The sequence below is a fragment of the Kitasatospora sp. NPDC036993 genome (genome assembly GCF_055607525.1).
The window spans coordinates 167,783-223,245 of record NZ_JBVJRP010000013.1; the positions used below are offsets into that span (position 1 = coordinate 167,783).

At 73.1% G+C, this 55,463-nt stretch carries 56 protein-coding genes (2 of these 56 running past the window's edge); 19 read left to right on the forward strand and 37 right to left on the reverse strand.

Going from position 1 to position 55,463, the window contains the following annotated elements:
- A protein-coding gene (locus tag ACZ7C5_RS27035) for a GGDEF domain-containing protein (RefSeq protein ID WP_401088619.1) crosses the window boundary here: on the reverse strand, positions 1–369 show its start. The gene continues 1,422 nt to the left of window position 1, outside the view; only the first 369 of its 1,791 coding nucleotides appear in the window; the start codon lies at positions 367–369; its stop codon lies beyond the left edge, outside the window.
- A 371-nt stretch (positions 370–740) separates the two neighbouring features.
- Here ACZ7C5_RS27035 and ACZ7C5_RS27040 point away from each other — a divergent pair, with 371 nt between their 5' ends.
- The gene (locus ACZ7C5_RS27040; protein ID WP_317620153.1) at positions 741–1,268 is read left to right on the forward strand and encodes a flavin reductase family protein; all 528 of its coding nucleotides are present in this window, start codon (positions 741–743) and stop codon (positions 1,266–1,268) included.
- A gap of 8 nt (positions 1,269–1,276) precedes the next feature.
- Here the strand turns inward: ACZ7C5_RS27040 and arfB are convergent, their stop codons facing one another.
- Complete coding sequence (arfB, locus tag ACZ7C5_RS27045) at positions 1,277–1,711, reverse strand: alternative ribosome rescue aminoacyl-tRNA hydrolase ArfB (protein WP_188297591.1); 435 nt, start codon at positions 1,709–1,711, stop codon at positions 1,277–1,279.
- 67 nt (positions 1,712–1,778) lie between these two features.
- Between arfB and ACZ7C5_RS27050 the strand changes: the two genes are divergently transcribed.
- Both ACZ7C5_RS27050 and ACZ7C5_RS27055 read left to right on the forward strand, forming a co-directional pair.
- Positions 1,779–2,276, forward strand: a complete 498-nt coding sequence (locus ACZ7C5_RS27050; RefSeq protein WP_401088617.1) for a hypothetical protein — start codon at positions 1,779–1,781, stop codon at positions 2,274–2,276.
- Positions 2,277–2,411: 135 nt separating this feature from the next.
- A complete protein-coding gene (locus ACZ7C5_RS27055) occupies positions 2,412–2,987 on the forward strand; it encodes a TerD family protein (RefSeq protein WP_401088616.1) in 576 nt (191 codons plus the stop codon).
- Positions 2,988–3,101: 114 nt separating this feature from the next.
- Here the strand turns inward: ACZ7C5_RS27055 and ACZ7C5_RS27060 are convergent, their stop codons facing one another.
- The 7 genes from ACZ7C5_RS27060 to ACZ7C5_RS27090 form a co-directional block, all read right to left on the reverse strand.
- On the reverse strand, positions 3,102–4,217 hold the full coding sequence (locus tag ACZ7C5_RS27060; RefSeq protein ID WP_401088614.1) for a hypothetical protein: 1,116 nt from the start codon (positions 4,215–4,217) through the stop codon (positions 3,102–3,104).
- Between the two features lie 123 nt (positions 4,218–4,340).
- Positions 4,341–4,829 (reverse strand): DUF3180 domain-containing protein, encoded by a 489-nt coding sequence (locus ACZ7C5_RS27065; RefSeq protein ID WP_188301520.1) that lies wholly within the window; start codon positions 4,827–4,829, stop codon positions 4,341–4,343.
- Positions 4,830–4,999: 170 nt separating this feature from the next.
- On the reverse strand, positions 5,000–5,599 hold the full coding sequence (gene folK / locus ACZ7C5_RS27070; protein ID WP_188301521.1) for a 2-amino-4-hydroxy-6-hydroxymethyldihydropteridine diphosphokinase: 600 nt from the start codon (positions 5,597–5,599) through the stop codon (positions 5,000–5,002).
- Between the two features lie 43 nt (positions 5,600–5,642).
- The gene (gene folB, locus ACZ7C5_RS27075) at positions 5,643–6,002 is read right to left on the reverse strand and encodes a dihydroneopterin aldolase (RefSeq protein WP_188301528.1); all 360 of its coding nucleotides are present in this window, start codon (positions 6,000–6,002) and stop codon (positions 5,643–5,645) included.
- 246 nt (positions 6,003–6,248) lie between these two features.
- Entirely contained in the window at positions 6,249–6,728 is a 480-nt protein-coding gene (locus ACZ7C5_RS27080; RefSeq protein WP_188301522.1) for a nuclear transport factor 2 family protein, read from the reverse strand.
- A gap of 28 nt (positions 6,729–6,756) precedes the next feature.
- Positions 6,757–7,638, reverse strand: coding sequence for a dihydropteroate synthase (gene folP, locus ACZ7C5_RS27085; protein WP_188301523.1), 882 nt, complete (start codon positions 7,636–7,638; stop codon positions 6,757–6,759).
- A gap of 77 nt (positions 7,639–7,715) precedes the next feature.
- Complete coding sequence (locus tag ACZ7C5_RS27090; protein ID WP_401088610.1) at positions 7,716–9,557, reverse strand: phosphatidylglycerol lysyltransferase domain-containing protein; 1,842 nt, start codon at positions 9,555–9,557, stop codon at positions 7,716–7,718.
- A gap of 377 nt (positions 9,558–9,934) precedes the next feature.
- Here ACZ7C5_RS27090 and ACZ7C5_RS27095 point away from each other — a divergent pair, with 377 nt between their 5' ends.
- Positions 9,935–11,089, forward strand: coding sequence for an alpha/beta hydrolase (locus ACZ7C5_RS27095; RefSeq protein WP_401088608.1), 1,155 nt, complete (start codon positions 9,935–9,937; stop codon positions 11,087–11,089).
- Positions 11,090–11,248: 159 nt separating this feature from the next.
- Here ACZ7C5_RS27095 and folE read toward each other — a convergent pair whose 3' ends face one another.
- The 6 genes from folE to dacB all read right to left on the reverse strand — a co-directional run bounded on the left by folE (position 11,249) and on the right by dacB (position 19,203).
- The gene (gene folE, locus ACZ7C5_RS27100; protein WP_030309924.1) at positions 11,249–11,854 is read right to left on the reverse strand and encodes a GTP cyclohydrolase I FolE; all 606 of its coding nucleotides are present in this window, start codon (positions 11,852–11,854) and stop codon (positions 11,249–11,251) included.
- A gap of 106 nt (positions 11,855–11,960) precedes the next feature.
- Entirely contained in the window at positions 11,961–14,015 is a 2,055-nt protein-coding gene (ftsH, locus tag ACZ7C5_RS27105) for an ATP-dependent zinc metalloprotease FtsH (protein ID WP_188301526.1), read from the reverse strand.
- A gap of 225 nt (positions 14,016–14,240) precedes the next feature.
- The gene (gene hpt, locus ACZ7C5_RS27110; protein WP_049654051.1) at positions 14,241–14,795 is read right to left on the reverse strand and encodes a hypoxanthine phosphoribosyltransferase; all 555 of its coding nucleotides are present in this window, start codon (positions 14,793–14,795) and stop codon (positions 14,241–14,243) included.
- Positions 14,796–14,866: 71 nt separating this feature from the next.
- Positions 14,867–15,994: a tRNA lysidine(34) synthetase TilS gene (gene tilS, locus ACZ7C5_RS27115; protein ID WP_401088605.1), complete on the reverse strand. Its 1,128-nt coding sequence runs from the start codon at positions 15,992–15,994 to the stop codon at positions 14,867–14,869.
- A gap of 284 nt (positions 15,995–16,278) precedes the next feature.
- Positions 16,279–17,448, reverse strand: coding sequence for a zinc-dependent metalloprotease (locus ACZ7C5_RS27120; protein WP_401088603.1), 1,170 nt, complete (start codon positions 17,446–17,448; stop codon positions 16,279–16,281).
- 132 nt (positions 17,449–17,580) lie between these two features.
- On the reverse strand, positions 17,581–19,203 hold the full coding sequence (gene dacB / locus ACZ7C5_RS27125) for a D-alanyl-D-alanine carboxypeptidase/D-alanyl-D-alanine endopeptidase (RefSeq protein WP_470323623.1): 1,623 nt from the start codon (positions 19,201–19,203) through the stop codon (positions 17,581–17,583).
- Positions 19,204–19,279: 76 nt separating this feature from the next.
- On the opposite strand from dacB, the gene ACZ7C5_RS27130 reads away from it, so the two are divergent.
- Entirely contained in the window at positions 19,280–19,771 is a 492-nt protein-coding gene (locus tag ACZ7C5_RS27130; RefSeq protein WP_188300447.1) for an inorganic diphosphatase, read from the forward strand.
- A gap of 216 nt (positions 19,772–19,987) precedes the next feature.
- Positions 19,988–20,656: a biliverdin-producing heme oxygenase gene (locus tag ACZ7C5_RS27135; RefSeq protein ID WP_401088599.1), complete on the forward strand. Its 669-nt coding sequence runs from the start codon at positions 19,988–19,990 to the stop codon at positions 20,654–20,656.
- 97 nt (positions 20,657–20,753) lie between these two features.
- Here the strand turns inward: ACZ7C5_RS27135 and ACZ7C5_RS27140 are convergent, their stop codons facing one another.
- Entirely contained in the window at positions 20,754–22,445 is a 1,692-nt protein-coding gene (locus tag ACZ7C5_RS27140; RefSeq protein ID WP_470323624.1) for an HtaA domain-containing protein, read from the reverse strand.
- Between the two features lie 58 nt (positions 22,446–22,503).
- Positions 22,504–24,066, reverse strand: coding sequence for an HtaA domain-containing protein (locus ACZ7C5_RS27145; protein WP_470323625.1), 1,563 nt, complete (start codon positions 24,064–24,066; stop codon positions 22,504–22,506).
- Positions 24,067–24,239: 173 nt separating this feature from the next.
- Here ACZ7C5_RS27145 and ACZ7C5_RS27150 point away from each other — a divergent pair, with 173 nt between their 5' ends.
- The 3 genes from ACZ7C5_RS27150 to ACZ7C5_RS27160 are packed head-to-tail and all read left to right on the forward strand — an operon-like array spanning position 24,240 to position 27,126.
- Positions 24,240–25,256 carry a heme/hemin ABC transporter substrate-binding protein gene (locus ACZ7C5_RS27150; RefSeq protein WP_470323626.1) on the forward strand — a complete coding sequence of 339 codons (1,017 nt, stop codon included), beginning with the start codon at positions 24,240–24,242 and terminating at the stop codon, positions 25,254–25,256.
- Complete coding sequence (locus ACZ7C5_RS27155) at positions 25,253–26,314, forward strand: FecCD family ABC transporter permease (protein ID WP_470323627.1); 1,062 nt, start codon at positions 25,253–25,255, stop codon at positions 26,312–26,314. The genes ACZ7C5_RS27150 and ACZ7C5_RS27155 overlap by 4 nt, the downstream gene beginning before the upstream one ends.
- A gap of 2 nt (positions 26,315–26,316) precedes the next feature.
- Entirely contained in the window at positions 26,317–27,126 is an 810-nt protein-coding gene (locus tag ACZ7C5_RS27160; protein ID WP_401088890.1) for a heme ABC transporter ATP-binding protein, read from the forward strand.
- Positions 27,127–27,177: 51 nt separating this feature from the next.
- Here the strand turns inward: ACZ7C5_RS27160 and ACZ7C5_RS27165 are convergent, their stop codons facing one another.
- The 3 genes from ACZ7C5_RS27165 to ACZ7C5_RS27175 all read right to left on the reverse strand — a co-directional run bounded on the left by ACZ7C5_RS27165 (position 27,178) and on the right by ACZ7C5_RS27175 (position 29,129).
- Positions 27,178–27,387, reverse strand: a complete 210-nt coding sequence (locus ACZ7C5_RS27165; protein ID WP_188300434.1) for a dodecin — start codon at positions 27,385–27,387, stop codon at positions 27,178–27,180.
- Between the two features lie 88 nt (positions 27,388–27,475).
- A complete protein-coding gene (locus ACZ7C5_RS27170) occupies positions 27,476–28,435 on the reverse strand; it encodes an asparaginase (protein ID WP_401088590.1) in 960 nt (319 codons plus the stop codon).
- Positions 28,436–28,508: 73 nt separating this feature from the next.
- Complete coding sequence (locus ACZ7C5_RS27175) at positions 28,509–29,129, reverse strand: RsiG family protein (RefSeq protein WP_470323628.1); 621 nt, start codon at positions 29,127–29,129, stop codon at positions 28,509–28,511.
- Positions 29,130–29,694: 565 nt separating this feature from the next.
- Between ACZ7C5_RS27175 and dtd the strand changes: the two genes are divergently transcribed.
- Positions 29,695–30,135, forward strand: coding sequence for a D-aminoacyl-tRNA deacylase (dtd, locus tag ACZ7C5_RS27180; protein WP_470323629.1), 441 nt, complete (start codon positions 29,695–29,697; stop codon positions 30,133–30,135).
- Between the two features lie 112 nt (positions 30,136–30,247).
- Here the strand turns inward: dtd and ygfZ are convergent, their stop codons facing one another.
- From ygfZ to ACZ7C5_RS27195, 3 genes are all read right to left on the reverse strand, one after another.
- The gene (gene ygfZ / locus ACZ7C5_RS27185) at positions 30,248–31,210 is read right to left on the reverse strand and encodes a CAF17-like 4Fe-4S cluster assembly/insertion protein YgfZ (RefSeq protein WP_401088888.1); all 963 of its coding nucleotides are present in this window, start codon (positions 31,208–31,210) and stop codon (positions 30,248–30,250) included.
- 19 nt (positions 31,211–31,229) lie between these two features.
- Positions 31,230–31,712 carry a Fur family transcriptional regulator gene (locus ACZ7C5_RS27190; protein WP_401088584.1) on the reverse strand — a complete coding sequence of 161 codons (483 nt, stop codon included), beginning with the start codon at positions 31,710–31,712 and terminating at the stop codon, positions 31,230–31,232.
- A gap of 139 nt (positions 31,713–31,851) precedes the next feature.
- Positions 31,852–32,454: a heme-binding beta-barrel domain-containing protein gene (locus ACZ7C5_RS27195; RefSeq protein WP_401088582.1), complete on the reverse strand. Its 603-nt coding sequence runs from the start codon at positions 32,452–32,454 to the stop codon at positions 31,852–31,854.
- Between the two features lie 350 nt (positions 32,455–32,804).
- Here ACZ7C5_RS27195 and ACZ7C5_RS27200 point away from each other — a divergent pair, with 350 nt between their 5' ends.
- Entirely contained in the window at positions 32,805–33,167 is a 363-nt protein-coding gene (locus ACZ7C5_RS27200; RefSeq protein ID WP_188300439.1) for a DsrE family protein, read from the forward strand.
- A gap of 16 nt (positions 33,168–33,183) precedes the next feature.
- Here ACZ7C5_RS27200 and ACZ7C5_RS27205 read toward each other — a convergent pair whose 3' ends face one another.
- The 7 genes from ACZ7C5_RS27205 to ACZ7C5_RS27235 all read right to left on the reverse strand — a co-directional run bounded on the left by ACZ7C5_RS27205 (position 33,184) and on the right by ACZ7C5_RS27235 (position 37,889).
- Positions 33,184–33,462, reverse strand: coding sequence for a DUF3099 domain-containing protein (locus ACZ7C5_RS27205; protein ID WP_188300440.1), 279 nt, complete (start codon positions 33,460–33,462; stop codon positions 33,184–33,186).
- A 73-nt stretch (positions 33,463–33,535) separates the two neighbouring features.
- Positions 33,536–33,826, reverse strand: coding sequence for a DUF1416 domain-containing protein (locus ACZ7C5_RS27210; RefSeq protein ID WP_030288989.1), 291 nt, complete (start codon positions 33,824–33,826; stop codon positions 33,536–33,538).
- Positions 33,827–33,865: 39 nt separating this feature from the next.
- Positions 33,866–34,699: a sulfurtransferase gene (locus ACZ7C5_RS27215; RefSeq protein WP_188300441.1), complete on the reverse strand. Its 834-nt coding sequence runs from the start codon at positions 34,697–34,699 to the stop codon at positions 33,866–33,868.
- 235 nt (positions 34,700–34,934) lie between these two features.
- On the reverse strand, positions 34,935–35,015 hold the full coding sequence (locus ACZ7C5_RS27220; RefSeq protein WP_350517234.1) for an Ms5788A family Cys-rich leader peptide: 81 nt from the start codon (positions 35,013–35,015) through the stop codon (positions 34,935–34,937).
- Positions 35,016–35,240: 225 nt separating this feature from the next.
- Positions 35,241–35,975 (reverse strand): LmeA family phospholipid-binding protein, encoded by a 735-nt coding sequence (locus ACZ7C5_RS27225; RefSeq protein WP_401088578.1) that lies wholly within the window; start codon positions 35,973–35,975, stop codon positions 35,241–35,243.
- Positions 35,976–36,195: 220 nt separating this feature from the next.
- Positions 36,196–37,590, reverse strand: a complete 1,395-nt coding sequence (locus ACZ7C5_RS27230; protein ID WP_470323630.1) for a hypothetical protein — start codon at positions 37,588–37,590, stop codon at positions 36,196–36,198.
- A 5-nt stretch (positions 37,591–37,595) separates the two neighbouring features.
- The gene (locus tag ACZ7C5_RS27235) at positions 37,596–37,889 is read right to left on the reverse strand and encodes a MoaD/ThiS family protein (protein WP_188300444.1); all 294 of its coding nucleotides are present in this window, start codon (positions 37,887–37,889) and stop codon (positions 37,596–37,598) included.
- Between the two features lie 726 nt (positions 37,890–38,615).
- Between ACZ7C5_RS27235 and ACZ7C5_RS27240 the strand changes: the two genes are divergently transcribed.
- The 5 genes from ACZ7C5_RS27240 (at position 38,616) to ACZ7C5_RS27260 (ending at position 44,190) form a co-directional block, all read left to right on the forward strand.
- Positions 38,616–39,347 carry a response regulator transcription factor gene (locus ACZ7C5_RS27240; protein WP_188300445.1) on the forward strand — a complete coding sequence of 244 codons (732 nt, stop codon included), beginning with the start codon at positions 38,616–38,618 and terminating at the stop codon, positions 39,345–39,347.
- A gap of 126 nt (positions 39,348–39,473) precedes the next feature.
- Entirely contained in the window at positions 39,474–40,532 is a 1,059-nt protein-coding gene (locus ACZ7C5_RS27245) for a LacI family DNA-binding transcriptional regulator (protein ID WP_401088575.1), read from the forward strand.
- 115 nt (positions 40,533–40,647) lie between these two features.
- The gene (locus tag ACZ7C5_RS27250) at positions 40,648–41,859 is read left to right on the forward strand and encodes a S1C family serine protease (protein WP_401088573.1); all 1,212 of its coding nucleotides are present in this window, start codon (positions 40,648–40,650) and stop codon (positions 41,857–41,859) included.
- Positions 41,860–41,926: 67 nt separating this feature from the next.
- Positions 41,927–42,697, forward strand: a complete 771-nt coding sequence (locus ACZ7C5_RS27255; protein ID WP_188296177.1) for a response regulator transcription factor — start codon at positions 41,927–41,929, stop codon at positions 42,695–42,697.
- The gene (locus tag ACZ7C5_RS27260) at positions 42,694–44,190 is read left to right on the forward strand and encodes a HAMP domain-containing sensor histidine kinase (RefSeq protein WP_470323631.1); all 1,497 of its coding nucleotides are present in this window, start codon (positions 42,694–42,696) and stop codon (positions 44,188–44,190) included. Before ACZ7C5_RS27255 ends, ACZ7C5_RS27260 begins: the two co-directional genes overlap by 4 nt.
- A gap of 61 nt (positions 44,191–44,251) precedes the next feature.
- On the opposite strand, the gene ACZ7C5_RS27265 is transcribed toward ACZ7C5_RS27260, so the two are convergent.
- The 6 genes from ACZ7C5_RS27265 to ACZ7C5_RS27290 form a co-directional block, all read right to left on the reverse strand.
- Complete coding sequence (locus tag ACZ7C5_RS27265; protein ID WP_470323632.1) at positions 44,252–46,048, reverse strand: bifunctional metallophosphatase/5'-nucleotidase; 1,797 nt, start codon at positions 46,046–46,048, stop codon at positions 44,252–44,254.
- 183 nt (positions 46,049–46,231) lie between these two features.
- Complete coding sequence (locus tag ACZ7C5_RS27270) at positions 46,232–47,581, reverse strand: ATP-binding protein (protein ID WP_401088567.1); 1,350 nt, start codon at positions 47,579–47,581, stop codon at positions 46,232–46,234.
- 75 nt (positions 47,582–47,656) lie between these two features.
- Positions 47,657–49,246 (reverse strand): SCO6880 family protein, encoded by a 1,590-nt coding sequence (locus ACZ7C5_RS27275; RefSeq protein WP_401088565.1) that lies wholly within the window; start codon positions 49,244–49,246, stop codon positions 47,657–47,659.
- Between the two features lie 7 nt (positions 49,247–49,253).
- Complete coding sequence (locus tag ACZ7C5_RS27280) at positions 49,254–50,525, reverse strand: hypothetical protein (protein WP_470323633.1); 1,272 nt, start codon at positions 50,523–50,525, stop codon at positions 49,254–49,256.
- Positions 50,515–51,345, reverse strand: coding sequence for a hypothetical protein (locus ACZ7C5_RS27285; RefSeq protein WP_470323634.1), 831 nt, complete (start codon positions 51,343–51,345; stop codon positions 50,515–50,517). The genes ACZ7C5_RS27280 and ACZ7C5_RS27285 overlap by 11 nt, the downstream gene beginning before the upstream one ends.
- A gap of 176 nt (positions 51,346–51,521) precedes the next feature.
- Positions 51,522–51,872: a hypothetical protein gene (locus ACZ7C5_RS27290; RefSeq protein WP_470323635.1), complete on the reverse strand. Its 351-nt coding sequence runs from the start codon at positions 51,870–51,872 to the stop codon at positions 51,522–51,524.
- A 248-nt stretch (positions 51,873–52,120) separates the two neighbouring features.
- Here ACZ7C5_RS27290 and ACZ7C5_RS27295 point away from each other — a divergent pair, with 248 nt between their 5' ends.
- Complete coding sequence (locus tag ACZ7C5_RS27295) at positions 52,121–53,296, forward strand: C40 family peptidase (protein ID WP_401088557.1); 1,176 nt, start codon at positions 52,121–52,123, stop codon at positions 53,294–53,296.
- Positions 53,297–53,498: 202 nt separating this feature from the next.
- Positions 53,499–54,224 (forward strand): phosphatase PAP2 family protein, encoded by a 726-nt coding sequence (locus ACZ7C5_RS27300; protein WP_470323636.1) that lies wholly within the window; start codon positions 53,499–53,501, stop codon positions 54,222–54,224.
- A gap of 42 nt (positions 54,225–54,266) precedes the next feature.
- Here the strand turns inward: ACZ7C5_RS27300 and ACZ7C5_RS27305 are convergent, their stop codons facing one another.
- On the reverse strand, positions 54,267–54,458 hold the full coding sequence (locus ACZ7C5_RS27305) for a hypothetical protein (RefSeq protein WP_401088553.1): 192 nt from the start codon (positions 54,456–54,458) through the stop codon (positions 54,267–54,269).
- 162 nt (positions 54,459–54,620) lie between these two features.
- Here ACZ7C5_RS27305 and ACZ7C5_RS27310 point away from each other — a divergent pair, with 162 nt between their 5' ends.
- A protein-coding gene (locus ACZ7C5_RS27310) for an SCO4651 family lipoprotein (RefSeq protein ID WP_401088551.1) crosses the window boundary here: on the forward strand, positions 54,621–55,463 show its 5' portion. 57 nt of this gene lie beyond the right edge of the window; the window shows 843 of its 900 coding nt (coding positions 1–843); it begins with the start codon at positions 54,621–54,623; the stop codon falls past the right edge of the window.

The window sequence follows — 55,463 nt, forward strand, 5'->3', positions numbered from 1 at the left end:
CCCGATCCAGCGCGGGATGTCGCTGGCGACGGCCCAGCCGCGGTCGTACGGCAGGAAGCGCAGGGTGCCCCAGTGGTCGCTGACGCCGAGCAGCCGGTCCCAGGACTCCCGGGAACCGACCTGGCCGAGCAGCACGGAGGGGCCGCCCATCGGGCTCTCCTCCAGCTCCCAGACGGCCGCCACCACGAGGTCGCCGTCCGGTCTGACCAGGCTGACCGCGGCGGCGTCGAAGCCGAGCCCGTGCACCGCTCCCTCGACGACGGCCTGGAGCGTGCCGGCGAGGCTGCGGGCAGCGTTGAGGTCCGCCACGACCCGGTGCAAGGTGCGGAGGGTCGCGAGACGGACGTACGGCTCCGACTCGGCTTCCATGCGGGGGCTCCCCGGCTGCTTCGGATAGTTCTTGATTGGTTATCGTCCGATTGCCAGAAGAACTGAATCACAGGGAGCACAGCGTTCGGCACGCTCGGTCAGCAATAGGCCATCACTTGTGACTTAAATCACACGACACTAATGCGCCCTTAATCAGTTCATCTGTCCCATAGCTGGACATAAAACGCCATCGGAACATTTCTCGTGGTCGACCGCATCGGCCGCGGACTGAAGCCGGCTACACCCGGCGATCCGACGGCTTCACCCCTGGGGGTGAGTTCGGCCACCGGGCGCAACCCTTCGGCCGGACCACCGGTCCTACGACCAAGGCCCGATGCCCTTCTTCCCGGGCGCCGACTACCGTGCGGTACGTGTACTCGTCCCCGCAGCCCGAAGCTGCCCCCCACGCCACGCCCGACGAGTTCCGGGCAGCTCTCTCCCAGCTCGCCGCCGGCGTGAGCCTGGTGACCCTCCACGACCCGGAGGACGGCGAGGACGCCGGCATGACCGCCACGTCCTTCCTCTCCGTGTCGCTGGAACCGCCGCTGGTACTGATCTCGGTCCGCGAGGACTCCCGGATGGACGAGCTGCTCTCCCGGGTCGACACCTGGGCCGTCTCGCTCCTGGCCGAGGGGCAGAAGACGCTCGGCTCCCGGTTCGCCATGAAGGGCCGGCTCAGCGACCGGCTGCTGTTCACGGACACCCCGCACCACCGCGGCCCGCGCACCGGCGCCCCGCTGATCGACGGCGCGCTGGCCACCGTCGAGTGCCGCACCGAACAGCGGATACCCGCCGGCGACCACACCCTGCTGCTCGGCCGCGTCCTGGAGGCCGTGGTGCCCGACCCCGGCGGCCGCCCGCTGCTCTACTTCCGCGGCGGCTACCGCACCCTGGGCTGACGGACCGGCTACTCGCCGCCCCGCGGCGACCGGCGGCCCTGCTTCAGCTCGGAGCGGTGCCGCTTGTTCTCCAGCCGGCGCTGGACCATCCCCCGGCTGGGCCTGGTCGCCCGCCGCGCCTTCGGCGGCGGCGCGCACGCCTCGGTCAGCAGCGCCGACAGCCGGACCACGGCCGCCTCCCGGTTGCGCCACTGCGAGCGGAACTCCGAGGCCTGGACCACCAGCACCCGGCCGTCCACCAGCCGCCCGGCCAGCCGCTCCAGCGCACGCTCGCGCCACACCTCGGGCAGCGCCCTGGTCGAGGCCAGGTCGAAGCGGAGCTCGGCCTTGGAGTCGGAGGTGTTGACGTGCTGGCCACCGGGGCCGGAGGAACGCGAGAAGCGCCAGACGAGCTCGGTGTCGGGGACGACCACCGACCCCCGTACGCGAACGGGCTCGGACATGTGCCCATCATCCCGCGCCGCGCCCGTACGGTCACCCGGTTATCCGAGCGCGCGCCGAGCCCCGACAATGGCGTACGTGATCGAGCTCGGCTACTCCCTCTCCAACCGCTTCCCCGACCCCCCGCAGACGGACTACCGCACCGCGTCCGTGCACACCCTGCGGTACGACCTGTTCTCCGGCGACGTCTACCTGGACGGCGAGGACGCGGGGCTGTCCACCGCGTGGGGCTGGGTGCCGGTGCTCGACTTCGCCTGGGCGCTGTGCGACGTCGTCGAGCACCTGGACCGCGACCCGGACGGCAGCCGGGCCGCCCGGGTGCAGACCGCCGACCTCGACTTCACCCAGAACACCGAGCTGCTGCGCTTCGCCCGCCGCTTCAACTGGGTCGAGGTCACCGCGACCTGGCTGCCGGACGAGCCGCCGGTGGTGGTCCGGCACGACGAACTGCGGCGCGAGGCCAGGGACTTCCTCCAGGACACGCTGGCCGACCTCTTCGACATGCACCCTGGCCTGGCCGACAATCCGAACATCTGGTCGCTCCAGGGCCGGTTCCGGCGGATCTGACACCCGGCTTTGCCCGGTCTTTGCCCCGGGATTGGCACCCACGAAGAATTCACGGCCCCTGCGGAACCAAGCCCCCGGGGTATTGCGTTGTCCCGGGGAAAAGCGAACGAAGCGAACGAAGGGACTGCAATCGTCATGCCAGTGAGCCTCTCCAAGGGTGGCAACGTCTCGCTGACCAAGGAGGCCCCCGGCCTGTCCGCGGTCACCGTCGGCCTCGGCTGGGACGTCCGCACCACGACCGGCGCCGAATTCGACCTCGACGCCAGCGCGATCGTCCTGAACGCGGACGGCAAGGTGCTGTCCAACGGCCACTTCGTGTTCTTCAACAACACCAGCACGCCGGACAACACCGTCGTGCACACCGGTGACAACCGCACCGGCGAGGGCGCGGGCGACGACGAGTCGATCAACGTCAACCTGGCCGGCCTGCCGGTCGAGGCCGCCAAGATCACCTTCCCGGTCACCATCTACGACGGCACCGCCCGCGGCCAGAACTTCGGCCAGGTCCGGAACGCCTACATCCGCGTGGTGAACGCCGCCGGCGGCGCCGAGATCGCCCGCTACGACCTCTCCGAGGACGCCGCCACCGAGACCGCGATGATCTTCGGCGAGCTGTACCGCAACGGCGCGGAGTGGAAGTTCCGCGCCGTCGGCCAGGGCTACGCCTCCGGCCTGGCCGGCATCGCCCAGGACTTCGGCGTCCAGCTCTGACGCACCCGCGGGAAACGCCGCGGCGCGGGAAGTCGGTCCGTCCGACCTCCCGCGCCGCGGTTCTTCGTTTCCGGGGTCCTGAGCCCGGGCACCGGGGCCAGGGCACCGCCGGCCTCAGCGCGAGGCGCGCAGCTCCGGCAGCTCGATCAGCTCGGTCTCGTCCTCCGGCGTCAGGTCCACCACGGTCGGCTCGCCCCGCTCCGGCCGGTCGGCCGGCTCCGCGGCCCTGGCCCCGGCCTCGGCGGCCACCACCTCGTCGCCCACCACGTCCGCCAGGTCGGCGCGCTCCCCCAGCTCGGCGACGCTGCCCACCGCCGGTGCCGGGGCCGCCGGGCGCACCGCGGCACCCGGGTTGCGGCCGAAGAAACTGAAGCCCTGCCCGCGCACCTGTCCGGACTGCACCGGCCGCTGCCGCTGCCGCTCCCCCGGCACGGGCACCGCGGCCGGAACCGCCGGCGTCCCGCCGAGCTGACCGACCGTCGCGGTCAGCGCCGGACGCGCCGGCACGGGCCGCGCGGGCGACTGGGCCGCCGGGGCCTGCCCGGGGGTGGGCACCGAGGGCGCCACCGGGGCCGGCACGGCCACCGGAGCGGGCACCGCAGCCGCCGGGGCGGCCTGGACGACCGGAGCCCCCGCCGCGGGCGCCCGCAGCGCGACCTCCGCACCCGCCGTACGAGCCCGCTGCTCCTCCTGCTCCGCCGCGCGGCGCTCCAGCAGCCGCAGCACGGCCGCCGCCCGCACGTACGCGGCCGGGCTGGCCGGGTACCTCGGACGGCTCGCGGCGAGCGCCTTCTGGGTCGCCTCGGCCTCCTTGAGCGCCTGCTCGGCCACCGCCACGGCCCGCTCGCGCAGCAGCCGGGCGATCTCGGTCTCGGCCTTCGCCAGCCGCGACTTCTCCGCCGTCAGCCGCCGCCCGAACCTGGTGGCCCGCTCCTCGGCGACCTCCGCCGCGTACTCGGCCTCGGCCAGCTGCTCCTCGAACCGCTCCTCGGCGCGCAGCCGCTGGGCCGAGGCCATCTCGGCGGCCGCCCTGGCCGCCTTGTCCCGCTGGCGCAGCAGCAGCGCGAAGCCGAGCGTCGCGATCACCGTCGCGACGCCCACCGAACGAACCAGGACGGTGTCCTGACTGAAGAGCAGTGCGGCCAGAGCGGCGACCAGCAGTACGCCGGCGGCGGTGGGGGGGAAGACCCGGCCGAGGACGGAGGAATGACGGTGGCGTCCGCGAGACATGTCCAAGAAACTAGCGTGCGAATTGGGGGCGTGTCAGCCCAGGGTCCCCTTCCGCCCTTGACAGGGTGCGGTTTTTACCGCACGTGCCCGGAATCTCACGCAAGATCACGACGGACGCCCGGCTCAGCGGTGCGATGCCGCCTGGCCGCCCGGGTCGTCGTGGTTCTCCGGCAACTTGCACACGTGCTGGATCCAGAGCGCCGCGGCGATCACCGCCGCCCCCGCCAGCACCGCGAGCCCGGCCGTGACGGCCTGGTCCTGGCGGGCCGACACGTCCAGCTCCCCCAGCAGGTAGATCCCGGCGCCCGCGTAGACGCCGGTGACCACCGCCGAGACCAGCGCGCTGGCCTGTCCCAGCACCACCGCCCTGGCCGCCAGCAGCGGGTCGACCCCCTTCGCGCCCGGCTGCCGCTCGCGCACCGCCTTCAGCCTGGCCCGCAACGACAGCGCGGTCGCCAGCAGGATCACCGCCACCGCCGCCAGCACCACCGGCGCCGCGGCCGGCACGGCGGGCAGCGTGTCCAGGGAGGCCCACAGTTTGGAGCCGGCCCAGGACAGCGCCGTCGTGGCCGCGGTGATGCCGATCAGCAGACGGAGGCGAAGCAGCTTCACTCGGAGGGGGTCCTTCCCTGGTACCGGAGCCGGCCGGCCGCCCGGTGGCCCGGCACGGCGACGCCAGGCCACCGTACCGGGCCCGGCCGGGCGGGCACCCGCGCGAACGACGGACACCTACTCGTACGGCCGGGCCCCCGGCCGAGTTCCCTGACCGCCAGCCTCGAGGCCTACTCCGGCAGCGTCAGCCGGATGTCCTCGCGGCGCTTCACGCCCTGCGCGCCCGGGCCGCCCAGCCCGTCCAGCAGCACGTCCACCCGCCCGTGCCCCGGCACCTCGGCCTCCGGCTGGGCGTCCAGCCAGGGGGCGAGCACGAAGGCCCGCTCGTGCGAGCGCGGGTGCGGCAGCAGCAGCTGCGGGTCGTCGCTCAGCACGCCCTCGTAGGCCAGGATGTCGACGTCCAGGGTGCGCGGGCCCCACTGGACCGTCCGCACCCGCCCGAAGGCGTCCTCGATGGCGTTGCCGCGCTCCAGCAGGTCCCGCGGGGGCAGCGAGGTGCGCAGCACCACGACCGCGTTGTAGTAGTTCGGCTGTTCCTCGGGCCCGCCGACGGCCTCGGTCTCGTACACCGCCGAGACGGCCTTGATCCTCAGGCCCGGGGTGTCGGCGAGCGCGTCCACGGCGCCCTGGAGGGTGTCCAGCCGGTTGCCCAGGTTGCTGCCGAGCGCGATCACCGCGCAGTGCTGACTGTGCAGCGTGGTGTCGGCGGAGTCCACCCGGCTCTCCAGGTCGAACGCGTTCGGCGTGGCCGTCGGGTCGCTGGTGCTCATCGGAGAATGTCCTCTACATCGAAAACCGGGGGCGCGGCGGGGGTCATGCGCGGCCCCGGTGGATGGTCACGGTCACGTCGTCGAACGGCACGGTGATCGGGGCGTCCGGCTTGTGCACCGTGACCTCGACCTCCTCGACCGCTTCGTGCTTGAGGCACTGGTCGGCGATGCGCTGGGCCAGGGTCTCGATCAGGTCGACCGGTTCCCCGGCGATGATCGCGGTGGCCTCCTCGGCCACCAGACCGTAGTGCGCCGTGCGGGTGAGGTCGTCTCCGGCCGCCGCGGGGCGGGTGTCCAGGTACAGCACGAGATCGACCACGAAGGTCTGTCCTTCGACGCGCTCGCGCTCGAAGACGCCGTGGTGGCCCCGGGCACGCAGCCCCCGCAGGGTGACGCGGTCCAGCAAACGAATCACTGCTCCCAGTCGGACGGACCCCGCCCGGAGAAAGGCATGGACGGGCAGGGTGAAGGCGGGCAGCACGCCCGCCACTCCGTTTCGAATCTACCCGCGAGCACGGACGACGCCTGACCGTCCTACCCGGCACGAACCGACGCCACGCGCGCCGGTATGGCGATTGACGTGAACGTTCGGTGACCGCTCGGAAATTCCGGACGACTTCCCGGCGCGGCATTTCCGCGGTCGCCGGAATCAGCTCTCCTCGTCGTCGTCCCCGCTGGTCAGAACGGGTGAACCGTGATGCGACCAGAGCTTCCACCCGGCCGGGGTACGACGGAACAGATTCGTCGACACGACCTTTCCGCCGACCAGTGGCCCGAGTTCCCCCTCCTCCTCCGACTCGCCGCCGGACAGGATGTTCTCGGTGCACGTGACAAGGGCCACATCACCGTGCACCTCGGCCTCGACATCGGTCAGGAAGAACTGGATGTACTCCGTGTTCATCATGATCAGCATGTACGAGCGGGTCACCTGGGCCCGGCCGCGCAGCACCGGCCAGCCCGGGTGCACGCACACCACGCCGCCCTTGTCGTCGGCGTCCGCGGCGCCCAGCCAGGCCTTCTCGACCGCTTCCAGGTCCCCCCGTTCCAGCGCCTCGTAGAGTCCCCGGTTCGCCGCGAGCACGGCCTCCAGGTCCGTCTCGCGGGCCCGCCCGGCCGTACCGCCGCTCAACCTGCCGTCACCTGTCACAGACCCTCCCTCACCCCAGCCGCGCCGCGTGCTGCCAGGCCGCGACCACCCGGACGGCGTCCGCCGTACCGGACACGTCGTGCACCCGTACCGCCCAGGCTCCGGCCCTGGCCGACAGCACCGACACCGCGGCCGTCGCGTCGTCGCGCTCCCGGGCCGGGCGCAGTTCCCCGGTTGCCGGGTCGGCGAGCAGCGTACCCAGGAACCGCTTGCGCGAAGCCGCCACGAGCACGGGACGGCCGAGCGCGGTGAGCGCGTCCAGCCGGCCGAGCAGTGCCCAGTTGTGCTCGGAGGTCTTGGCGAAGCCGAGCCCGGGGTCGAGGATCAGCTGGTCCTCCTTGACGCCGGCCGCCAGCAGCGCGTCCACCCGGCCGGTCAGCTCGGCCACCACGTCCCGCACCACGTCGCCGTAGACGGCCATCCGCTCCATGTCGGCGGACTGCCCGCGCCAGTGCATCACCACGAAGGGCGCGCCGGTCTCGGCGACCACCCTGGCCATCGCCGGGTCGGCGAGCCCGCCGGAGACGTCGTTGACGATCGCGGCACCGGCCTCGACCGCCTGCTCGGCGACCGAGGCGCGCATGGTGTCCACGGAGACCATCACCCCGGCGTCGGTGAGTTCGCGCACCACCGGCAGCACCCGGCGCAGCTCCTCCTCCTCGGGCACCCGCTGCGAGCCCGGGCGGGTCGACTCGCCGCCGACGTCCACCAGGTCCGCGCCGCGGGCCCGCAGCGCGAGGCCGTGCGCGATCGCCTTGGCGGGGTCGTGCCACATCCCGCCGTCCGAGAAGGAGTCGGGCGTGACGTTGACCACACCCATCACGGCGCAGCGCTCCAGCCGCGGCAGTCCGACGGGGAGGGAGAAGGACGGCGAATCGTTCATGCTCCCCATTATCGAACGGCGGGCCGCCATCGAACGGGGCCCCCACCGAGGATGCTCGGCGGGGCCCCGGACGGCGGCGAAGGGCCTCAGGCGGCCTCGGTGACCTCGCGGGTCGACGGGACGGGCATCAGCCCCTCACGCTGGCGCCTGCGGCCGAAGCGCGGCATGCCGAGCGTGATGAAGGCCTCCGCCTGCATCGCCGCGAAGCCGATCCGCGGCAGGTCCCTGGTGTTCGGGAAAACCAGGAAGCGCGGCTCCCACTCGGGCTGGAACTTGGCGTTGAACTTGTACAGCGACTCGATCTGGAACCAGCGCGACAGGAACACCAGCAGCCCCCGCCAGGCGCGCAGCACCGGGCCGGCGCCGATCCGCTCGCCGCGGGCCAGCGCCGAGCGGAACATCGCGAAGTTGAGCGACACCCGGCGCACGCCCATCGCGGGCACCGCCTGGAGCGCGGCGACGATCAGCAGCTCGTTCAGACCCGGGTCGGCGGCGCGGTCGCGGCGCATCAGCTCCAGCGAGATGCCGTCCGGCCCCCAGGGCACGAAGTGCAGCACGGCCTTCAGGTCGTCGCCCTCCTCGCCCTCCTCCGGGTCCTTGTGGGCGGTGACCACCACGCAGTCGTCGTCCAGCGGGTCGCCGAACCGGCCGAGGGCCATCGAGAAGCCGCGCTCGGTGTCGGTGCCGCGCCAGCGGGCGGCGGCGTCGGCGATCCGGTACTTCTCCTCCACGGTGAGGTCGCCGACCCGGCGCACCTTGCAGGAGTAGCCGTTGCGCTCGATCCGCTTGACCATCTGGCGCACGTTGCGCATGGCCCGGCCGGAGAGCGAGAAGGCGGCGGTGTCGACGATCGCCTCGTCGCCCAGCTCCAGCGCGTCCAGGCCCGCCTCGCGGGTCCAGACCTCGCCGCCGACCTCGCTGCACCCCATCACGGCGGGCACCCAGGCGTGCTCGCGGGCCTCGGCCATGAACACCTTGATCGCGCCCGGCCAGGCCTCGACGTCGCCGACCGGGTCGCCGGAGGCGAGCATCACCCCGGAGACCACCCGGTAGGAGATCGCGGCCTTGCCGGTGGGCGAGAACAGCACGCTCTTGTCGCGGCGCAGCGCGAAGTAGCCGAGCGAGTCGCGCTCCCCGTGCCGGGTCAGCAGCCCGCGCACCTTCTCCTCGTCCTCCGCGGTCAGCTCGGGCTTCGGCTTGCCGGGGCGCAGCGCCAGGTAGGCGGTGGTGAAGGCGGTCAGCAGGCCGAGCCCGCCGAGCAGGTAGGCGACCAGGTCGGACATCCGCTCGTTGTTGTAGCGGACCGGCCCCTCGAAGCCGAACAGCCCGTACCCGACGTGCTGCAAGCGCTCGGTCAGGCCCGGGTGGCCGATCTCGTACTTGGTCCTGGTGCTCACGATCAGCAGGCCGAGCAGCACGCTGAGGAGGCCCATGACGACCAGGTTGACGACCGCCCGCCAGCGGGTGCGCGGGTCGGCCTTGGCGTAGAACTCGCGCTGGTGGACCAGCATCACGACGAGGACCACGAGCGAGACGACCGCGGGGCCGATCTGGTGCCAGCGCACGAGGTGCAGCCCCACGCTGACCGGCAGCAGCACGCAGACCGCCCGCCAGGCCCGCCGCTTGCGCCGGCGCAGCGCGTGCGCCAGCGGCACCAGCAGGATGCCGACCATCAGCGTGCCGACCGCCGCCAGGCTGGTGGTGCCGCCCGGGAGCTGCCCCGCGAAGTTGTGCATCCTGGTGTGCCGGAGCTTGGGGAACACCGCGCTGGCGATGTCCACGAGCCCGATCAGCAGACAGACGTACCCGACCGCTCCCGGCAGCCAGGCCCTCGGTACGGCGGACGCCTGGGTACGCAGCGTCTGCAGGCCGCGACGACGGCGCGGCGGCTGCTCGGGGCTCGGCTCAACGGACACGGGAACGCTCATGGAAGCTCAGCGTAGAGGCTGCGGTGCGGTGTCCCGTCACTCCGGGGGAGGACGCGTGATGGACCTTCATGCCTATTCCTTCATCAGGCAATGCGCATACCAAGGACCCGGAAACGGTCGGTAAACCGGGGCCGTGGTCGCGCTGCGGGTTGAGCCGGCGGTGGGAGCCGGGGGCCCGCCGCAGCGTGGCGCGGCAGGGTCCTCCGGGACGCGTTACGTACGGTGGACGCCGCATTCTAGGGCGCCGGTTGCCTGCGATCTTCCCCGCCCCACCGGCCCGCCCGGGCGTCCGGACAGCCTAGCCGCGGTGGCCCGGCCTGACGGATCGCCAGACGATGAAGCCTGCACCGACAGTGTCCCACCGGAAGGCCGACGGTATGGAACTGACCAGCGACGCGCTGGTGAACTCGCTACTCGCACTCGGCGCCGCGGCACTGGCCGCCACCCTGTGGATCTGGCCGAGACTGGCGTCGCAGCGCCCGCTGCCGGTGCTCGGCCGGATCGGGCTCCTGACGCTGGTTCAACTCTCGGTGCTGGCGGTGCTCGCGGCGTCGGTGAACAACTCCTTCGGGTTCTACACCTCCTGGGCCGATCTGCTCAGCACCGGCGGCGCCAAGCTCGCGCTGACCAGCAACGAGAACCACAAGGGCGGCACCCCGGTCGCCGACGAGCTGGTCCAGCCGACCGCCGAGGGCGGCCTGGAGACCGTCACCAACCTGCCGAAGGGCCCGCCCGAGGAGGTCGGCAGGATCGAGTCGGTCCGGGTCAGCGGCAAGGAGACGGGCTTCTCCGACCAGATGTTCGTCTACCTGCCGCCCGCCTACTTCGACCCCAAGCTCGCCCTGGTCCGCTTCCCGGTCCTGCTGGCCATCGCCGGCTACCCGGGCAACACCCTGAACCTGCTCCACGAGCTCCCCTTCGCCCAGACCGCGATCGAGATGCAGCGCACGGGCAGGATGCAGCCGACCGTCCTGGTGATGGCGCGACCGGCGGTCGTCCCGTCCCGGGACACCGAGTGCGTGGACGTCCCCGGCGGGCCGCGCACCGAGACCTGGTTCGTCAAGGACGTCCCCGAGGCCATCCGCGGCAACTACCGGGTCGGCCGCACGGCCGGCTCCTGGGCCACCATGGGCTACTCCACCGGCGGCAGCTGCGCGCTGCGGCTGGCGATGCGCTTCCCGAACGTCTACGGCAGCGCGGCGAGCCTGCACGGCGACTTCACCGTGCGCCAGGACAACTACACCGGCGGCGACCTCTTCAACGGCGACAAGGCCCTCACCCAGCAGCACGACCTCGGCTGGCGGCTCCAGAACCTGCCGGTCCCCGCGCTCAGCCTGCTGGTGGTCTCCACCCGCACGGAGGGCGACTACCCGCAGACCGTCCAGTTCGTCGACCAGGCCTCCAAGGCCGCGGCGGCCAACCCCCAGTTCAAGGTCGACTCGCTCTACCTGGACGACGGCGGGCACAACTTCGACAGCTGGACCAGGGAGCTGCCGGCCTCACTCGAATGGCTGGGTTCGCACCTCGGATAGGGACAGGCGGGTGATCACCCGCCGGCCGGCCCGGACGGCCGGCGGCCCGGGTGGTCACACGCCGGGTGCCCGAGCGCCGCGACGCCCCGGGCACCCCGGCCCCGCCGCACGCGGAGCGCGCGGTGCCCCCCGAGGCCGCCGCGGCGGCCGGGCGCCTCCTCAGCGGCCGATGATCAGGCTCATCGCCTCGGCCCGGGTGGCCGGGTCGCGCAGCTGGCCGCGCACGCAGGAGGTGATGGTCTTGGCGCCGGGCTTGCGGATGCCGCGCATCGACATGCACATGTGCTCGCACTCGACCACCACGATCGCGCCGCGCGGCTCCAGGATCCGCATCAGCGCGTCGGCCACCTGGCTGGTCAGCCGCTCCTGCACCTGCGGCCGGCGGGCGTAGACGTCGACCAGCCGGGCGAGCTTGGACAGCCCGGTGATCTTGCCGCTGGTGGACGGGATGTACCCGACGTGCGCCACGCCGCGGAACGGCACCAGGTGGTGCTCGCAGACCGAGGTCAGCTCGATGTCCTTGACCAGCACCATCTCGTCGTGGCCGAGGTCGAAGGTGGTGGTGAGGACGTCCTCGGGCTCCTGCCACAGGCCCGCGAATATCTCCTTGTAGGCCCGCGCGACCCGGGCCGGGGTCTCCAGCAGACCCTCGCGGTCCGGGTCCTCCCCGACGGCGAGCAGCAGCTCGCGGATGGCGTTCTCGGCCCGCTTCTGGTCGAAGGTACCGACGGCGGGCGGACCGTCGAGCGTCACCGGATCGATCATGCGGGCCTCGCTTATGTATCGGAAGACTGTGGCTGAACAGCACGGATGCCGCGCCTCCAGGGTACAAACCCTGGTGACGCGGCATCCATTCCCTCTGCTGCGGGGGTCAGCCCTCGGCCGGCGGCTCGGTCGCCGGCAGCGGCGGGAGCTTCACGACGTCCACCTGGGGGACGTCACCGGCGGCGGCGCCGTTGGTGAGCGCCAGCTCCTTCGGGGACTGCACCGGCGGCCTGGTGGACGGCGTGCGACGGGAGGAACCCGTCCAGGCCGGCCGGGCCGGGCGCTTGACGATCGGCGCGAAGACCTCGGCGATCTGCTCCTTGTTCAGGGTCTCCTTCTCCAGGAGCTCCAGGACCAGGTTGTCGAGCACGTCGCGGTTCTCGACCAGGATCTCCCAGGCCTCGTTGTGCGCGTTCTCGATGAGCTTCTTGACCTCTTCGTCGACCAGCCCGGCGACCTCTTCCGAGTAGTCGCGCTGGTGGCCCATCTCACGGCCCAGGAACGGCTCCGCGTTGTCCGAGCCGAACTTGATCGCACCGAGGCGCTCGGTCATGCCGTACTGGGTGACCATGGCCCGCGCCGTGGCGGTGGCCTTCTCGATGTCGTTCGAGGCGCCGGTGGTCGGGTCGTGGAAGACCAGCTCCTCCGCCGCGCGGCCGCCCAGCATGTAGGCCAGCTGGTCGAGCATCTCGTTGCGGGTGGTGGAGTACTTGTCCTCCTCCGGCAGCACCATGGTGTAGCCGAGGGCCCGGCCGCGGGACAGGATGGTGATCTTGTGCACCGGGTCGCTGTTGGGGCACGCCGCCGCCACCAGGGCGTGGCCGCCCTCGTGGTACGCGGTGATCTTCTTCTCCTTCTCGGACATGATCCGGGTGCGCTTCTGCGGACCGGCCACGACGCGGTCGATCGCCTCGTCCAGGATGAAGTTGTCGATCAGCTTCTTGTCCGAACGGGCGGTCAGCAGCGCCGCCTCGTTGAGGACGTTCGACAGATCGGCACCGGTGAAGCCGGGGGTGCGCTTGGCGACGGCCGAGAGGTCGACGTCGGGCGCGATCGGCTTGCCCTTCTGGTGCACCTTGAGGATGTCCAGCCGGCCCTGGAGGTCGGGGCGCTCCACCGCGATCTGGCGGTCGAAGCGGCCCGGGCGCAGCAGCGCCGGATCCAGGATGTCGGGGCGGTTGGTCGCGGCGATCAGGATCACGCCGCCCTTGACGTCGAAGCCGTCCATCTCGACCAGCAGCTGGTTGAGGGTCTGCTCGCGCTCGTCGTGGCCGCCGCCGAGGCCCGCGCCGCGGTGCCGGCCGACGGCGTCGATCTCGTCGACGAAGACGATCGCCGGGGCGTTCGCCTTGGCCTGCTCGAAGAGGTCGCGGACGCGGCTGGCGCCGACACCGACGAACATCTCGACGAAGTCCGAGCCGGAGATCGAGTAGAACGGCACCCCGGCCTCGCCCGCGACGGCGCGCGCCAGCAGGGTCTTGCCGGTACCGGGCGGGCCGTAGAGCAGCACGCCCTTGGGGATCTTGGCGCCGACGGCCTGGAACTTGGCCGGCTCCTGGAGGAACTCCTTGATCTCGTGGAGCTCCTCGACCGCCTCGTCCGCGCCCGCGACGTCGGAGAAGGTGGTCTTCGGGGTGTCCTTGGTGAGCAGCTTGGCCTTGGACTTGCCGAACTGCATGACCCGGGAGCCGCCGCCCTGCATCTGGTTCATCAGGAACAGGAAGACCAGGACGATGATCACGATCGGGAGCATCGACAGCAGCAGGCTGACGAAGGTGCTCTGCTTCTCCGGGCTGATCGTGTAGCCCTCGGCGAGCGTGCCCTGGTCCTTGTCGTTGACCTGGGCCTGGAGCTTGTCGGCGATGGCGACGCCCTGGTCGCCGATGTACGAGGCCTGGAACTTGGTACCGGACGGGGTCTTGCCCGTACCGGCGGTGGGCAGCGTGGCGCCGTCCTTCAGCTGGATCTTGATCGTGTTCGAGTCACCGGTGGTGATCTGCGCCGACTTGACGTTGTGCGCATCGATCGCCGCGACGACCTGACCGGTGTCCACCGTCTTGTAGCCGTTCGAATCCGAAACGACCTGCATCAGTACGATGACGGCGAGGACGGCCAGCACGATCCACATGATCGGCGCACGGAAGTATCGCTTGACGTCCATCCATGCGGGGCGTTGCCGCCCCGTCCCTCCTGCCACTCAACGGCGCCGGGGGGCTGTTGGGCCGCGGCGCGTCCGGTTGGTGCTCATGTGAAGAGCGGTTTATTGGACCGTACCGCAGTCGGACCCACCGGTGGCGGGAGCACTGCGACACGACTTTGGTTCCTTGCCCCCGGACCAACGGGCGGGAACGGCCTACTGTTCCCGCCCGTCGCCCGAACGGGGCCCTCAGCCGCCGTAGACGTGCGGGGCGAGGGTGCCGATGAAGGGCAGGTTGCGCAGCTTCTCCGCGTAGTCCAGACCGTAGCCGACCACGAACTCGTTCGGGATGTCGAAGCCGACGTACTTCACGTCGATCTCGACCTTGGCCGCGTCCGGCTTGCGCAGCAGGGCGCAGACCTCCAGCGAGGCCGGGCCGCGCGAGCCCAGGTTGCCCAGCAGCCAGGACAGCGTCAGACCGGAGTCGATGATGTCCTCGACGATCAGGACGTCACGGCCGGCGATGTCGGTGTCCAGGTCCTTCAGGATCCGCACCACACCCGAGGACTTGGTGCCCATGCCGTACGAGGAGACGGCCATCCAGTCCATGGTGACCTGCGAGTGCAGGGTCCTGGCGAGGTCGGCCATGACCATGACGGCCCCCTTGAGGACGCCGACGATCAGCAGGTCCTTGCCTGCGTAGTCCCGGTCGATACGCTCGGCCAGCTCCAGGAGCTTGGCGTCGATCTCGTCCTTGCTGATGAGCACCTTCGCGAGGTCAGCGCCCATGTCGTTCTGGTCCACCGGGGATACGTCCTCAAACGTTCGGGGTCTTTGTGGCCGGCGGCCGGCTCCCCCGGGGCATGCCTCGCCCGTCAGTCGCCCTGCCGCCGAAAGACCAGCGTGCCACACCTGCGGGTCGCCTCGACGCCCCCGGGTAGGTGCAGCGGGCCCTGGCCGCGCCATCCGGTGACCAGCAGGTCGATCGTCTCCAGGTGCCGGGCGAAGAGGTCACCGGCCGGGCAGCCCGCGCGCAGCGCGGCCCGGCGCAGCACCCGGCGGCGCACCGCGGACGGCAGCTCGGCCAGCTTCACGGCGTCCAGGGCGCCATCGCCCGTACGGAGGTCGCGTTCGGCCAGGGAGGCCCACTGGTCGAGGGCGTCGGCGTCGTCGCGGAACAGCCGGGCGGTACGGGCCAGCGCCTCGACCACTCCGCCGCCCAGGTGCTTCTCCAGGACCGGCAGCACCTCGTGGCGGACCCGGGAGCGGGTGTAGGCGGGATCACAGTTGTGCGGGTCGTCCCAGACCGGGATCGACTGGGCGGTGCAGGCCTGCCGGGTGGCCGCCCGATCCAGCTCCAGCAGCGGACGGCGGTAGCGGCCCTTCTGGGCCGGCATCCCGGCCAGCGAGCGGGCGCCGGAGCCGCGGGCCAGGCCGAGCAGCACGGTCTCGGCCTGGTCGTCCCTGGTGTGGCCGAGCAGCACCGCGATCGCGCCGTGGCGTTCGGCGGCCCCGTCCAGGGCGGCGTAGCGGGCGTCCCTGGCGGCGGCCTCGGGGCCACCGGCCCGGCCGACCCGCACCGGGACCGCCTCCACCGGGTCCAGCCCGAGCGAGCGGAGCCGGTCGGCCACCTGGGCGGCGCGCTCGGCGGAGCCGGCCTGGAGGCCGTGGTCGACGGTGACGGCGCCGACCCGCAGGCCGATCTTGGGGGCCTCGAAGGCGGTGGCGATGGCCAGCGCCATCGAGTCCGCGCCGCCGCTGACGGCGACCAGGACCAGCGGCGAGCCGGGCGCGGCAGGGGTGCGGGGCAGCCCGGAGGGGTGCCGCGCGGCGTTGCCGATCAGGGTGGTGCCGACCGCGGCGCCCACCAGCGGCACCCCGGCCGGGCGCTCGCGGGGCTCGCGCACGGGCGCGGTGAAGGTGGAACCGGCCTCGGCTGCGAGGTCGGTGAGCGTACGGCGAACGGCCAGGCGTATCGCGGCGACGGCGGGGTGAGGGCCCACGGCGGACGACTCCTCGACGGAGGGGGGACAGGACGTGCGGCGGACGCGGCGGGGACCGCGCCCCTGCATGAGCACCCTGTTACCGGGCGCTCACAGATGGTGGCAGAAAGGAGCGACCCGCTACGCCACCCGCGCCACCGGTACGACCCCCGTCCCACGTTCGGGTGAATGAAGAAACGCTTCTTCACCCGTCGTCTGGCCGATTGGACCACTCGTACGAGCGGGTTTGACCGACGCGCGCCGCTTGCCGTCCGGCTCACGGCGCGCCGGCGCCACGACCCCGCTCAGCGGGCCACCCGGGCCACCCAGGCGGCCGGATCGTGGATCTCCTCCTTGGTCGGCAGGGTGTTCGGGGAGGTCCACACCCGGTTGAACCCCTCCATGCCGACCTGCTCCACCACGCCGCGCACGAACACCGCGCCGTCCTGGTACTGGCGCAGCTTCGCGTCCATGCCCAGCAGCCGGCGCAGCAGCAGGTCGAGCCGGTTGGCGCCGCGGTCCCGGCGCTGCTGGAACTTCTCCCGGATCTCGGCGACCGTCGGCACCACGGCGGGTCCGACGCCGTCCATCACCACGTCGGCGTGGCCCTCCAGCAGCGACATCACGGCCGTCAGCCGGCCGAGGATCTCGCGCTGCGCGGGCGACTGGACGATCTCCAGCAGGTTCCCCGAGGAGGCGCTCTCCCGGTTGCCGCCCGGCAGGCCGCCGAGCGAGCCCGCCGCGTCCCGCAGCCGCTCCAGCAGCGCGCCCGGGTCGACGTCCGTCTCGCTGAGGAAGGACTGCACCTCGGACTGGATGTGGTCGCGCAGCCACGGCACCGCGGTGAACTGCGTCCGGTGCGTCTCCTCGTGCAGGCAGACCCAGAGCCGGAAGTCGGACGGGTCCACGTCCAGCTCCCGCTCGACGTGCACGATGTTCGGCGCCACCAGCAGCAGCCGGCCGGGACCGGGACCGTCCGGCCCCAGCCGCGGCTTGTCGAACAGCGCGGCCGGGCTGTCCGGCGCCTCCAGCGGGGGCTCGGCCGGGGCGAAGGTCTCGTACTGGCCCAGCACCTTGGTGGACAGGAACGCCAGAAGCGCCCCGACCTCGATCCCGGTGGCCTTCTCGCCCACCGCGCCGAACACCCCGGCCGCCGCGCTGTTCGTCCGACGCGCCTGGAGCTTCTCCACCAGCGGCTGGACGACCGTACGGAAACCCGCCACGTTGGCCCGGATCCACCCGGGGCGGTCCACCACCAGCACCGGCGTCGCCGCGGCCCGGGACAGGCTCGACGAGCGCATGCCGGTGAACGCCCGCACGTGCTCCTCCGCCTCCAGGGCGTGCCTGCGCAGTTCGGCGACCACCGCCGCCGCTTCCTCCCGGCTCACCTCGGGCCCCGGCCGCACCAACCTGGTCGCGGTTGCGACCGCGAGGTTCCAGTCGACCATGTCAGCACCGCCACTCGCGCTCGTCATGCCCTCACCGTACGTGCTCCCCACCACCAACGGCAGCCACCCGCCGCGAACACCTCCCGCCCGACGGCCCACGGATGACGGACGGGTGGGGCGGGCGGCCCCGGCCCGGGCGGGAGCGGTGCCCGTGTCCGGTCAGTGGCAGCCGCAGGCGGTGAGGCGGGCGGCGACCCGGTCCATGGCGGCGCGGGCGGTGTCGGCGGGGGCGCCGGTGCGGGTCATGACGGCGAAGGCGAGGAGGCGGCCGTCGGCGTCGACCACGGTGCCCGCGAGGGTGTTGACTCCGCTGAGGGTCCCGGTCTTGGCGCGGATCAGGCCGGCCGCGTCGGCCGCGCCCGAACCGGAGCCGTAGCGCTTGTTGAGGGTGCCGGTGAAGCCCGCGACCGGGAGGCCGGTGAGCACCGGGCGCAGGGCGGGTTGCTGCTCGGAGGCGGCCAGCGCGAGGAGCCGGACCAGCACGGCGGGCGGGATCGCGTTGCCGGGGTGCAGGCCGCTGCCGTCGTTGAGGACCACGTTGCCCATCGGCACGCCGAGCCGGGTCAGCTCCTGGGTGACGGCGGCCGCGGCGCCCTCGAAACCGGCCGGCTGGTGGGCGGCGATGGCGACCTGACGGGCGATCGCCTCGGCGAGCTGGTTGTCGGAGGTGGTCAGCAGGCGCTCGACCAGCCGGGCGACGGTCGGCGAGTCGACCCCGCCGAGGACGGTCGTGCCGGAGGCGGCCGGGTCGGGGGCGGGCGCGGCGGCGGGACCGGCCTTGCCCGTCACGGTGATGCCGCAGGCCCTGAGCAGCGCGGCGAAGGTCTCGGCGGCCGCGGCCGCCGGGTCGGCGACCCGCTCCGGGGCGTCCTCCCTGCTCTTCGGGTCCACCTTGGCCTCGTCCACCATCAGCGGGACCACCAGGGCGATGTTCTGCCCGTCGTGGTTCCTGTGCTGCGGGTTGCCCGCGTACAGCGACAGGTCGTAGTCCAGCCGGACCGTCGTGGTGCCGAGGTTCCTGAGGGTGCCGGCGGTCTGCTGGGCCAGCTCGTCCAGCGAGGCGGGGGCGGTGTCGGCGTCGGCCGGCTGCCCGCCGATCTGCACCTGGTCGGCGGGCAGTGCGGTGAGCGTCGGGTCGCCGGCACCGACCAGGGTGATCGTGCCAGGGTCGGCGCCCCTGACCACCCGGGTGGTCAGCCGGGTGTCGCCCGGGATCAGCGACAGGGCCGCGACGGCGGTGGCCAGCTTGGTGGTGGAGGCGGGGGTGGCCGGGGTGTTCTCCCCCGAGCCGTACAGGAGTTGACCGGTGCCGGCGTCCGCGACGGCGAAGGTGACCTCGCCGAGGCTCTTGTCGGCGAGGGCCGCGGCGAGGGCCTGCTGGAGGCCCTGCGCGGTGGGGACGGCGGAGCCCGCGCCGCCCTCGACGGCCGCCAGGACGGCGCCCGGCGCGGGGGCCGGGCGCGCGGCGGGCGCGTCGCTGCCGACGGGAACGGGAGCGGTGGCGGGCGGCAGGGACCGGCGGGTGGGCACCGCGCTCGGGCCGTCGCCGGCCCGGGACTTGGCGCCGCCCTTCCCGTGGTCGCCCTTGCCGCCGTCGTGACCGCCCTGCCCGTCGTGGTCCTCGTCGTCACCGTGCCCGGCGCTGTGCCCGCCCGGCGGCGGGGACGGCTGCGCGTACGCGCCGCCCGAGGTCAGGACCGTGCCGACGACCAGCAGGGCCGCCCCGAACAGCCCCGAGACCGTCCCCCCGCGGCGCCGCGCCGCCGCTCCCCCTGCTCCCACCGACCGGCCCCTTTCCCGAGCACTCGCTCCCGTAGGAGACACTTGGATTCTGTCAGTCCCTACCTTGGAGGAACCGTTGGAGTTCGACGTCCTTATCGAAATCCCGAAGGGCTCTCGTAACAAGTACGAGGTCGACCACGAGACCGGCCGTCTGCGGCTCGACCGGATGCTCTTCACCTCGACCCGCTACCCGGCCGACTACGGCTACGTCGAGGGCACGCTCGGCGAGGACGGCGACCCGCTGGACGCGCTGGTCATCCTGGACGAGCCGACCTTCCCCGGCTGCCTGATCAAGTGCCGTGCCATCGGCATGTTCCACATGACCGACGAGGCCGGCGGCGACGACAAGCTGCTCTGCGTCCCGGCGACGGACCCGCGCTGGGAGCACCTGCGCGACATCCACCACGTGTCGGAGTTCGACCGCCTGGAGATCCAGCACTTCTTCGAGGTCTACAAGGACCTGGAGCCCGGCAAGTCCGTCGAGGGCGCCGACTGGGTCGGCCGCGCCGAGGCCGAGGCCGAGGTCACCGCTTCGATCAAGCGTCTGGCGGAGCAGGGCGGCCACTGAGCCGTCGTTCCGATCCCACTCGATCCAGGACAGTCGAGACGGGTCGGGACAGCCTGGGGCCGGGGTTCGCGGATTCTTCCGCGGGCCCCGGCCTTCGTCGTGTCCGGGGACCGGACGGTTTGCCGACACCCTGTCGGCATGATGTGAAGTTAGGTTAGGCTAACCAAAACATTCGGCCCGATCGCGAACCGGCCGACCCCGAACCCTGGAGGCCGCATGCCCACGCCCGCGCCCACCCCGTTCTCCACCGTGCTCCGCACCGCCAGCAGCGAGGAGCACGAGGCCGCCGAGCAGTCCTCGTTCATGAGCCACCTGCTGGGCGGCCGGCTCGGGATCGAGGCGTACGCCGACCTCACCAGCCAGCTCTGGTACGTCTACCGGGCCCTGGAGGGCCGGGCGGAGCAGCTCGCGGAGCACCCGCTGGCGGGCCCCTTCATCGACCGGGCGCTGCTGCGCACCGCCGCCGTCGAGCGCGACCTGGCGCACCTGCGCGGGCCCGGCTGGCGGGACGGCCTGGCGCCGCTGCCGGCCACCGCCGCGTACGTCGCCCGGGTGGAGGAACTGGCCGCCGAGTGGCCGGCCGGGTACATCGCGCACCACTACACCCGCTACCTGGGGGACCTCTCGGGCGGCCAGATCATCCGGGGCGTCGCGGAGAAGACCTGGGGCTTCGAGCGCAAGGGCGACGGCGTGCGGTTCTACGTCTTCGAGGAGGTCGACAACCCGGCGGCCTTCAAGCGCGAGTACCGGGCCAAGCTGGACGCGGCCGGGGAGGCGCTGGACGAGGTCGAGCGGCGCCGGGTGGTCGAGGAGTGCAAGCGGGCCTTCGTGCTCAACGGGGCGATCTTCCGGGACCTGGACGCGCGTTACCCGCTGAGCGCGTGAACAGCTGAGCGCATAAACGTTTCTCCAGGCCCTTTCCAAGGGCCCGGCCCCGGCGAGCGGTTGCTCGCCGGGGCCGTCGCACGTTTCGGAGCCATCGTCAGGCCTTGGCGGCACCGCGGCGGTTGCGCACCAGCACGGTGGCGCTGCCGCCGACCAGCAGCAGACCGGCGGCGGTGGCCAGCAGCGGGACCACCGGGGTGTCCGCCCCGGTGGCGGCCAGCGAGCCGCCTCCCGTACCGCCCAGGCCGCCGGTGGTGAGCGAGGCACCGCCGGTGGTCAGCGAGGGGCCCCCGGAGGTGCCGCTCCCCGCGCCCTGGCCGCCGGCCGCGGAGCCACCACCACTGCCGCTACCGCTGCCGGAGGAGCCGGCGGGCGGGGCGGTCGGGAGCTTGGCGTCCTTGTCGAAGGCGAGCGTGGCGCTGACCGGGTCCAGCGCCGTACCGGCCGGGTAGTTGGAGAAGACCGGCACCCCCTCGGCGGTGAGCGTCGCCGGCACGCCGGTGAGCGTCACCACGCCGTCGACCGGCTTCAGGGCGGCGGCCGGGACGTCGAGCCTGGCGATCCTGGCGCCGGTCAGCGCGGTCGACTTGCCGTCGGGGGACTTGCCGTTGACGTCGGCGGTCAGGAAGGCGCCGTCCCGGTCGACGGTCAGGCCCAGCTTGGAGAGCGTGGTGTCGAGCGCCCAGCCGTCCTTGCCGGGGTGGGCGAGGAAGCGGACCGAGCCGTCGAAGCCCGCGGTCAGCGTGTGGTCGGCGGTGTTGTAGGCGCCGGTGGCACCGCCGAAGCGGTAGTCGGCCGCGCCGCCGCCGAACTCGACCTTGCCGGCCGCCATCGGGCTCGCCAGGTACGTGCGGAAGCTCTCCTTGACCTTCCAGTCCAGGGTGCCGTTCAGCACCGGCAGCCTGGACGGGGCCGTGCTGGGGCTCCCGCTCGCGGAGGGAGTGGCGGTGGCGCTCGGCGAGGAGGTGGCCGACGGGGTTGCGGTCGGCGTCGGGGTCGCGGTCGGCGTGTCCGTCGGCGTGGCGGTGGGGGTCGCGCTCGGGGTGCCGGTGGCGCTCGGCGTGACGGTGGGCGAGGCGGTCGCCGTGGCGGTGGGCGAGGCGGTCGCCGTGGCGGTGGGCGAGGCGGTCGCCGTGGCGGTGGGCGAGGCGGTCGCCGTGGCGGACGGCGAGGGCGTGGCCGGGCTCTGCTTCAGCAGCAGCGACAGCGGGTCCATGTCCGCCCCCGCCTGGTAGAAGCCGGCGAACGCCTGGGCGCCCTGCTCGGTCAGCTTGGCGGCGGCCGGCACCCCGGTGGTGGTGTCCCGCGCGACGGTGAACGTCACCAGCGGAACGTCGTCGCGCCGGGTGATCTCGGTGGCGCCCATCGACTCCTTGGAGGCGGTGTCGGCGGTCAGCGTGCCCGAGGTGCCCGAGGTGGTGATCCGCAGGTCGCTGAGCGCGACGTCCAGCGCCCCGTGGTGGGCGGTGAAGTGCACGCCGCCGGTGAAGGAGGAGCTGAGCACGTGGGTGCCCAGGTCGTACGTCGCGTTCGCCAGGCCGAAGTGGAAGGTGCCGTCGGCGTTGGCGGTCGCGCCGCCGGTCAGCTCGATCGCGCCGCCCTGGGAGCCCGGGCCGTTGAGGTAGTTGCGGAAGCTGGCCTTCACGCCCCAGTCCAGCGAGCCGGTGTCGTACGTGACGCTGCTCGGGGCGCCCGCGCCGAAGGCCAGTGCGGGGACACCGAGGGCGGTCAGGCCGAGACCGGCGGTGGCGGCCGCGAGGGCTGCCAGCCGGGTGCGGTTGCGGGACATGCTGGGTACTCCGTTCGGATGGGGGGAGGGAGCCGGGGGAAGCTCCCTGGAGGGGTCGTCAGGCCGCGTCGTCGGCGGTGGGTCCGGCGACGGCTGCCCCGGACGCGGCGGCCGCCCGGCGACGCCGGACGAGCAGGCCGCCGGTGGCCGCGAGCGCCGCCACCAGCACCGCTCCGCCGGCCACGGCCGCCACCGGGACGCCGCCCGCGGAGGAGGAGGCGGCGACGGGCGCGGCGGACGGGGAGGAGGCCGCACTCGCGGGGGTGCTCGGCGCCGTGGCCGGGGCACTGCCGAGGTCGGGCAGCGGGGGCAGTGCGGCGGCCGGGTCGAGGGCGACGGCGAAGCTCAGCGGGTCCATCTCGGTGCCCGCCGGGTACAGGCCGCCGAACGCCTCGGCGCCGCCCTCGGCGAGCTTGAGCGGCAGTTCGACGGCTTTCAGCAGACCGCCCTCGGCCTGGAGGCCGGCCGGGTCGAACACCGCCAGCTCGACGCCGGGGAGCTGCCGGGTGCCACCGTCCGGGGTCCGGCCGGAGACGTCGGCGACCAGCCTGCCCCGGCCCCCGGAGACGGTGACGCCCGGGTTGGCGAGGGTGAGGTCCAGGCCGTAGCTGTCACCGCTGCGCATGCCGGTGAAGCGGACGGTGCCGGTGAAGGCGGCGGTCAGCTCACCGGTCGCCGGGTCGTAAGCGCCCTTGGCCGGGGTCCAGCGGAAGAACGCGCCGCCGTCCGCCGCCCCGCCGCCGAGCTCCCAGCGGCCCTGGGCGATCGCGCCGGTGACGTAGTCCCGGAAGGTGCGGCGCACGCCCCAGTCGAGGGCGCCGGCGGCGAACTCGGTCCTGGTCGGGGCCTGGGCGGTCGGTTCGGCCGTCGGCTCGGCGCTCGGCGTGGCGGCGGGGGCCGCGGGGGTGGCGGGAGCGGCGGTGGGCGTCGGGGTGGCGGCCGGTGCGGGCGCCGCGGGCTTCTCCTGGACCGCGGGCTTCTCCTGCGCCGCGGGCAGGTTGACCGAGAGGGTGAGCGGGTCGAGGGCCGTACCGGCCTGGTAGAAGCCGCCGAAGGCCTTCGCCCCGGCGTCGGTGAGGGTGGCGGGGACGTTGTCGAGCGTCAGGGTGCCGGCCGCGCCGCGCAGGTCGACGCCGGCCAGCGAGAGGTCGGCCAGCTTCGCCTGGCTCGCGCTGCTCACCTGGCCGGTCTCCTTGGACTTGCTGCTGACGTCCGCGTACAGGCCGGCCGCACCGCCCTGGGCGGCCTTGAAGGTGAAGCGGCCGACGCTCAGATCCAGCGCGTTGGAACCGTTCTCCTGGTGCCCGGTGAACCGGACACCGCCGGAGAACGCCGCGCTCAGCGCACCGGTCGCCGGGTCGTACGCGCCGTTCGCGGAGTGGAACCGGAAGGTGCTGCCGCCGACCGTGGCCGCGCCGCCGGTGAGCGCCCAACTGCCCTTGGCGATGGGCCCGGTGACGTAGGTCAGGAAGGACTGCTTGATCCCCCAGTCCAGCCGGCCGCCGGAGACCCTGCCCTCGGCGGCCGCCACCGGTCCCGGCGACAGGCCCACCACCAGCAGGGCGGCGAGGGCGGCCACCAGGGCGGCGGCCAGACGGCGGAGCCGGCTGGACAGGGGCACGGCGAATCACTCCTCGAAGGGGGGCGCGGGGGATTTTCCGCAGGGGGGGCGACAGAGGCCACCCCCTTGCGGAGCTGAGGTAAGGCTAACCTAATATATGAGTCAAGAGCCCCGCCGCCCCACTCCCCCACCCCGGGCGGCACCGGCACCAACTCCCGGCGGAGGGAACCAGGTTGAGCAGCCGCACGATCCGATCCGGGGCGGCCCGCGGGCCCGTCCTCCTGCTGCTCGCCCTCGGCCTGCTGCTCGCCCTCACCTCCTGCGGCTCCGCCGCGGGACCGGCCGCGGCGACCGGCTCCCGCGCACCCGACGCGGTCGAGCCGCTGTCCGTCGAGCCCGTCCCGCAGCTCCCGGCCACCACGGCCTCGGCCGACGGCCGCCAGGTCACCGTCACCAGCGCCGAACGGATCATCCCGCTCAACGGCAGCCTCGCCGAGCTGGTGTTCAGCCTCGGCCTGGGCCCCAAGGTGGTCGCCAGGGACGTCTCCACCACCTTCCGGCAGGCCGCCGCCCTGCCGGTGATCACCCAGGCCCACGACGTCTCCGCCGAGGGCGTGCTCTCGCTGCACCCCACCGTCGTCCTCGCGGACCGCTCCACCGGCCCGGCCGAGGCGATCGCGCAGATCCGGGCGGCCGGCGTCCCGCTGGTCGTGCTGGACGACGCCAAGCGGCTGGACGACGTCGGCCCGCGCATCGACACCGTCGCCGCGGCGCTCGGAGTCCCGGACGCCGGAGGGCAGTTGAAGGAACGCACCGGGCAGCGGATCGACGAGGCCAGGGCGGCCGTCCCGGCCGACGGCCGCCACCCCAAGGTCGCCTTCCTCTACCTGCGCGGCAGCGCCTCGGTCTACCTGCTCGGCGGCCCCGCCTCCGGCGCCGGCTCGCTGATCGAGGCGGTCGGCGGCGAGGACGCCGGCACCGCCGCCGGCCTCACCGGCGACTTCACCCCGCTCACCAGCGAGGCCCTGGTCAAGGCCGCGCCCGACGCGATCCTGGTGATGAGCAAGGGGCTCGACTCGATCGGCGGCGTGGACGGCCTGCTCAAGCTGCCCGGCGTCGCCCAGACCCCGGCCGGCCTCGACCGCAGGATCGTCTCGATCGAGGACGGCCAGCTGCTCAGCTACGGCCCGCGCACCCCGCAGGTGCTGCGCGAGATCACCGCCCAGCTCTACCCGGCGGACGCCAAGTGACCCTCGCCGCAAGCCGGAAGGCCGTCCCGACCGTCCGCCGCACCACCCTGATCACCGCCGGCCTCGCCGCCGCCCTGGTCCTCTGCGCCCTGCTCGCGGCCGGAGTCGGCGCCTACCGCATCCCGCTCGGCGACATCCTCGCCTCCGCCGCCCACCGCCTCGGCCTCGGCGGCCACGCCCTGGACCGGGTGCCGGAGTCGGTGCTGTGGAACGTCCGGCTGCCCCGGGTGGTGCTCGCCCTGCTGGTCGGCGGATCGCTGGGCTGCGCCGGCGCGCTGATGCAGGGCGTGTTCGGCAACCCGCTCGCCGAGCCCGCCGTGATCGGCGTCTCCTCGGGCGGCGCGGTCGGCGCGGTGGCCTGCATCGTGCTCGGCCTGGACGCCCTCGGCAGCTGGACCATCACCGCCTTCGCCTTCGCGAGCGGCCTGCTGACGGTCTTCGCGGTGTACGTCATGGCCCGCTCCGGCGGGCGCACCGAAGTGGTCACGCTGATCCTCACCGGCGTCGCCGTGAACGCCTTCTGCGGCGCGCTGATCGGCATCTTCCTGTTCACCGCCGACTCCGCCGCGATCAGCCAGGTCACCTTCTGGCAGCTCGGCTCGCTCTCCCAGGCCACCTGGGGCAAGGTGCTGGCCGTCCTGCCGTTCGCACTGACCGGCCTGGCCGTCGCCCCGCTGTACGCCCGCAAGCTGGACCTGCTGGCCCTCGGCGAACGCCCGGCCCGCCACCTCGGGGTGGACGTCGAGCGGATGCGGCTGGTGCTGATCACCGTCGTCGCGCTGCTCACCGCGGCGGCCGTCGCGGTCAGCGGCATCATCGGCTTCGTCGGCCTGGTCGTGCCGCACCTGCTGCGGATGCTCGCCGGGCCCGGCCACCGCTTCCTGCTGCCCGCCTCCGCGCTCGGCGGCGCGCTGGTGCTGGTGGCCGCCGACCTCGCCGCCCGCACCCTCGCCGAGCCGGCCGAACTGCCGCTCGGGGTGCTCACCGCACTGATCGGCAGCCCGTTCTTCTTCTGGCTGCTGCGCCGGACCAGGACCAGACAGGGAGGCTGGGCGTGAGGCTGCGCCACCACCGGGAGATCCCGGAACGACCTTTGCCCGGAAGCGAGTTGCTCGCCGCCGAGGCCGTCCGGCTGAGCGTCGGCGGACGCCCGCTGCTGTCCGGCGCCGCCGTCCGGGTGACCGCCGGCGAGGTGGTCGCGCTGCTCGGGCCGAACGGCGCCGGCAAGTCCACCCTGCTGTCCGTGCTGGCCGGCGACGTCCGGCCGGACGACGGCGAGGTCACCCTGCGCGGGCGCCCGCTGAGCGGCTACGGCGCCGCCGAACTCGCGCTGCACCGCGCGCTGTTGCCGCAGTCCGCGGCGCTGTCCTTCCCGTTCCCGGCCGACGAGGTGGTCCGGATGGGCCGCGCGCCCTGGGCCGGCACGGCGGCCGCCGCCGAGGACGAGGCCGTCGTGGCCGAGGCGATGGCGGCCACCGAGTCCGCCGCCTTCGCCGGCCGGCCGTTCACCGCCCTGTCCGGCGGCGAGCGGGCCCGGGTGGCACTGGCCAGGGTGCTGGCCCAGCGCACCCCGCTGCTGCTCCTGGACGAGCCGACCGCCGCCCTGGACCTGCGCCACCAGGAGCTGGTGCTGCGGGTCGCCCGGGCCAGGGCCGCCGCCGGGGACGGGGTGGTCGTGGTGCTGCACGACCTGTCCCTGGCGGCCGCCTACGCGGACCGGGTGGTCCTGCTGACGGGCGGGGCGACGGTCGCGGACGGACCGGTCGCCGAGGTGCTGCGGGCGCCGCTGCTCAGCGAGGTGTACGGGCACCCCGTCGAGGTGCTGGCGCACCCGCGCACCGGGGTGCCACTGGTGCTGCCGGAGCGCTGAACCCCCGGCCGGCGCCCGGTCCCCGGCCGACACTGAACGTTCGGGCGGCGCTCAGTCCTCCAGCCGGAAGCCGACCTTCATGCACACCTGGTAGTGCTTGACCCGGCCGTCCTCCAGATGGCCCCGGACCTGCGAGACCTCGAACCAGTCGAGGTTGCGCAGCGTCCTGGAGGCCCGCTCCACCCCGTTGCGGATCGCGGCGTCGACGCTCTCGGACGAGGACCCGACGATCTCGGTCACCCGGTACACGTGGTCGGTCATGGCGGACTCCCTCAGCTGTGCGACGGCCCCCGGTCCACCGTGCACCGGCCCGGGGCCGCCCGCACGCCGACGGCGGCCGCCGGGCGCGCTAGAACGCCGCCCGCACCTCGCCGACCGGCACGCCGCCGCCGAACAGCGGGGCGGCGGCGATCCGCTCGACGGTCTCGTCCGCCCCGGTCACCCCGAGCCGGCGCAGCGCGGCCGCCAGCACCGGGCCGCGGGCCCGCTCGCCGCCGTCCTCGATCTTGAAGGCCAGCGCCCGTCCGTCCGGCAGCGCCACCACCTGGACGGCCTCGGCGCCCATCTTGGACAGCGCGCCCGGCACCGCCCGCATCAGCCAGGTGTCGGCCCTGCGGGTGCCGGCCACGTACTCGGGGTGGGCGCGCATCGCGTCGGCGACGCGGCGCGGCGCGGTGCCCTCGGCGGCCAGCACCAGGCCGCGGTAGCCGCGGGCCAGACCGGTCAGGGAGACGGCCAGCAGCGGCGCGCCGCAGCCGTCCACCCCGGCGTGGCCGGCGGTCTCGCCGGTGCCCTCCTCCAGGGCCTCGCGGGCCAGCCGCTGGATCGGGTGGTCCGGGTCGAGGTAGCCCGCGGTGTCCCAGCCGTTGGCCGCGCAGGCGGCCAGCCAGCCGGCGTGCTTGCCCGAGCAGTCCATCAGGATCGGGGCGCGCCGGCCGCCGGCGGCGAGCAGGAGCTCCGCCTCGGTCTCGTCCAGCGGCAGGTCCGGCGGGGTGCGCAGGGCCGACTCGTCGAGCCCCGCGGAGCCGAGGATGCTCCGCACACCGTCAAGGTGAAACGATTCTGCGGAGTGGCTGGAGGCCGCCAGCGCCAGCAGCTCGCCCCCGATCGCCAGCCCGGCCCGCAGCGTGGCCACCGCCTGGAACGGCTTGGCGGTCGACCGCGGGAACACCGGGGCGTCCGGGTCACCGAGGGCGAAATCGACCGAGCCGTCGGCCGCGAGCAGCACCAGGGAGCCGCGGTGGCGGCCCTCGACGAAACCGGAGCGCACGACCTCGGCGAGAACGGGCGCGGTGGCGGGCAGGGGCATGGCGGATGAGCCTTCCGGGGCGAGGGTGGGCCTGGGAGCGAGCCGGGCCCACCGCCCGCGGCGACTCACCCGGTCAGAGCGGCCCTCCCGCGAGCAGGTCGTCGACCCGTGCTTCCCCATCACGGTACCTGCGGGTGATCTCGGCGTTGCAACCGTCGGCCGTGCGCAGCAGCCGCTGGCGCCGTCCCGACACCTCGCGCTCGTGCGCCCGCAGCCGTTCCAGGGCCGCCAGCAGCTCCTCGGCCGGGTGCGCCGCCAGATCGGCGAGCTGGACGTCACCCATCAGCGCGTCCGCCTCCAGCCGGGACTCCCGGGTGCGCGGCGGGCCGAGGGTGACGTGCCGGGCCGAGCGCCGCACCGTGGAGGGCGCGTCGGTCAGGATGGCCGGCAGCCGGTCCAGCAGGTCGCCGGGGACCAGCCCGGGGCCGGACGGGCCTGCCGTGCGGACCGGGCCCACGCCGGGCCGCCGGTCGAGCTCGGCGCGCAGGATGTCCATCCGCCCGTGCAGCAGCCGCCGCAGGTAGGACAGGTCGGCCTCCTGCTCCAGGGTCTCCCGGCGCAGCACCCGCAGCTGGTCCAGGCCCAGCCGTTCCAGGTCGGGCTCGTCCTCCGCGCCCGCCGCCGGGCCGTACGGGCCCCCGGGGGCCCGCGCCACCGGCCCGGACCGGTCCCGCGCCGCGCTGCTCGCGTCCATCACCCAACCACCTGACGTCGTCCGATCCCGCCCGCTCGCGGCTCCCGTTCCCGCCGCCGGTCCTGCCCGTCCCCCGACGGGCCGCGCGTCCCGTCCACCGGCACACCCGGGAGCCCCCGGAGGTTCCGGCCCCCGGCCGCGACCGCCCATCGGGCGGCACCGCCGGAACGCTGACCCACCGGCCCGACCGCCCGGCCGAACCCCGGCCCGGCGCGGCGGACCTCCTGGCGCCCCGGACCCTTCGTACGGTCCACCAGCGTGCCACCCCGCCCGGCGCGCGCGCACTGCCCGTGCACCCGAACGGCCCCCTGGCGAACGGGGGTGGCTGATATGACCGGCCCTTTCCGCAGGGAGAGTGGCGCCCGATTCAGCGCAGGCGTGCACGCCAGGGCGTGCGCCTCCGATGTACGCGCCCCAGGGGTGCGCCCCGAGGAGGCCGCCGGGACGCGCGGGAAGGCTGCGACGGCGAGGCCGGACACGGAGAGCGCGGGGAGGACGCAGGGAGGGCACGGGGAGGCCGCTGGGGCCTTCCCGGGGCCGTGCGGCGCTCCGGCACAATGGCGGCATGCGAGCAGTGGTGCAGCGAGTGACCGAGGCCCGGGTGACCGTGGCCGGTGAGACCGTCGGCGCGATCGAGGGGCCCGGGCTCTGTGTCCTGGTGGGCGTCACCCACGACGACACCCCCGCCAAGGCCGCCCAGCTGGCCCGCAAGCTCTGGACGCTGCGGCTGCTGCCCGCCGACGAGGACGGCGTGGAGCAGTCCTGCTCCGATCTCGCCGCCCCGCTGCTGGTGATCAGCCAGTTCACGCTCTACGGCGACGCCCGCAAGGGCCGCCGCCCCACCTGGAACGCCGCCGCCCCCGGCCCGGTCGCCGAGCCGCTGGTGGAGGAGGTGGTGGCCCGGCTGCGCGAGCTGGGCGCCAAGGTGGAGACGGGCCGGTTCGGCGCCGACATGCGGGTGGCGCTGGTGAACGACGGCCCGTTCACCGTCCTCGTCGAGGTCTGAGCGGCCCCTCCCGCGAGACGGCCCGCCGCAGGACCGCCCGCCGCGGGGCGATCCACTGCGGGGCGATCCACGGCGGGGCGATCCACGGCGGGGCGATCCACTGCCGGACGGTCTACTGCGGGACGATCACGTCCTGGGTGCCCGGCACCGTCCCGGCCAGCAGCACCACGTCCACCGGGACGTTCCGCTTGACGATCGCCATGGCGATCGGCCCCAGCTCGTGGTGCCGGGCCGAGGAGGTCACGAAGCCCAGCGCCCGCCCGTCCGGGTCGGTGGCCAGCCGCACCTCGGTGCCGTGCGGGGGCAGCGTCTCCTCGGTGCCGTCCAGGTGCAGGAAGACCAGCCGGCGCGGCGGGCGGCCCAGGTTGTGCACCCGGGCGACGGTCTCCTGGCCGCGGTAGCAGCCCTTCTGGAGGTGGACGGCGGTGCCCAGCCAGTCCACCTCGTGCGGGATGGTCCTGTGGTCGGTCTCGAAGCCCAGCCGGGGCCGGTGGCCCTCGATCCGCAGCGCCTCGTACGCCCAGACCCCGGCCGCCGGGCCGTACCCGGCGGTGAGCTTCTCCAGCTCGGCGCGCGGCACGAACAGGTCGCGCCCGTAGGGGAGTTCGCGGACGGCGGCGGCACCCTCGACGGCGGCGGTGGAGCCGGCCGGCAGGTGGACCACGGCGTACTCGGCGGTCGCGTCGGCGACCTCCACCCGGTAGAAGAACCTCATGCTCTCCAGGTAGGCCACCAGCGCGCCCTGGGTGCCCGGCTCGACGTGCGCCCAGGTGGTGGTGCCGTCGTCCACCAGGTAGAGCGCGTGCTCGACGTGCCCGTTCGCGGAGAGCACCAGCGCCTCGGCGGCCTGCTGCGGCGGCAGCCCGCTGACGTGCTGGGTGAGCAGCAGGTGCAGCCAGGCGAGCCGGTCGGCGCCGGTGACGGTGACCACGCCGCGGTGCGAGAGGTCGACGAAGCCCGTGCCCTGCGACAGGTTGCGTTGCTCACGGAAGATGTCGCCGTAGTGGGCGGCGACGCCCTCGTCGGCCCCCTCGGCGGGGACGGCTCCGGACAGGGCAAGCAGCGGGCTCTTCACACCGGTCATACCGGCCAGCTTACGACCGGTCCCCGGCGAGCTTGGCGGTGCAGTCGGCACAGCGGCCGAAGATGGCGAAGTGCTTGAGGTCGGTGTCGAAGCCGTGCCGCTCGCGCAGGCTCTCTATCAGCGGCTGGGCGATCTCGGTGCCGGTCTCGGTGACCTCGTCGCAGTCCCGGCAGACCAGGTGCAGGTGGTGGTGGCGGCCGGCCAGGTGGTAGGTCGGGGCGCCGTGGCCGAGGTGGGCGTGCGAGACCAGGCCCAGCCCCTCCAGCAGCTCCAGGGTCCGGTAGACGGTGGAGATGTTGACGCCGCTGGCGGTCCGGCGGACGTGGCAGAGGATGTCGTCGGGGGTGGCGTGGTCGAGCACGTCGACGGCCTCCAGCACGAGCTGCCGCTGCGGGGTGAGGCGGTAGCCGCGCTCGCGCAGGTCGGCCTTCCAGTCGTCCGAGAGGTGCCAGTCGCCGGAGAGCTGCCAGTCGGTGGTGCCGGTGTCCGCCACGGTCCTGTCCCTGCCAAACGTCGGGGGTCCTGGGACAAGTGTAGGGACCGGCCGGCGGCCGGTCCCTACCTCGTGCGCGGAAGTGCCGGCGACCCGATCAATTCGAGCCGGTCACTTCGGGCCGGTCACTTCGGGCCGGTCACTTGAAGAACGCGATGCCGTCGTCCGGCAGGTCGTTGATGTCCTTGATCAGCTGGGCCGGGCTGAGCACCTTGCGCAGCTGGGCGGACATGTACGGACGCAGCGGCACGTTCGGGGCGGCCTTCTCGCCGACCCAGAGCAGTTCGCCGTTGACGAAGCCGTACAGCCGCTTGCCGCCCGAGTACTCCGGGGAGCCCTCGATCCGGGCCACCGCGTCGGTGGAGACGTCGACCTGCGGCTTGCCGTCGGCCAGTTCGCCGTACCAGATCTCGACCGTGCCGTCGTCGCGGACGGAGGAGATCTCGATCCCCCGGACACCGCTGGTGCCGTCGTTGTTGCTGGTGATACGCCAGAACGCGTGCTCGTTCTCCAGCGGACGGACCTTCTCGCCCTCGGCGTCCAGCACCCAGGTCCTGGAGCGGAACTCCAGGAAGGGGCGGCCGTCGTGGCGGATCACGATCTCCTGGCCGAAGTTGCACTTCTCGGCGCCCGCGCCCCCTTCACCCGGCAGCGGGGCGTAGACGCCCGCGCCTTCCCAGGTGCCGAGGAGGAAGGCGAGCGGCACGACGTCCTTGTGGAGGTCAGAGGGGATCTCGATCATGTTCCTGGTCGCTGTCGTCGTCGGTGTGGGGCTGCCTCAACCGTACGGCAGGCTCAGCGCTGGCCCTGGTACAGCTTCATCACCGAGAAGATGGCGAACCAGGTGATCAGCACGGCCATGAGGGCCAGCAGACCGTCGAAGAAGATTTCCAGACCGGACACGGGTGGCTCCCAGGCGGCGACAGTGTGGTGGATTTTGCTCCGCTCACTCTATCCGCCGTGCTCCGGCCGTTCGCGGTGAGCCCCACCACGTAGCCGTTCGCGCCGCCCTTCCCCCCGGCTGCCCAAGCTTTGCCCAAGGCTTCCCGGGATGCCGGACGGCGGGGGCGGCGGGACCTCTAAGGTGGCGCCATGCCGAAGAAACTCGTCATCAAGGTCACCGCAGGGGCGGACGCGCCGGAGCGGTGCTCGCAGGCGTTCACGGTCGCGGCGGTGGCCGTCGCCAGCGGGATCGACGTCTCGCTCTGGCTGACCGGGGAGTCCTCCTGGTTCGCGCTGCCGGGCCGGGCGGCGGAGTTCGAACTGCCGCACGCGGCGCCGCTGCCCGACCTGCTGGAGTCGATCCTGGCGGCCGGCTCGGTGACGCTGTGCACCCAGTGCGCGGTCCGGCGCGGGATCGAGCAGAAGGACACCGTCGAGGGTGTCCGGATCGCGGGCGCCCAGGTCTTCGTCAGCGAGATCATGGCCGACGGCGTCCAGGCGCTCGTCTACTAGGAGCCGTCCCGAGGCTCTAGGAACCGTCCCGAGGTTCGTGGTCGGGGTGGTCCCGGTCGTGGCCGGGATCGTCCCACTTCGGGTCGTCCCAGCGCGGGTCGTCCCACCAGTCGTCGTCCGGGTCCCGCTTGTTGGCGAACACCGCGGCGGCGGGCGGGATCACCATCGCGACCACGCACATGCCGATCGCGGCGCCCACCGAGAAGAACCGCACCACGCCCCAGGCCATGACGAACAGGCCCAGGCACACGCCCATCATGGCGAAGTAGTAGCGACGCCGCCGCCTTGCCTGCACCCTTCCACGGTACGGCCGAGGGCCCCTGCGCGGCAGGGGCCCTCGGGGTGGTCCGGGAACGTCGTGGCGCCGGTCAGACCGCGATCGCGACCTCGACGGCGGTGCCCTGGGAGGCCACCACCTGGCGGTCCACGGTCTGCCCGGGCACCAGCGCGCGCAGGGTCCACTTGCCCGGACGGGCGAAGAACCGGAACTGGCCGGTCGCCGAGGTGGGTACCTCGGCCGTGAACTCGTTGTTCTCGTCCAGCAGCCGGACGTAGCCGTTGACCGGCTCACCGTCGCGGGTCACCGAACCCTGGATGATCGTCTCGTTCGCCACGTCAACTCCTGCCAGGTCCGGGCCGCCGGCCTTCGCACCGCACATGTCTGTACTTCCCTTCTGACTTACGGGTCGAGCCGGGGCTCAGTTGCCGAGCTCGATCGGCACGCCGACCAGGCTGCCGTACTCGGTCCACGAGCCGTCGTAGTTCTTGACGTTCTCCTGGCCGAGCAGCTCGTGCAGCACGAACCAGGTGAGCGCGGAGCGCTCGCCGATGCGGCAGTAGGCGATGGTGTCCTTCGCCAGGTCGACGCCCTCGGCCTCGTACAGCGCCTTGAGCTCGTCGTCGCTCTTGAAGGTGCCGTCGTCGTTGGCGTTCTTGGCCCACGGGATGTTGCGGGCGCTCGGCACGTGGCCGGGGCGCTGCGACTGCTCCTGCGGGAGGTGGGCCGGGGCGAGCAGCTTGCCGGAGAACTCGTCGGGCGAGCGGACGTCGACCAGGTTCAGGCTGCCGATGGCGGCGAGCACGTCGTCGCGGAAGGCGCGGATCGAGGAGTCGACGGCCTGCGCGGTGTACTGGGTGGCCGGGCGGGCCGGCACCTCGGCGACCAGGTCGCGGGAGTCCAGCTCCCACTTCTTGCGGCCGCCGTCCAGCAGGCGGACGTCGCCGTGGCCGTACAGCTTGAAGTACCAGTAGGCGTACGAGGCGAACCAGTTGTTGTTGCCGCCGTACAGGACGACGGTGTCGTCGTTGGCGATGCCCTTGGCGCTGAGCAGCGCCTCGAAGCCGGCCTGGTCGATGAAGTCGCGGCGGACCGGGTCCTGGAGGTCCTGCCGCCAGTCGATCCGGACGGCGTTGCGGATGTGGTTCTTCTCGTACGCGGAGGTGTCCTCGTCGACCTCGACGATGACGACCTTCGGGTCGTCCAGGCGGGCCTGGACCCAGTCGGCGTCGACCAGGACGTCGCTGCGGCTCATGGTGGTGTTCTCCATCCGAGGGCGGTTGTGCGGAAGGTGCTGCTCAGGAGGGTGCTGCGAGGACGCCCAGATGGGTGCGGTCCGAATTCCCGTCCGAATACCGGGACGAGGAGGGTGGACCGGTGCGACCGGGCGGGGAGCTGCGGAGTACGTCGGCGCCAGCCCGCTCACAGAGCCGGGCGCGGTTGCCGGGAAGATCGGCGGCGGGCGTCAACTGCCCTGCCGGGGCGCCGAGTCAGCGCATTCGACACAGACAGGCGGCCACGCGGCACAGGTCTACCGCCCGCCGCTTCGTGAGGTCCGTCTGTCGCTTCATGCCGACGATGCTAGGGACACCGGAGGCCCGCTGTCATCAGCGTATCGAATGCTGGGATCGAAACGACCGCATCGTGGGATATGGCCTCGGTCCGGCCCGCCGGGGCCCGCCCGGAAGCCCTCCGGCGGCACCCCCGGGGCGGAAACGACACCGCTCCGCGGCCCGCGCTGGACAGCGCGTCTCGCGGAGCGGAACGATTCGGCAGGGCCCGGAAGGGGCCGGGGATCAGCCCAGGAGCTTGACGTCCCTGCCGTCGAAGGTCAGCTGGAGGCCCTCGGGCAGCGGGGTCACGCCACCGCCCCCGCCGTCCTTGTCGGCCAGTCCCAGCCCGGCCGGCAGCGGGTCGAGGGTGAAGCTCATCGGCTCGATCTGCTGGCTGGTGACACCGGCCACCGCCCCCACCAGCGAACTCAGCCGGAAGCCGTCCACCGTGACGGTGTTCCCCTTGTTGTGCACGGTGCCCTCACCGATCGCGAGCGGCCCCAGCGAGGCCTTGATCTTGCCGGGACCGGCGTAGGACAGGCTCAGCCGGGAGCTGCCGCCCACCGGCAGCTTGGTCCCGTGCAGCAGCTCGGAGGCGGGCGGCAGCAGCTGCGCGAGGTCCGGGTAGGAGATCACCCCGCTGCCGGTGCCGCTCTCCACCGTGGCGCTGTTCATGCTGTCGCTGACCTTGACCCCGGCGAGCTTGGCCTTGAACGAGTGCAGTGCCACCTGGTGGCCGCCGTCGCCGACGGTCAGGCCGTCGGAGGAGATCCGGACGTCGTCCAGCCTCATCGACAGCACCTGGGTGAGGAACGGGAAGCCCTCGATCGACACGTCCGGGCGCTGGCTCATCCGGCCGCTCTTCACGATCCGGTCGGCGGCCTCGTCCTCGGCCACGCCGACCGCGATCCGGTCGGCGCCCAGCAGCAGGCCGGAGAGCACCGCCAGGCCGATCGTGGCCTTCAGCCATCCGCGCATCGTGTCCCCCGTCGTCGCCGGTCGCCGCCGGTCGTCCGCAGTCGTTCGCAGTCGTTCGCAGTGGATCTCAGTGGGTCTCAGTGGGTCGTTCGCCGCTCCGTGGCGGGCGCAGGACGCGCCCGCTCCCGCACGACCGTACGACGTCCCGCCCCGGAACATGGTTCCGGGGCGGGACCGGGCCCGCCCGGCCCAGCCGACGCGGCCGGGCCGGACAGGAGGATCAGGCCAGCAGGTCGGTGGCGATCCAGATCAGCGGCGCGGCCACCGCCAGCGGCAGCGCCACCCCCGCCGTCATGTGCACGAAGCGGGACGGGAAGTCGTACGCCGCGACCCGGCGGCCGACCAGTGCGCCCAGCCCGGCCAGCAGGCCGAGCGCCACCGGCGCGCCGACCAGCAGGCCCAGCACCACCGCCGCGGCCAGGCCCAGCACCGGGCCCAGCTGCTTCGGGCCCGGCAGCGGCGCCGCCGCCAGCACGGTGGCCAGCGCGACCGCGCCCACCCCGGCCGGCACCCAGTCCGCCAGCAGCAGCATGGTGCCCAGCGCCGTCACCACAGTGGCGGAGCCGAGCACGGTCAGCGCGTAGAACCGCTCCTTCGGGTCCGACGGGCGGAACGTCTGGAGCACCAGGACGAGCAGGAAGAACCCGCCCAGGGTGCCCACCACGGCCGCCACGCCGCCGTCGGAGTCCGCCAGCAGCACCGAGACGTCCGCGACGAGCCCGGCCAGCGCGGCGAGCAGGATGCCCTGCCGGGCCGGCCACATGCCGTTCAGCCGGAACCAGCCGGCCGCCGTCAGCAGCTGGAGCGGCGCGAGCACCAGGGCCAGGGCGATCTGGCCGAGCGCGGCGCCCCCGGCCAGCAGTGCGGCCGCGCCGGCGGTGATCAGGGCCGGCCGCAGGCCCGGGTCGATGATCGGCGAGCCGGTCCGGCCGGGCGGGCCCGCGGGCTGCGCGGCCGGCGGCGGGACGGCCGCGTACGGCGGCGCGGCGGGGGCGCCCGGCGGGCCTGCCGCCCGGCCCGGGCCCACCGGGCCGGGCGCGGTCGGGCGCTTGAGCGTCATGGTCGGCGGGTCGAAGGCGTCCGCCGCCTGCTGTGCGGGGGCGGGCTGCGGCGCCGGGGCCGCGTGCCTGGCCCGCGGCCTCGACGGCTGCCTGAGCTGCACCGTCGGGTCCGGCTGGGGCTGAGGCTGGGCCTGCGGCCGGGACCGCCCCGGCCGCTGAGGCTGGGCCTGCTGAGGCTGCTGGACCTGTTGGGCCTGGTGCTGCCGCGGTGCGACCGGCGGCACACCGGACACCACCACCGGCGGCAGCAGCGCCGTCGTCTCGACGTCGTCCACCGCCGGCACCGGCGGCAGCAGGGTGGTCGCGTCCGCGTCGTCGAACGCGGGCACCGGCGGCAGCACGGTGGTCGCCGCCGCGTCGTCCACCGGGTAGCCGTACGGCGGCCGGTGGCCCGAGTGCTGCGGCGGGAAGGGCTGGTGCTGTTGCGGGTGCTGCTGGTGCCGCGGCTGGTGGGGGTACCGCGGTGGCTGCGGTGCCTGGGGCTGGTGGGGCTGCGGCGGCCACTCGTCGTGGCCGCCGTGGTTCGGATGGTTCGGGTTGTTCATGTCCGTCACGCCGCTCAGCCTCCCGCGAACGGCGGGAGGACCTCGACCGTCCCGCCCTCGGTCAGGGCGACGGCCGCGTGGTCGCGGCCGCCCACCTGGGCACCGTCGACCAGGTACGAGCAGTGCCCGAGCAGCCGGACGAGCTTCGGCCGGCCGGCGTGCCGCTCCCTGGCCGCCGCCAGCGCCTCCGCCAGGGTCGCCGCCTCGTACGGCTCCTCGGCCAGCCCGGCCTCGGACTTCGCCGCCGCCCAGTAGCGGATCGTCCCGCGCACCCGGGCTCCGCTCGCGGGCTCGGTGGTCGCGCCCATCGGGCCACCCCTTCTCGTCGTCCTCGCCCGGCCCCGGTGCCCCGGTCCGGTCCGCCACCACGGCACCCGCACGGCCACCCGAACGATGGACCCGAACAGCGCCGACGATGTGCGTCCCATGATGGCGTGTCCGCCACCACGAGCGGCAATCGCCCTGGCCGGACGGACACGGAGCACGCACCGGCCTTCCACCCGACCGCCACCGGGGGACGCCGGACCGGCACTCGAAGCTGTGTCCAGCCTCACCCGGCGCACGCCCGATTCGGGCGAACCGCCGGATTGGGGCACTCCCGGCCCGGGGGGTGGTCGGCTATCCTCGACCACCTAGAGGGATCCGGGCAGAGTCGCCCCCGGGTCCTTTTGTGCTTCCAGGACGCCAGTACGGACGTTCTTGCGATTCGTCGGCCCACCTCCGACGCGCCGCGGGAACCCGCCTGACGCGGCACAACGACGTGCCCCGGCCGGGCCGGGGCGTCGCCACCCGGCACCGGGCCGCCACCCGGCACCGGACCAGACCGGAGGGTTCACGGTGAGGAACAGGGCAGGAACGGTGCGCCAGGGGTCGCGGGACCCCCTGCGGACCCGCCGTCGCGCCCGGTACGCCGTCCACTCCCCCGGCGCGCCGCGGGCGACCGTCGTCCGCTCCTCCCCCTCAGCACGTGCGCCATCCGGCTGTGGCGGCAGCCGTCACGTGACCGCGACGACCCGGAAAGGGGACCACCGGGTATGAGTTCTCTCCTCCTCCTCACCAACGCGCTGCAACCCTCCGCCGAGGTGCTGCCCGCCCTCGGCCTGCTGCTGCACAACGTCCGGGTGGCCCCCGCCGAGGGCGCCGCCCTCGTGGACACCCCCAGCGCGGACGTCATCCTCGTCGACGGCCGGCGCGACCTGCCGCAGATCCGTAGCCTCTGCCAGCTGCTGCGCTCCACCGGCATCGGCTGCCCGCTGATCCTGGTGGTCACCGAGGGCGGCCTGGCCGCCGTCACCGCCGAGTGGGGAATCGACGACGTCCTGCTGGACACCGCGGGCCCGGCCGAGGTCGAGGCCCGGCTGCGGCTCGCGCTCGGCCGCCTCCAGGTCGTCACCGACGACAGCCCGATGGAGATCCGCAACGGCGACCTCTCGGTCGACGAGGCCACCTACTCCGCCAAGCTCAAGGGCCGGGTGCTCGACCTCACCTTCAAGGAGTTCGAGCTGCTCAAGTACCTCGCCCAGCACCCCGGCCGGGTCTTCACCCGGGCGCAGCTGCTCCAGGAGGTCTGGGGCTACGACTACTTCGGCGGCACCCGGACGGTGGACGTGCACGTCCGGCGGCTGCGCGCCAAGCTCGGTGTGGAGAACGAGCAGCTGATCGGCACCGTGCGCAACGTCGGCTACCGCTTCGTCGTCCCGGAGAAGCCCGAGAAGGGCGAGCGGCCGGAGCTCGCCCAGCGCCCCACCACCCCCCTGGACGTCTGAGGCAGGGCCGGGCGGGCCGACTCCCGCCCGGCTTGTCCGGCTTCCTCCCGGAGCCGCCCGCCGGCCTGCCGGACGGGGCCCCAGGTCCCACTGCCGCCCCGGAGAGCACACGCGTAGACTCCCCCCGTGGCCAAAGTGACGCGCGACGATGTAGCCCGACTGGCTGGTACCTCGACCGCGGTCGTCAGCTACGTCATCAACAACGGGCCGCGCCCGGTCGCGCCCGCGACCCGGGAGAAGGTCCTCGCGGCGATCGAGCAGCTCGGCTACCGGCCGAACAGCGTCGCCCAGGCGATGGCCTCCCGCCGCACCAACCTCATCGGCATGGTCGTCCCGGACGCCCGCCAGCCCTTCTTCGCCGAGATGGCGCACGCCGTGGAACGGGCCGCCTCCGAGCGCGGCAAGCTCGTGCTGATCGGCAACTCCGACTACGTCGACGACCGCGAGGTGCACTACGTCCGCGCCTTCCTCGGGATGCGCGTCTCCGGCCTGATCCTGGTCAGCCAGGGCCCCTCGCAGCGCGCCGCCGAGGAGTTCGCCGCGATGGAGGGCGCCAAGGTGGTGCTGCTGCACCGCCGGCCCGAGGCGATCGACGACGTCGCCGTGGTCACCGACGACGTGGCCGGCGCCGAGGCGATCGTGCGCCACCTGCTGGAGGTGCACGGGCACCCGTACGTGGCCTGCTTCGGCGGCCCGGTCGAGTCCCCCGCCCCCGGCGACCCGGTCATCGACCACGTCGAGGGCTGGCAGCGCGCCATGGACGCGCACGGCGTCCCCACCGAACCGCACCTGATCGACGCGCCCTTCCACCGCTACGGCGCCTACGACGTCGCGCTCGGCGTGCTGCGCTCGCCGGACCGGCCGCGGGCGATCTTCTGCTCCACCGACGACCAGGCGATCGGCGTGCTGCGGGCCGCCCGCGAGGTCGGCCTGCGGGTCCCTGAGGACCTCGCGGTGGCCGGCTTCGACGACGTGCCGGAGGCCGCGCTGGCCGACCCGCCGCTGACCACCGTCGCCTCCGACCGCGACGCGATGGCCAGGGCCGCCGTGGACCTGGTGCTGGACGACTCGCTGATGGTGCCCGGCTCCGACACCGAGCGGGTCCGCACGTTCCCGTCCCGGCTGGTCATCCGCCGCTCCTGCGGCTGCTCGGGCGACGGCCCGAGCCGGTCCGTACCGGAATAGTCGATTCCGCTCGGCGGACTGCCTGACCAGGCTTTATGAGAAGTCAACGGGCTTCTCTCCCCGTTCTGAGCCGGTTCTCATGAAGTCCTCATGCACCGGGCCGAGCTTGGTCGGCATGACCGAACAGCAGCAGCACCCCGACGAGCAGTACCGCCCGTACCGGCCCGACGAGCAGTACGGCCCGTACCAGGCCCAGGCGCAGTACGGCCCGTACCAGGCCGACGAGCCCCGGGTGATCGAGGGCACCGTGCTCGGCACCGGCCCGGCCGCCGGCGGCCCCGGCAGCGGCGCTCCGGCCGGGTACGGCCCCCACGACGACCACTCCGGCGGAGGCTTCGACGGACCGCCGCCCCCGCCGCCGATCCCGCCCGAGCCGCCCACGATCCTCGGCCCGGGCTCCCCCGAGGGCCCCGGCGGCCACGGCGGCCGGGCCCGGCGCGGAGTGCTGCGCGGCCGGCTCGCCCTGGTCACCGCCGTCGCCGCGATCGCCGCCGTCCTCGGCGGGGTCACCGGCGGACTGGTCACCGCCGACCGGCAGAGCAACGGCGACCGCGTCGGCACCGTCGCCAGCCCCGTCTCCGCCCGCTCCGACGGCAGCGCCGACGTCCCCGCCGTCGCCGCCGCGGTCTCCCCCAGCACCGTCCAGATCACCGTCAAGAGCGGCAACGGCACCTCGACCGGCACCGGCGTCGTCCTGAACACCGACGGGCAGATCCTCACCAACTACCACGTGATCGACACCGCGACCGCCGGCGGCCGGATCACCGTGACCTTCAAGGACGGCTCCAGCGCCCAGGCGACCGTCACCGGCACCGACAAGGCACTCGACGTCGCCGTGATCACCGCGACCGGCGCGAAGAACCTCACCCCCGCCGTCCTCGGCGACTCCTCCGCCGTGGCCGTCGGCGACCCGGTCGTCGCCATCGGCAACCCCGACGGCCTCACCGGCACCGTCACCTCCGGCATCATCAGCGCCGAGAACCGCGACGTCACCGTCAAGCTCGACGAGGGCACCACCGGCAGCAACGGCGGCTTCGGCCTCCCGTACCTGCCCGGGCTCCGCGGCACCGCCCCGCAGCCCGACAACGGCAGCACCACCACCTACAAGGCCTTCCAGACCGACGCCGCGCTCAACCCCGGCAACTCCGGCGGTCCGCTGATCAACGCCAACGGGCAGGTCATCGCCATCAACTCGGCGATGTACGCGCCGAGCGGCTCCGGCTCCTCCGACAGCGGCTCGGCCGGCAGCGTCGGCCTCGGCTTCGCCATCCCGATCGACGACATCAAGCAGGTTCTGCCGAAGCTCCAGGCCGGCCAGAGTCTGTGAGCCACACTTCCTGAGACGGACAATTGCCCCAGCAGGCCCTCCACCCGACGAGAAAGGGCACCCGCCCATGACCCCGTCCGCCGACGACCGCACCACCGCCGAGGCCGGCCACCCCTCCGCCCGGCTCCTCGTGGTCGACGACGAACCCGCCCTCCGGGACGCCCTGGAGAGCAGCCTCGCCTTCGAGGGATACGAGGTCGCCACCGCCACCGACGGCTACGAAGCCCTGGAGTCCGTCGAACGCGACCGGCCCGACCTGGTCCTGCTGGACATCATGATGCCCCGGATGGACGGCCTCACCGCCGTCCGCCGGATGCGCTCGCGCGGCGACACCGTCCCGGTGCTGATGCTGACCGCCCGCGACGCCGTCGGCGACCGCGTCACCGGCCTCGACGTCGGCGCCGACGACTACCTCGCCAAGCCCTTCGAACTGGACGAGCTGCTCGCTCGCGTCCGCGCGCTGCTGCGCCGCAACGCCCTCGCCGCCGAGGCCGCCGCCCGCGCCGCCGTCGAGGACGCGAGCGAGGTGCTCGCCTTCGCCGACCTGCGGATGAACACCGCCACCCGTGAGGTCACCCGGGCCGGCAAGCCGATCGAACTCACCCGCACCGAGTTCATGCTGCTGGAGATGTTCCTCGCCCACCCCCGCCAGGTCCTCACCCGCGAACAGATCCTCAAGGCGGTCTGGGGCTTCGACTTCGAGCCCTCCTCCAACTCCCTGGACGTGTACGTGATGTACCTGCGCCGCAAGACCGAGCAGGGCGGCATGCCCCGGCTGATCCAGACCGTACGCGGGGTCGGCTACGCCCTGCGCCCGGCCACCGGCCCGAGCGCGTGAACAACGTTCCGCCCCCGCCGCTGGCCCCGCCGCTGGTCCCGCCCCGCACGTCCGGCCGCCGGCAGCGCATCCTCCGCTGGTACCGCTCCCGCTCGCTGCGCAGCCGGCTCACCTTCCTGAGCGCGGCGGCGGTGGCGGTGGCGATCGCGCTGTCGGCGCTGGCGTGCTGGTTCATCGTGGAGAAGCAGCTGTACGACCAGGTGCGGACGGATCTCGCCGGCGCGCCGCTGGGCATGCCCGGCAGGGGGGACCTCACCTGCTACGACACCCCGGAACACGCGCTGGAGCGCCAGCCCGTCAGCAGCCAGCAGGCACTCACCGGAGCCGCCCCCCGGGACACCCAGTTCCTCGCGTACGGGAAGGGCGTCTGTCTGCCCCCCGGCGCGACCAAGGCGATCGTGACCGAGCCGAAGGACTCCGCCGTCTTCCAGCTCAAGCCCGGCCAGTCGGTCATCCGGGAAGGCCGGTACACCAACGGGGATCCCGCGCTGATCCGGCTGACCATGGACCCCAGGTACACGGTGCCGGTCGTGGTCATGGTGGCCACCCCCACCCAGCCCGTCGAGGACTCCCTCCAGAGCCTGGCCGTCCTCCTCGGCTCCGTCTCCGCCGGCGGCATCCTGCTCGCCGCCGTGGCCGGCCGCCTGGTCGCCCGCTCCGCCCTCAAGCCCGTCGACCGGCTCACCGACGCCGTCGAGCACATCGCCAGGACCGAGGAGGTCGGCACCACCATCCCGGTCCACGGGGACGACGAGATCGCCCGCCTCTCCACCTCGTTCAACTCGATGAGCACCGCCCTCGCCAACTCCCGCGAGCGGCAGACCCGGCTGATAGCCGACGCCGGGCACGAGCTGCGGACCCCGCTGACCTCCCTGCGCACCAACGTCGACCTGCTGATCCGCAGCGACGACACCGGCCGCCCACTGCCCCCGGCGACCAAGACCAAGCTGCTCGGCAACATGAAGGCGCAGATGCGGGAACTCACCGTCCTGATCGGCGACCTGCTCCAGCTATCCCGCCCGGACACCCCGAAGAGCGGCCCGGCCCCCACCGTGGTCGCCCTGCACGAGATCGCCGCCCGGGCCGTCGAGCGGGCCGAACTGCGCGGCCCGGGGCTGGTCTTCGAGACCGACACCGAGCCCTGGTACGTGCACGGCGACGCGGCCGGGCTGGAACGGGCGGTGATCAACCTGCTGGACAACGCGGTCAAGTACAGCCCGCCCGGCGGCACCATCGACGTCCGGCTGCACCAGGGCGTGCTGACCGTCCGCGACCACGGCCCCGGCATCCCGCCCGAGGAACTCCAGTACGTCTTCGACCGGTTCTGGCGCTCGCCGTCCTCGCGCCAGCTGCCCGGTTCCGGTCTCGGGCTGTCGATCGTCGCGCAGAGCGTCCGGGAGGCGGGCGGCGAGGTGACCCTCGGCCCGGCCGCCGACGGCGGTCCCGGCGCGCTGGCCACCGTCCGGCTGCCCGGCGGCCCCGCCCCGGAATGACGGAGGAGCGGGCGGGGCGCCCCGACGGCGCCCCACCCGCCCTCTCAGGGCCGGCTCACGGTCAGTCGAGGTCGCTGCCCGGGCCGATGACCTTGATCCGGTCCTGCGCCGGGGCCTGGAGCGGCGAGGCCGCCGAGCTGTGGCCGCTCAGGTAGGCCGCGAAGACATCCAGGTCCGAGGCGCCGACCAGCTTGTCGGTGCCGGCCGCGAAGGCCGGGAAGCCGTCGCCGCCGCCGGCCAGGAACTCGTTGGCCGCGACGCGGTAGGCGGCGGCCGGGTCGACCGGGGCGCCGTTCAGCCGGACCGAGTCCAGGACCACCCGGTCCGCACCGGTCCTGCGCAGGTCCAGGGTGTAGTGCAGGTTCGACGACACCTGGAGGATCTTCGGCGCCGCGGCGTTGGAACCGCTCACCTGCTGCTGGAGCAGCTGGATCAGCTGGGCGCCGGTCAGCGTCTTGACCTGCATCATGTTGGTGAACGGCTGGACGGTGAACGCCTCGCCGTAGGTCACCACGCCGTCGCCCTCGCTGCCCGAGGCCTTGTGGACCAGGTCGGCGCGGATGCCGCCGGGGTTCATGAAGGCGACCTGCACGCCGCCCTTGTCCGCCGGGGCGAGCCCGGCGAGCTGCGCGTCGGCGATCACGTCACCGAGCGGCTTCTCCAGGTCGCTGTTGCCACGGCCGTTGATGTCCGAGGCGATGTAGCCGATCGGACGGTTGGCGATCGGGGCGGCCAGCTTCTGGTAGTGGTCGACCAGCGCCGTCAGATCGGACGCCTTCTCCGTGCGGCGCACCACGTGGTTCTCGGCCTTGACCGAGGGACGCACGATCTCGCCGGTGGTCTTGTCCAGCTTCATGTCGATCTGGGTGAAGAGCCGGCCGAAGGAGGCGGCACTGGTCACCGAGCGCGGGACGCCGTTGGGGTCGGGGATGCTGCAGGCGTACGCGTTGTGGGTGTGGCCGGTGACGATGGCACCGACCGCCGGGTCGATCTTCCGCGCGATGTCGACGATCGGACCCGAGATGCCCTGGCCGGCCGCGCCGCAGTCGTAGTTGTAGACGCTACTGGCCGGGTAGCCGCCCTCGTGGATCAGCGCGACGATCGAGTTGACGCCCTTGGCCTTGAGCTCGGCGGCGTACTTGTTGATCGTGGTGACCTCGTTGGCGAACTTCAGGCCCTTGACACCCTCGGCGGTCACGATGTTCGGCGTGCCCTCCAGGGTGACGCCGATGAAGCCGACCTTCACGCCCTGCGACTTGGTCACCCAGTACGGGGCCAGCACCGGCTTGCCGGTCTTCTCGTTGGTGACGTTGGCCGACAGGTAGTTGAAGTTGGCGCCCTTGAACGTGCGGCCCGGCTCGTAGCAGCCGTCCGTCGGGTGGCAGCCGCCGTCCTGGATGCGCAGCAGCTCCTGCGCGCCCTCGTCGAACTCGTGGTTGCCCACCGCGCTGACGTCCAGGCCGAGCTTGTCCATCGCCTCGATGGTCGGCTCGTCGTGGAAGAGCGCCGAGGTGAGCGGGCTGGCTCCGATGATGTCGCCGGCCGCGACGGTGATCGAGTCGTCGGCCGGGACGCGCGCCCTGCGCAGCTCGGTGGCCAGGTACTCGATGCCGCCGGCCGGGGTCGCGACCTCCTTGCCGGTGGCCGGGTCGATCTCCTTGATCGTGCCGGACGAACCGGCCGGGGGCTCCAGGTTGCCGTGGAAGTCGTTGATCGCCAGCAGCTGGAGGTTGACGGTCTTGTGGCGCTTGGCGTTGGCGTCGGCGGCCTGGGCGGCCGTCGGCACGACCACCGTGCCGAGCAGACCTGCGGCGGCGACGACGGCGAGCGCCGTCCGTCGGGATCTGACGGTGAGCATGAAGGGTTCCCCTGCACCTCGGAGGAGCACCGGCGGTGGACAGCACCGGCGATCGGGCATGTGTTGCGTCAGCGAAGCCTAGGGTCAACGCGCGTAGCTGTCAGGACGTCGGACGTAACGAGAGGATTACCTCCTGACGAACCGTCGCCGTCCGCCGGGTGCGGAGCCCGTGGAGGGCGCCCCTCAGACCCCCGGCTCGGCGGCCAGGTGCCGCTCCGCGCGCGCCCGTTCGGCCACCGCGTCCTCGGTCATCGCCCGGTCCGTGTAGACCAGCGGTCGCTCCGCCTCGGTGATGATGTGCTTGACCACCTGGACGTTCCCGTTGACGTCCCAGACCGCGATGCCCGGCGAGAGCGTGGGAATGATCTCCACCGCCCAACGTGGCAGGCCCAGCACCCGGCCGGTCGCCCGCGCCTCCTCGGCCTTCTGCATGTAGATCGTCCGGGTGGAGGCCATCTTCAGGATCGCCGACGCCTCCTTGGCCGCCGCGCCGTCCACCACGTCCGACAGGTGGTGCACCACCGCGACGAAGGAGAGCCCGAGCCGGCGGCCGAACTTCAGCAGCCGCTGGAACAGCTGGGCCACGAACGGGCTGTTGATGATGTGCCAGGCCTCCTCGACCAGGAAGATGCGCTTCTTCCGGTCCGGCCTGATCCAGGTGTGCTCCAGCCACACCCCGACGATCGCCATCAGGATCGGCATCGCGATCGAGTTGCGGTCGATGTGCGAGAGGTCGAAGACGATCAGCGGCGCGTCCAGGTCGATGCCGTCGGTGGTCGACCCGTCGAACATGCCGCGCAGGTCACCGTCGACCAGCCGGTCCAGCACCAGCGCCACGTCCAGGCCCCAGGACTGCACCTCGTCCACCGATACGCCCAGCGACTCCACCGAGGACAGCTCGGGGTTGCGCAGGGTGTCGATGATGTCGTCCAGCACCGGCTGGCGGTCCTGCACCGAGGCCACCACGTGGGCGTGCGCGGCCTTCAGCGCGAAGCCGGCCCGCTCCTCCAGCCCGCGCCCCATCGCCACCTCGACGATGGTGCGCAGCAGCGACAGCTGGCCGGTCTGGGTGATCGCCGGGTCCAGCGGGTTGAGCTTCACCCCGCCGTCCCTGGCCGCCATCGGGTCCAGCCGGATCGACTTTATCCCCAGCGCGTTGGCGATCAGGTTCCACTCGCCCACGCCGTCCTCGCCCTGCGCGTCCAGCACCACGACCTGGCGGTCACGGAACCTCAACTGCCGCAGCACGTACGTCTTCTCCAGCGCCGACTTGCCGTTCCCCGACTCGCCGAGCACCAGCCAGTGCGGGGCCGGCAGCTGCTGCCCGTACAGCTGGAAGGGGTCGTACACGTACCCCTTGCCGCTGTACACCTCGCGGCCGATGATCACGCCGGAGTCGCCCAGCCCGGGCGCGGCCGTGGGCAGGTAGACGGCCTGCGCCTGGCCGGTGGAGGTGCGCACCGGCAGGCGGGTGGTCTCCACCTTGCCGAACATCAGGCTGGTGAACGCCTCGGTGAGGTTGCCGATCGCCATGGGCGGCCTCCTGTCGGGTCGGCGGTGGACGGGTACGGATGCATCCGGGGGTCGGACGTGCTCAGCGGGTCGTGCTCAGCGGCGGATGCCGGTGGCGAACGGGAGGGTGTTGACGAAGGCCCTGTGGTGCTCGCGGTCGCACCACTCCAGCTTGAGGTAGCTCTTGCCGGCCGAGGCCCGGATGGTCCGCTTGTCGCGGGCCAGCGCGTCGGGATTGCGCGAGGAGACCGTGATGTAGCCGACCAGGTTCACGCCCGCCGCGCCGGAGGCCAGGTCGTCGCCGCGCTGGTCCACCCGGCCGGTGTGGGCCAGGTCGCGCGGGTCGACCGTGCGGTTCATCTTGGCCGCACGGCTGGCCTCGGCCTCGTCGTTGGTCTTCTCGGTCAGCATCCGCTCGATCGCGACGTCGGTGGGCTCCAGGTCCATCGTCACCGCGACGGTGCGGATCACGTCCGGGGTGTGCACCAGCAGCGGCGCCAGGAAGTTGACGCCCACCGGGGTGAGCGGCCACTCCTTGATCCACGCCGTGGCGTGGCACCACGGCTCCCTGGTCGCCGACTCGCGGGTCTTCGCCTGGAGGTACTGCGGGTGCGTCGCGTCCAGCTCGGCCGGCCAGGCGTTGCGCCGGGACATCGCCTGGATGTGGTCGATCGGGTGGTCCGGGTCGTACATCGAGTGCAGCAGCGAGGAGAGCCTGGCCTGCCCCAGCGGCTGGCGCACCCGGATGTCCGCCTCGGCCAGCCGGGCGCAGATGTCGGTCAGCTCGCGCGCCATCACGGCCGCCAGCCCCTCGTCGTCCCGCGCCCGGCGCCCGGCGGCACGCTGTTCATCGGCACTGCGGCCCATCGCGTGCGCCTCGGCGGCCAGGTCGCGGGTGTAGTGCATGCAGGCCACCAGGTACGCCCGGTGCTGCTCCGAGGAGGTCGACACCATCGACTGGAGCTGGTCGTACGAGTCCTTCAGCCAGCGTGGCGAGGCCGGATCGCCGCGGCGGTCCACGTCCTTGGCGTGCGCGTCCGGATCGGCCGGCAGCGTCCGGGCCAGGATCTGGAGACGGGTCACGAAGCCGTCGCCGTTCGCGACGTGCTTCAGCAGCGTGCCGAAGCGGTCGACCAGCGCCTCCTGGTCCTCCGAGTCGCGCAGCCCGACGCCCGGGCCCTCGATCTCGATCGCGGCCGTCACCGTGCGCCGCTCCAGGTGCATCAGCACCCCGACCTCGTCCGGACCGAACGGCGCCGTCAGCCAGCGCAGCCGCCCCACCCCGGGCGGCGGACCGACCTCCACCTCCCGGCCGTCCAGCCGGGTGCCGGCGTCCATCACGTCCGAGCGCCACACCGCCCGCCCGCTGCGGACCGTCCGCCGGTAGGTGCGGTTGATCTCCACCCACTTGTAGAACGTCCGCTTGCGGTACGGCACGTACACCGCCGCGATGGCGAGCACGGGCAGACCGACCAGACCGCCGATCCGCAGTGGCAGGATCGGCATCAGCAGGCCCCAGAGCATGCCGAGGAAGGCCCCGAAGATGATCATGATGATCTCGCCGGACTCCCGGTTCCGGCCGATCGGCGCGTTCGGGCGGGCCTTGCCGATCAGGTAGGTGCGGCGCTGGTGCACGTACGGCTGGGCGTACTGGGCACCGTACTGGCCGAGCGGTTCACTGCTCACTTACCCGTCACCCTCCCTTCGCTGGATTGCTGTCGCGGACCGGAGCCGAGACCTGCTTCGGCCCGGCCTGCGGCGGTGGGGCCGGCGTCCGGCCCGCGTGGGCGGCGATGCCCGGCGCGACCGAACCACCGCCGGCGCCCCCGCCGCCACCCGAGCCGGCCCCCGGCAGACCGCGCTCGCCGTGGGTGGAGATGCCCTGCTTCATCAGGTTCGCGGTTCCGTTGATCATCGCCGAACCGGCCTGCACGGCATTGGCCCTGGCCTGGCGCATGTTCAGGATCTCGTCCCCGAAGCCCGGCACGAACCGGTAGACCGCGGCGCTCGCGAAGATCGACAGGAACAGGATCGCCAGGCCGGACAGCACCCGGGCGAAGTCGTCGTCGGCCCCGGCCCCGGTCGCCACCGCGCCCGCCAGGCCCATGATGACCACGATGATCGGCTTCGCCAGGTCCACCGCCAGCATCACCCCCGCCCAGCGCCGCACATGCTTCCACAGCTGCCGGTCCACCAGCCCCGCGTACACCGCCGTACCCAGCAGCGCACCCACGTACAGCATCGCCGCCCGGATCAGCAGCTCGACCCAGAGCACCGCCGCCGCCAGCACCGCGACCAGCGACACGATCACCAGGATCAGCGGGCCACCGCCCACGTCCCCCTTCTCCAGCGTGTCGGCGAACCCGCTCAGGTACGACCCGGTGTCCGTCTTCGTCCCGACCGAGATCGTCTTGGTCAGACCGTCCGTCACGCTCACCACGGTGAACAGGATCAACGGCGTGAACGCGGACGCCACCACCGTCAGCCACAGGAAGCCGATCGCCTCCGAGAACGCCGCCGTCAGCGGCGCCCCCCGCACCGCCCGCTTCGTCACCGCCAGCAGCCACAGCACCAGGGTGATCACCGTCGACACGGCGAACACCACGGCGTACTGCTGGAGGAACGACGCGTTGGTGAAGTCCACCTGCGTCGTCCCGTCGATCGCCCCCGACAGCTTCCGCACCACCCACGCCGCGGCCTGAGCGCAGCTCTTGGCCAGCGCCCCGAGCGGATCGGCCACGTTCCCGACGGTGCCGCCCCCAGGAATCGAACCTCCAGGCTTGGAAGCACAGTAGACGTCACTGCCGGGCAGTGGCAGGACATCACAGTTGTTGCTGGCCGAAGGGCTCGGTTCAGCGAAGGCGCGGGACGCCATGGCGATGGCTGTGATCTGGAACAGGACCAGGGCCGTGACGACCCGGCTGTACCGAGGAGGCCGTTTCCCGACCACACCGTCAACGCGCATAGCGGAACCCTCCGAACTGCTCTGCTGATCCGGCGATCTCATCCGCTGTGGCCGCCTGCTGGTCGCCTGGCATGGGGGCCGGGCCTGACTTGCGAGTGAAGTCGGTGAGCTTCCAGTCGCTGCCCGTCCAGTGCAGCGAGAGGGTGAGGGTGAACCAGTTGGTGGTCACCGGCTGGACGGAGCGCTCGCCGGCGAGGCCGGTGAGGCCGGTGCACCACACCTCGACCTTGGCGTCGCCGTCGGTGTACGCCGCCGACTTGGCGCCGACCGGGACGGTACGGCTGACGAAGGTGAGGCCCTTGGGCGCGTGCCCCTGGGCGTCGAGGCCGTAGCGGGTGACGGTGTCGCCGCCGAAGCCCTGGTCCAACCGGCTCTGGAGCCCCGCCAGGGCGCCCGGGTCGGCGATGGTGGCGACGATGCCGTGCCGGCTGTCGGTGCGGAACATGTCCGCCGAGCCGATCGCCACCGCGTAGTTGGTGGCGGCGGACTGGGCGCCCGGCTCGGTGTGCGGGTAGCCGGTCGGGATGCCGTTGGCGGTGGTGCCGACGGGCTGGTCGCCGCTGGGGGCGGGGCCGGCGCCGGAGGCAGCGCTGGGGGCGGCCCGGTCGGCGGAGCCGCCGCCGCCACCGCTGCCGCTGGCTCCGGCCTCAGGCTTGACGCGGTTGGCGATGGCGATGGCCACCACGAGCAGCGTGACGACCACCAGGACGGTCAGCAGGGCCCGCAGCGGCCGGGACTGACGGTAGCTCGGCTGGGGGGAGGACTGTTCGCCGACCGGCAGCCGCGTACGGGTGTGCGGCTGGTCGTCGGACAACGGCACGGCGGCCCTCCTGGTGCGGGGAGCCGGGGCGGCTCCGGGGGCCCTCCGCCCGGGGGCGGGCGCGGACGGAGGGTGGGAACGGGGGTGGAGACGGGGTGGACTCCCGGCGGCCGGCCACCGGAGGGACCCGGACGGGGAACCGGTCCCGGACAGGCCGGACTACTGCTGTCCGATCGTCAGATCGCCATGCCGTAGACAATGGTGAACAGAGTGCCGAGTGATCCGATGATGAACACGCCGGTCAGTCCGGCGACGATCAGCCCCTTGCCCTGTTCGGCGCCGAAGCTGTCGCGCATCGCGGTCGCACCGATCCGCTGCTTGGCCGCACCCCAGACCGCGAGGCCGAGGCAGATGAGGATGGCGACGGCCATGACGACCTCGACCATCACCCGGGCCTCCGACCCGAGGGTCGCGAACGGGCCCCAGTCCGGGGCGATTCCGCCGATGATGGTGTCGATGTTCGGCTTCTTGGGGGGGTCCTCGGCCAGGTGGCCGACCGCATTGGTGTGCTCGCTGCTCAGGTTCATTTCCATCTCACCGCCCGATCAGGCAAATTCAAGGGCCCGGACCCGGCCCGCGCGAAGGGTCGGGGCCTATTCTTGGCCAGATCTGATGTCGACTTGGCTACTTCTCGCAGATTGGTCGTGAGGCGTCGGACACGTACGCGAGGATGTACACCGTACGAAGGATAGCGCTCACTGTTCGTATCTCTGATGATTGCGGTGAGCAACGCCTTCCGGGACACTTCGACTGACGATTCGTCGGGATGGTGCTGATGGTACTCCGGAAGGCCGGGACGGCCGCCGCCGCTGCGGGAGTTGTCGCGTTCGGGTTCATCGGGCTGGTGACGATGGGGACTTATGCGGCAAGTGGGACGCCGAAACAGGCGGCGAATCGTTCCTCCCTCTCCCCGGGAACGGTCCCGGCGGCCTATCAGGAGCCGATCCAGAAGTGGGGCTCGCTGTGCTCGGCGATCTCCCCGCCGATGCTCGCGGCACAGCTGTACCAGGAGAGCGGTTTCGACCCCAGGGCGCGGTCCGGCGTCGGGGCCCAGGGAATGGCGCAGTTCATGCCGGGCACCTGGGCGATGTACGGAACGGACGCGAACGGGGACGGCCGCAAGGACGTCTGGGACCCGTACGACGCGATCGCCTCGGCGGCGGTCTACGACTGCGCGCTCGCCAAGGACGTCGCCAACGTCCCGGGCGACCCGCAGGCCAACGTGCTGGCCGCCTACAACGCCGGCCCGTACGCGGTGACGCGCAACGGCGGCATCCCGCCGTACCGGGAGACCCAGGGCTACGTGCGGAACATCCAGGCGATGGCCCGCAGCTTCACCGCGCCGGACTCGCCGGCCGCGCCGGTGGAGGCGTCCCCGCAGTCGGCGGCCGCGATCTACTTCGCGCAGACCAAGCTCGGCACCCCGTACCTGTGGGGCGGCGACGGCCTGCCCTCGCAGAACGGGCGGTTCGACTGCTCGGGCCTGACCCAGGCCGCGTTCGCCAGCGTGGGCATCACGCTGCCCCGGGTGGCCAACGACCAGTGGTACGCCGGGCCGCACCCGTCGCGCGATCAGCTGCGGCCGGGCGACCTGGTGTTCTGGGCGACGGACCTGGGCGATCCGCGGAGCATCCACCACGTCGGGATCTACGTCGGCGGCGGCTACATGATCAACGCGCCGCACACCGGGGCGGTGATCCGCTACGACAAGATCGACAGCAGGGAGTACATCGGCGCGACCCGGGTCACCTCGGACGGCGCCCAGGCACTGCCGACCCGCAACGGCGACGGCGCGGTCAACGCCCCGAGCCGCCCGAGCGAGACGGCGCCCACCGCCCCCGCCGGAAGCGGGGGCGGCACACCGGGCAACACCCCGGCGACCCCCGTCCGGGCCGCCGCGGCCGCCCCGCTCGCACCGGCCGGGGTGAGCCCCACCGGGGCGGGACGGTAGCCCTGGGGCGGCCGGGACAACGGGGACGACCGGGACCTGTGTGCGCACTGTGGACGCTGAGTCACGTTTCCATAACCGCGCGTTTCCATGGAACGCTGTGTCCCGGCGATGACGTTGGGTCCGGTGGTCCCCCGTCAGCTCCCCGTGCCGGGCGGGCCCCGGCGGGAACGTACAGGTGCAGCGGACCAGAAGGAGGTGCGGCGTGTCGACGCCGCTTGCCGACACGACCAACCCCGACCTCGACCTGCTCTACGCCGTCAACGGCCTGGCCAAGCGCTCCCCGGAGTGGCTGGACCACCTGGTCTCGTGGATCGGCGAGTACGGCATCCTGATCGGCCTGGCGATGCTCGGCCTGGTGGCCTGGCTCCAGGCCAGGCGCCGTCCGGACGCGCCGGTGGCGATGGCCGGGCTGCTCTGGGTGCCGCTCTCGGTGGCCGTCGCCGAGCTGGCCAACCTGCCGATCGCCGCGATCGTCGACCGCCCGCGCCCCTTCGTCGACCATCCGGGGCTGCTGGTGCTGGTGGAGGGCAAGGCCGGCACCCACTCCTTCGTCAGCGACCACTCGACCATGACCATGGGCGTCGCGGTGGGGCTGTTCCTGGTGAACCGCAGGCTCGGCTGGATCGCCGGCGGGCTGGCCCTCCTCCAGGGCTTCTGCCGGATGTTCATGGGCGTCCACTACCCCACCGACGTGATCGGCGGCTTCGCGCTCGCCGTCGCCGTGGTGCTGCTGCTGGCGCCGATCGCGATGGCGGTGCTGGTGCCGTTCTGCCACGCGCTGAGCCGTACCGCCGTCGGCCCGCTGATCCGGACGTCCGAGCGCGGTGGCACGGCCGCCCGCGGCGGGGCCGGTCCGCGCGGCCGCCGGCGCGGACGCGGGGCCGTACGGGCCGGGGAGCAGCCGCCGGAGTCCGACCTCGCGGCCTGACGCCCCATAAGCACACAGGCCGGCGCACGGGGCCGCGTGCGGTCAGTCCGGCTCGGCGCCGCTCTCGGCGAGGTGGTCGGCCCCCTCGCGGCGGGCCAGGTCGCGCGAGCGACGGGCCGGCGAGTACCAGCCGCAGCTACAGGTCGCGAAGGCGAAGGAGCCGCGCTCGCTGACCGCGAGGCGGTGTTCGGGCATCCGGGCGGTGCCGGGTGCGGCCGGCAGCTCACTGTGCACGTGGTTCACCGTAACGCGCCGGACGGGTGCCGCGCGACGCCCGCCGGAGGCCGGGCACCCGTAACCCCTGGCGCCCCAACTCGTTTACCCGGAAAGAGTTCTGCCCACCCGGCGGTGTCCGGCAGGGCAGTCGGGCCCGAGGGGGTTGTCGCGGGAATGAAGATGACCGACCAGCAGCACACCGGACGGCCGGCACGCCGCCCGGGTCCGCGCCTGCGCTCGGCGGCCGGGGCCGCCCTGCTCGTCGCCGCCCTGGCGGCGGGGGCCGCCGGCTGCGCGGCCGGCTCCGGCGGCGGTTCCTCCGACCAGCAGTCGGGCGCCCCCGACCAGCTCGTCGCGGACCCGCTGACGGCGGTGCGCAACGCCGCCGACATCACCGGCCGCACCGGCTCCGCGCACACCGCGACCGAGCTGGTCACCGAGTCCGCCGAGAAGAAGGCCTCGTTCAGCGGCACCGGCGGCTACGACTACGTGAAGCGGATCGGCCGGCTGGAGGTCCAGGTGCCGCCGGGCGCGGCGACCACGGGGAAGATCGTCGAGGTGGTCCTGCCGGGCACCGTCTACCTCCAGAACAGCGGCGCCAAGGTCCCCGAGGGCAAGTGGGTCAAGCTGGACGTGCGCCAGCTGCCGGACGGCAACCTGGTCAGCAGCGGCGCCACCGACCCGGCCTCGGCGGCGGGGGCGCTGCGCGGGGCGCAGAAGGCGGAGGCGGTCGGCTCCGAGACCGTCGACGGGGTGGCGCTGCACCACTACCGGGGCACCCTGGACCTGGCCAAGGCGGCCGACGCGACCGGTGGCCGGGGCGGGGACGGGCTGCGGATGGGCGCGCAGACCTTCACCGTCAGGGAGGTGCCGTACGACGCCTGGCTGGACGACCGGGGCCGGCTGCGCAAGGTGGTGGAGGTGTTCACCTTCGCCGGGGTGGCCGGGTCGAAGGAGCCCAGGGACCAGGTGAAGGTGACCTCGACGACCTCGCTGACGGACTTCGGCAAGCCGGTGGAGGCG

Bases quoted from the DNA above. Each gene is read 5' to 3' on its own strand.
- arfB (WP_188297591.1), bottom strand. From the start codon at position 1,711: ATGTCCGAGCCCGTTCGCGTACGGGGGTCGGTGGTCGTCCCCGACACC.
- ACZ7C5_RS27050 (WP_401088617.1), top strand. From the start codon at position 1,779: ATGGCGTACGTGATCGAGCTCGGCTACTCCCTCTCCAACCGCTTCCCC.
- ACZ7C5_RS27055 (WP_401088616.1), top strand. From the start codon at position 2,412: ATGCCAGTGAGCCTCTCCAAGGGTGGCAACGTCTCGCTGACCAAGGAG.
- ACZ7C5_RS27060 (WP_401088614.1), bottom strand. From the start codon at position 4,217: ATGTCTCGCGGACGCCACCGTCATTCCTCCGTCCTCGGCCGGGTCTTC.
- folK (WP_188301521.1), bottom strand. From the start codon at position 5,599: ATGAGCACCAGCGACCCGACGGCCACGCCGAACGCGTTCGACCTGGAG.
- folP (WP_188301523.1), bottom strand. From the start codon at position 7,638: ATGGGGAGCATGAACGATTCGCCGTCCTTCTCCCTCCCCGTCGGACTG.
- ACZ7C5_RS27090 (WP_401088610.1), bottom strand. From the start codon at position 9,557: ATGAGCGTTCCCGTGTCCGTTGAGCCGAGCCCCGAGCAGCCGCCGCGC.
- ACZ7C5_RS27095 (WP_401088608.1), top strand. From the start codon at position 9,935: ATGGAACTGACCAGCGACGCGCTGGTGAACTCGCTACTCGCACTCGGC.
- folE (WP_030309924.1), bottom strand. From the start codon at position 11,854: ATGATCGATCCGGTGACGCTCGACGGTCCGCCCGCCGTCGGTACCTTC.
- ftsH (WP_188301526.1), bottom strand. From the start codon at position 14,015: ATGGACGTCAAGCGATACTTCCGTGCGCCGATCATGTGGATCGTGCTG.
- ACZ7C5_RS27120 (WP_401088603.1), bottom strand. From the start codon at position 17,448: ATGACGAGCGCGAGTGGCGGTGCTGACATGGTCGACTGGAACCTCGCG.
- ACZ7C5_RS27135 (WP_401088599.1), top strand. From the start codon at position 19,988: ATGCCCACGCCCGCGCCCACCCCGTTCTCCACCGTGCTCCGCACCGCC.
- ACZ7C5_RS27140 (WP_470323624.1), bottom strand. From the start codon at position 22,445: ATGTCCCGCAACCGCACCCGGCTGGCAGCCCTCGCGGCCGCCACCGCC.
- ACZ7C5_RS27165 (WP_188300434.1), bottom strand. From the start codon at position 27,387: ATGACCGACCACGTGTACCGGGTGACCGAGATCGTCGGGTCCTCGTCC.
- ACZ7C5_RS27170 (WP_401088590.1), bottom strand. From the start codon at position 28,435: ATGCCCCTGCCCGCCACCGCGCCCGTTCTCGCCGAGGTCGTGCGCTCC.
- ACZ7C5_RS27175 (WP_470323628.1), bottom strand. From the start codon at position 29,129: ATGGACGCGAGCAGCGCGGCGCGGGACCGGTCCGGGCCGGTGGCGCGG.
- dtd (WP_470323629.1), top strand. From the start codon at position 29,695: ATGCGAGCAGTGGTGCAGCGAGTGACCGAGGCCCGGGTGACCGTGGCC.
- ACZ7C5_RS27195 (WP_401088582.1), bottom strand. From the start codon at position 32,454: ATGATCGAGATCCCCTCTGACCTCCACAAGGACGTCGTGCCGCTCGCC.
- ACZ7C5_RS27200 (WP_188300439.1), top strand. From the start codon at position 32,805: ATGCCGAAGAAACTCGTCATCAAGGTCACCGCAGGGGCGGACGCGCCG.
- ACZ7C5_RS27210 (WP_030288989.1), bottom strand. From the start codon at position 33,826: ATGTGCGGTGCGAAGGCCGGCGGCCCGGACCTGGCAGGAGTTGACGTG.
- ACZ7C5_RS27215 (WP_188300441.1), bottom strand. From the start codon at position 34,699: ATGAGCCGCAGCGACGTCCTGGTCGACGCCGACTGGGTCCAGGCCCGC.
- ACZ7C5_RS27220 (WP_350517234.1), bottom strand. From the start codon at position 35,015: ATGAAGCGACAGACGGACCTCACGAAGCGGCGGGCGGTAGACCTGTGC.
- ACZ7C5_RS27225 (WP_401088578.1), bottom strand. From the start codon at position 35,975: ATGCGCGGATGGCTGAAGGCCACGATCGGCCTGGCGGTGCTCTCCGGC.
- ACZ7C5_RS27235 (WP_188300444.1), bottom strand. From the start codon at position 37,889: ATGGGCGCGACCACCGAGCCCGCGAGCGGAGCCCGGGTGCGCGGGACG.
- ACZ7C5_RS27240 (WP_188300445.1), top strand. From the start codon at position 38,616: ATGAGTTCTCTCCTCCTCCTCACCAACGCGCTGCAACCCTCCGCCGAG.
- ACZ7C5_RS27250 (WP_401088573.1), top strand. From the start codon at position 40,648: ATGACCGAACAGCAGCAGCACCCCGACGAGCAGTACCGCCCGTACCGG.
- ACZ7C5_RS27255 (WP_188296177.1), top strand. From the start codon at position 41,927: ATGACCCCGTCCGCCGACGACCGCACCACCGCCGAGGCCGGCCACCCC.
- ACZ7C5_RS27265 (WP_470323632.1), bottom strand. From the start codon at position 46,048: ATGCTCACCGTCAGATCCCGACGGACGGCGCTCGCCGTCGTCGCCGCC.
- ACZ7C5_RS27270 (WP_401088567.1), bottom strand. From the start codon at position 47,581: ATGGCGATCGGCAACCTCACCGAGGCGTTCACCAGCCTGATGTTCGGC.
- ACZ7C5_RS27280 (WP_470323633.1), bottom strand. From the start codon at position 50,525: ATGCGCGTTGACGGTGTGGTCGGGAAACGGCCTCCTCGGTACAGCCGG.
- ACZ7C5_RS27290 (WP_470323635.1), bottom strand. From the start codon at position 51,872: ATGAACCTGAGCAGCGAGCACACCAATGCGGTCGGCCACCTGGCCGAG.
- ACZ7C5_RS27295 (WP_401088557.1), top strand. From the start codon at position 52,121: ATGGTACTCCGGAAGGCCGGGACGGCCGCCGCCGCTGCGGGAGTTGTC.